This is a genomic window from Bacteroides sp. 1001136B_160425_E2, from assembly GCF_015559655.1.
Lineage (GTDB): Bacteria > Bacteroidota > Bacteroidia > Bacteroidales > Bacteroidaceae > Bacteroides > Bacteroides luhongzhouii.
In genome coordinates this window covers 256,848-314,518 of record NZ_JADMQH010000002.1, presented here as the reverse complement: position 1 = coordinate 314,518, position 57,671 = coordinate 256,848, and the positions used below count along the sequence as shown (strand labels likewise).

The following is a 57,671-nucleotide window of genomic DNA, read 5'->3' as shown; positions in this document are numbered from 1 at the left end:
AACGGATTGGTGGGTAGTGGTTCCTGGTGCTTCGTAGCCCACGATTCTGCCCGCGAAGACCGCATAGAGATTATCGGTGACAAAGGAATGATTTGCTTCTCTGTCTTTACTTACGAACCTATCGGACTGCATACCGAAAAAGGACGGGAAGAAATCTGCATCGGTAACCCGGAACATGTACAACAGCCTCTTATCCAAGCAGTAGTAGATCACTTATTGGGTAAATCGGTTTGCTCTTGCGACGGTGAAAGCGCAACGTTGACTAACTGGGTAATGGACAAGATCTTGGGTAAGCTATAACCCTAAATAAAGCAAAAATAAGTTCCTCCTTTTTCCGGATTCTACCGGTATTGTAAAAAAATTAATAGGGACATTCCATTGTATATTGTTAGTTTTTTCTATCTTTGTAGAAAGAAGCAAAGAGAAAATGAAACTAACAATATATTTTTTGTGCCATGACTAAAGAAGCTTTAATGAGAAAAGCGATTGAGCTTTCTAAAGAGAATGTTGAAAATGGTGGAGGTCCTTTCGGTGCTGTGATTGCCACGAAAGACGGAGAAATAGTTGCAACAGGAGTTAACCGTGTCACTGCATCTTGTGATCCTACGGCTCACGCCGAGGTAAGCGCCATACGTGCCGCAGCTGCCAAACTCGGAACATTTGATCTTAGCGGATACGAAATCTATACTTCCTGCGAACCTTGCCCCATGTGCTTGGGTGCTATTTATTGGGCACGCCTGGATAAGATGTACTATGGAAACAACAAGACCGATGCCAAGAACATCGGCTTCGACGACTCTTTTATCTATGACGAACTGCAACTGAAACCTGAAGACAGAAAGCTGCCTTCCGAAATCCTACTACATAATGAAGCCCTTACTGCCTTCAAAGCCTGGGTGGCCAAAGAAGACAGAATAGAATATTAGAAAACCTCTCACTATTATTAACCTATTAATTACTCTCAAATGAAAAGAAAAAGCCTTTTATTTGTTATGGCATCAGTATGCCTGTTCAGTTGTCAACAGCAAGAAGAACTGCAAGATCCCAGTAAAGGAGTGATCGACTTTTCCACTTCTATTGACCAAAGTATCAACAATGCTCTTACCCGCAACAGCAGTAGTCTGACACTTCCGTTAAAGAGCAATTTCACTGCCGGAGATGTCATCTCCATGTCCGTTGCCGAGCAGGATTATCATCCGTTTGCCATAGGCATGGATAGCCAGACCTGGAACGAAGCAGGCACCGATTCGGAAACGGTTACTTTCTATGCTCATTACCCTGAATTGACCGGCGAAGCTGCTACTACCAGATCATTGAGCAGCCGCTATCGTGAAATCAAGGGTGGCTTAGAATATTTGTTCGGTACAGCCCAAGCCAACAAAGGTTCTAAGAATGTTGCTCTTACATTCAAGAGAATGACAACGCCCGTCGTTCTGCTTGACGAGAACAACCAGCCGTACGAAGGTAAAGCAATCGTTAAACTTTTCTTGAAGAACAAAGGTGTGCAAGACCTGTTCAGCGGCAAAATCGAAGCTGACCCCAATGCAAAACCGGAATACATTGATATCCGGAAAGTATCTGAAGGTATCTTGACTAACTTGATTCCGCAGATCATCAAAGCCGGCGAGAAAATAGGAACGGTTATCCTTGAAGACGGTAAAGAAGAACCTATCATTGCAGAGGAGGACATTACCATAGAAGCCGGAACTCCTGTAGCAGTAAAAATGTACGCAAGACGCGGAATCATTGACGAACGAACTCCACTATTCAGATAAGACTAAAGAATAAAAAGTGATACTAATAAAAATCCCCGGAACCGCTGTAGACACTCAGCATTCCAGGGATTTTTTACACACAAAAGTTATTATTGAAATTGAAAACTGTCTCTTTATTAGATTAGAAGCGCATACCTAAAGTAAGAACCACTTTATGGTTGTTGTTCGTCACTTTCGTTCCAGGTAAATCTAAACTATCAAAAGCATAGAATGTTTCTTTATAAGTATTATACATATATGCCATGTCTACATAGAAACTTTCACCACGATAGCCACAACCCAATGTATAATTATTAGTAGCACCCGGATTAGAGAACTCCGTATCAGTACGCATTGAATTTACAGGAAGATACTTAAAAGCATCTGATTTCAAAGGAGCAGTAATATGATTATATCCTAAACGGAATGCAAATTCCGGTGCTAACTTAAATTCAGCTCCAACACGAAGTGTATGAACTGCCTTCATCATTGCTTTAATGTCTGCAGTCTGTCCCAATTCATATCCGTCCGGATCTTTCATTTTAGCTGAAGTGCGATCTGAATATTCATACTCAACTCCCAATGCAACAGAAGAACCAATGGTATATCCCATACTTGCATTAAACTTCCACGGAGTAATTAATTTATATTCATATTCTCCTTCAGTATCATTTCCACGAACATCATAAGGTTTAGTAATGCCACGAGTATCCTCATTCAAATCAAAATTAATATAAGCAGTATTCCGCTCCTTTAAACTAAAAAAAGTCGGAGTATGTACAGCAGCACCAATACGGAATGAAGATGACTCAAAAGGACGAAGAATAAAACCAAGTTTAAAATCAACTCCACTACCATCTACCCAAAAGTCATTTCCTAATGTATATCCTCCATGACCATTTCCGTTCTTATCAGTAAAGTCTTCATTATATTCACTAGTCCTGTCATAGTTTACACTATAAAGTCCTAATGTTGCTCCAACATAAAAACGATCATAAAAATTCAGCGCACCATTCAAATCAAAAGAATGGATACCTCCACTTTCTTTCGAACGATAAGACTGACTCACAGCATCTCCTGCCTGAAAATAGGGTTCATATCCCTCAAAAGGAGGATCTGCATCCGGATTCTCCGGATCTACTTTCCCATAAACAGGATTCACTAAATGTGCATTATATCCCATAATACCCAACCAAGGCAATTCAGGATTCTGAAAAGCATCATCGCTCCTCAAAGATGCTACCGTGAATGGATCAAAGTCTCCGTATGAATCAAAGTTTACCATATTAGCCATCTGAACTGTTTGAGAGGTATTGAACACTCCGCTCATCAGCATACTTCTATTGAATGATTTCATTTTGCGATAATTGAAACCAAAGTTGGCAAATCTCAAAGCAGTTGTATTTCCTATTTTTGTAGAAAATACAAATCCGGCATTATCGAATGATCCATGGAACTTGTCAAGACTCGCTCCATTAGCTTTTGTTCCTGTATTATCAAAGCCAAATGACACCATAACATCATTGCTACGATAAATCCCGATACCGGCAGGATTAGTTCCCATAGTGGTTATATCTCCACCTAAAGCTCCCATGGCACCACCCATACCTACAAAGCGGGCAGTTCCATTCAAATCACTTCCCATCCATCGATTTGCATCATAGATAGTTGTTTGGGCATTTAGAAATCCTACACTTATCAAAAGAATACAAATCGCTAATATTCTATTACTTTTCATAATCAATCTCTTTTGAAATTATAAACTATCTTCTATAGCTACCACCAGAACTACGTGAAGATCCACCACTGCTACTACGTGAAGAACCGCCACTGCTGCCAGAACTACGAGAATAACTACCGCTACTACCTGATGAATAGCTACTTCCACTACTTCTTGAATAACTACCTGAATTAGAAGAGCGGGATGATGATCTGTCAGGCGTATAACTTCTTGATGGAGAAGTGGAACTTCCACGTGAATAGCTACTACTGCTACGGCTACTATTTGTTCCGGAACTTCGCGTCGAACTATTACTTCTATTGTAAGAGGAACCAGAATTGCGTGTACTAGTACCAGAAGTACGTGTACTGCTTGGACGTGTATACGTTTCTGTATTTCTACGAGAGTATGAACTTCCTGAACGAACAGAGCTATTGCTACCGCTACGAGTATAATCGCGAGTACCTACAACTCTGCTATTTGTACCTGTACTACCTGAACGGCGAACACTTTGTCCAACAGAAGAATTAGCAGGTCTGGTAGTTGATGAACCGACACCTCTTCTGTAAGAAGTAGAATTATAATTTCTCGAACCAGAATAATAGGAACGATTATTACCATTAATCACACTACGTCCGGCATAATAAGGTCTTCCACCTCCGCCCCAGCCCCAGCTAGGACCACCATGCCAGTGGTGATGATGTCCCCAATATCCGCCGCCATACCAGCCACCCCAGTAGCCGCCGCCCCAATAACCGGGGTAATATCCCCAAGAGTAATAAGGACGATTCCATCCCCAGCCATAGTTCCATCCCCAGCCGTAAGAGCCATAACGCCAATCCCACCAGAGTGGATTACTGAACGTCGGGAATGCGTAAGCATACATACCATCGGTATATACGTTCCAATCCCATGAATTCGGACCGTAAACTACATCCCAGTACAACGGACTGCTGATACTGATAGCAAAACGCGGATTACGGAAACGGATGATACGTTCAGCATATTCATAGTCGTCTTCCGTACCATTGAATTCGCCCGTCACCCATTCTCCGTCCAAATCCGGATTAGATTTTTCTTTTATATATAAGGTATCATTATCCATTACGAATTCATTTTCACGTGCATCGTAACGGCGGTTATATTCATCCACATCCCGTGTTCTTCCCTTACGGTCCTGAACCACTACTGTAGTACCCGGTGAAGTATAGATGTTAGTCGTCACCTGTTTCTTCGGTTCCTTCTTAACCGGAGTTTCTTTCTTCTCCTGTTTGTCTTTGGAAGGCACGAAGTAAAGGTCGTCATCAACGCTTTGCGCAAAGATACCTATCGGAAGGCACAAGGCAAATAGCAAGAAATAAACAATCTTTTTCATATCATCTCGGTTTATGTAATTACTTAAACTTATTCACGTTACAAAGATAAGGAAGAGATTTTTCGTCCGGGGGAGATTTTCCCCAAAGGATAATAGGGAAATCCCTATTTCTAACTATCTTTGCACATTATTCACCAGAATTAAAAACAACTATGAAGTATTTTGAGTTCACATTCCGCACCCAGCCTTGTACCGAAACCGTCAATGATGTACTGGCTGCCATACTGGGTGAAGTCGGATTTGAAAGTTTTGTTGAATGTGAAGGCGGACTGGCCGCATATATCCAACAGACATTGTGTGATGAAAACGCCATCAAGATTGCCATCGCCGAGTTCCCCCTACCCGATACGGATATTACTTATACATACACCGAAGCGGAAGATAAGGACTGGAATGAAGAATGGGAAAAGAATTTCTTCCAACCCATCATTATCGGAAACCGATGTGTGATCCACAGCACTTTCCACCAAGATGTCCCCAAAGCGGAATATGATATCGTCATCAATCCTCAAATGGCCTTCGGAACAGGACACCACGAGACTACCAGCCTCATCATTGAAGAATTGTTAGACAGCGAACTGAAAGATAAATCCCTGCTCGATATGGGCTGCGGAACTTCGATTCTTGCCATCCTCGCACGTATGCGGGGCGCACGTCCCTGTACAGCCATCGACATTGATGAATGGTGCGTACGAAACTCCATCGAAAACATCGAATTGAACCACGTAGACGATATTACCGTTTCAGAAGGAGATGCTTCGTCCCTTATTGGGAAAGGACCGTTCGACGTTATTATTGCCAATATCAACCGGAATATATTACTAAATGACATGAAGCAATATGTTGCCTGCATGCATACAGATTCCGAACTCTATATGAGTGGATTTTATGTAGACGATATTGCTGCCATCCGCGAAGAAGCGGAGAAGAACGGACTGACTTTCGTTCATTATAAAGAGAAGAATCGCTGGGCAGAGGTGAAGTTTATTTATAAAGGATAAGAGTCGGCAGAAGCCTTCTGATTGATGTGGAAAATAGTGACGGTATACGCGTGGGATAGTGACGCTATCCATAGCATATACCGTCACTATTTGTATCGGATAGCGTCACTATCTTATAAAGAGAAACAAAGCTGTTACGCAAACTCTTTTTTGACCTGTTGGCACCATGCTTTGATTTTCTTTTCCGCCTGTTCGGACTGATTATCCAAATCGACAACCAACCCGCACCACTGCTCGCCACGTAAAGCCTTGGAACGTTCGAAAGTGTAACCCTCGGAAGAAGTAAAACCGACCAAGGTAGCCTCATCCCCTTCAAAGACTTCTGCCAGCAAACCGATTCCATCTGCAAAATTTTCCGGATAGCGTATCTGATCTCCCAAACCAAAGATAGCAACCTTCTTACCTTTCAATTTCATTGTCCGGAGTTCCGGCAACAGTTCGTCCCAATAAGTAGGAAGTTCTCCGTCAAACCAAGTGGAAGCACCCACAATGAAGCAGTCATAAGCAGCAAAATCATTTTGCCAAGCCTGCTCGATAGGCACTACTTCTATCTTGTCTTCACCAAACTCTTTCTGTATTTTCTCTGCCACCCAACTCGTTCTTTCGGCTTTGGTAGCATAAAACAAACCTATCTTTTTCATAATTCTTCTCTTTTAATATTCCAATAATTTCCGTGCAGCTTCGTATATCTTAGCTTCGTCCGGCAAAATTTCTTTTTCCAGTATCGGATTGAAACCCACGGGAGTAAACGTAGAACCGACACGCTGTACCGGTCCGTCGAGATAACGGAACATTTCCTCACCAATCATTGCTGCAAGCTCTGCACCGAAACCGGAGAATACTTTATCTTCATGTACAACCAATGCTTTGCTGGTCTTCTTGACCGATTCAAAGATTGCCTCTTTATCCAGCGGAATCAGAGAACGAATATCGATCACTTCTACTTTCCAACCACCCTCTTTCTCCAATCGTTCGGCAGCATGCAGACAGAAATGGGTCGTATTTCCATAGGTGATAATACTCAAATCCGTACCCTCACGACGGATACGTGCTTTTCCGAAAGGTACTTCAAAGTCTTCCGGCACCACAGTGGCGGCTTCTACCGAATTATACAGTGCTTTCGGTTCAAGAAACAAAGTAAATCCCTTAGAGCGCATACTAGTCCGCAACAATCCGGCTGCATCATCAGCAAAAGAAGGGCAGACAATTCGTGCTCCCGGCAATGTAGTCAAAGCTCCTTCTATATTTTGAGAGTGATACAACCCTCCACCGATATAACCTCCGGAAGCCAACCGTAGCGTTATATTCGGGGCAAACTTACCATTGCTTCGCCAATACTCATGCGTACATTCTACATATTGTTCTACGGCAGGCCAGAAATAATCGGCAAACTCCGCTCCCTCTATCACGACATGGATTTTAGGATCAAAGCGGCTCATTCCATTGGCAGTGCCTACAATATAATCTTCGGCAATCGGCGCACTGAACACACGGGCTTCTCCGAATTCCTGCTGCATCCCTTTGGTGACATTAAACACACCGCCTTTCTCTCTATTTGCTACGTCCTGTCCCCAGATGAACGTATCGGGATTGTAGCGGAATTCGGCTTTCAATGTCTCGTTAATGGCATTTACCAGGAAAGTCTTTTCGCCCTCTGCTTCATGAGTACCTTCTTTGTATTTCTGTGGTTGATAAGGTTCGGGCATCACAAAATCGTAGATGCTCTTAGGATCAGGATCTGGAGCAGCCAACGCTTTTCGGTTGGCGGCCGACAGTTCTTTCTTTGCGTCAGCTTCGATCTGTTGCAATTCCTCTTCCGTCAGGCGTTTGTAGCGTAACAACATCCGGCGGAATTTCATCAGCGGATCGGCATCTTTTACGTATTCCAGTTCGTTCTCATCCCGATACAGGGTATGTTTATCCGAGTTGGAATGAGAACCGATACGAACACAGTTGGCCTGCACAATCACCGGATTACGGGTTTCCCTTGCATATTCGTGAGCTTCAGTCATGGCATTCATCGAATCGAATACATCTTTTCCATTACAATAAATGATCTTCAGGTTCTTGAAACCAGAGAAGTTCTCAGCTACTTTGCGGTTGGCTGTCTGTTCCGATTTAGGAACAGAGATACCATATCCATTATCCTGTATCACAAAAATGACAGGAAGACGTTCAAGGCTGGCGCCATTGATAGCTTCATATACAAATCCTTCGGAAGTGGCAGATTCTCCGTGAGAAGTGATAGCGACTCCTTTGTGTCCATAATATACCATCGCTCTGGCTACACCGGCCGCATGAAGGTCATGCGTTCCCGTAGCAGAAGAAATGTTCTCGATATGCCATTCAGGTTTGGCGAAATGGTTTGACATGTGACGTCCGCCGCTGCCCGGATCTGTCGCTTTCGAGATACCATTCAAGATGATTTCTTCCGGGGTCATTCCGGCAGAAAGTACAGTCAGCATATCGCGGTAGTAAGGGAACAGGAAGTCTTCGCCCAAAGTGAACACCTGACCGATGGCCAGCTGAATACCATCATGCCCCGCGTAAGGAGCATGATAAGACCAACCCAAGGATTGCAGCAGGTAAGACGGTGCTTTTTCATCCAAAGCACGCCCCAATGTCATCAGATGATACCACTTTTTCAGGGTTTCTACATCCGTCGTTTTTATATCATATTTCTTTTTCATAATGAATGAAGTTCTTAATGAGTGAAACAATCAGTTATCAGCCTTGCCAGTTTTCGAGGTAGTCGGCTATAAAGTGGAGGAAGTTACCTCCTAACATTCCGTCTACTACCCGATGGTCGTAAGACAAAGACAGATACATCTTATGGCGGATGGCAATCGTATCGCCTTCCGGTGTTTCTATCACAGCAGGTTTCTTCTCGATATACCCTACTCCCAAAATAGCAACCTGCGGCTGATTAATTATCGGTGTACCAAACAGGCTCTTGAACGTTCCGAAATTGGTAATGGTAAATGTACCGCCGTCAATATCTTCCGGCATTAATTTATTATCCCTCGCTTTCAGGGCTAAAGAGTCAATGGCAACTGCCAGACCATTCAGATTCAAATGGTCGGCGTCATGCACCACAGGCACAATCAGATTTCCATCATTCAGAGAGACAGCAATACCTACATTGATATGTTTCTTAAAGAGGATATTATATCCATCTACTGACACATTCACTTGAGGATAAGCTGCCAATGCTTTCGCTACGGCCTCGGTTATCACAGGCATATAAGTCAACTTCACTCCTTCGCGACGGAAGAAAGCGTCTTTGTTCTTTTCGCGCCAACGCACCAGTTTGGTGACGTCCACTTCTACCACATTGGTTACATGAGGAGATACCTTCTTAGACATAACCATGTGATCGGCAATAATCCGGCGGACACGATCCATCTCTTTCACTTCAACTCCAGGCATGGCAACAGGAGCAGATGGTTTGGATGAAGTGACAGCCGACTGTGCAGCAGGGGCAGAGGTAGCCGGAGACGTTTTCGGAGTTACCGGTTCGGGAGCAACAGCAACCGATGGTTTGCTTGCAGCCGGAGCAGCAATGGCAGAGACCGGCTTCGGTTCAGCAATATCACCTCTTTTCTTCTTTTCAATATAGTCTTTTATATCTTTCTTACTCAATCGCCCTTCATAGCCCGTACCTTGTATAGCATCCAACTCTTCTTTCGGAATCTTAGCTTCCCGCGCCAACTGAATCACAACAGGAGAATACCAACGTTCTTCCTCAACAGCAACGGGGTTCGATGTATCAACAGGGGTTGATGCAGTATTCACTGATTGATTCTTAGCAGCAACCTGACCGGCATCGGCTCCTTCGCTTGCAACACCTCCACTTGCCGGCTCTGTACCGGATGCTTCTTCGCCATCCAAATCAATAATGGCGACTACTGTTCCTACAGCTACCGTGTCACCTTCCTTATATAAAATCTCCACCACCTTTCCTGCTACAGGAGAAGGGATTTCCGCACTTACTTTAGCAGTATTCACTTCAAAAAGCACATCGTCTTCCTGAATCATGTCACCCACCTTTACAGACCAAGAGACAATAGTCCCTTCGGTTATACTCTCGCCCAACTTGGGCATTTTTATTTCGAATTTTGACATAGACAGTAAATTTATTATTCAACCTTAGATATATAACAACAATGGGCTGAAATAGAAAGTTTTAAGTTAAGTAAATTTTAACCGGATGGCAATCGGTACAGTCCAAGCATCAACGACTATATATCCACTCTTTCTGAATATATTTCTCTTCCCGGAGCTGATTGACGGCCTCTATCTCTTCCCTGGTGAAAGCACTGACGGATTGCGACTTACTGAAATACTGAAAAGCCTTTTCTTTGAAATCAGTGACAGTCCCCGCCAACAAATGCCTGCGGATATTAGTTACCTCACTCCGAACGGAAGGGACAGCGTATACAGACGACAACATTTCATCATCGACCATCGGTTCCGGATTTAATGCTTGACGCAACGCTGTAAGGTCCGTATCGTACAATAACGTACAATGATACAATACTCGGTCTTTATGTACGCATTGCGCGCTTCCCGATATTTTCAATCCATTCAGATAAATCCCCAATCGTTCGCCTTCTTTTGCCATCAGCCCCATAGAATTCAAGAAACCCAACGTCCGCTGCAAATACGTGACGAACTCCGGCAAGCGGGGAGCCGTTTCTATAAAAGTCAGATTGACATTGCCCAAATCATGGTACACTGCTCCCCCACCGGAAAAACGACGGGCAATATATACCCGCTCCCGTTCCGCCCATTCCTGATCGACTTCCGCCTGTAACCGCTGATGCTTCCCTATTACCACACAAGGAGTGTCCTGCCAAAGCATGAAAATATCTTCATTTCCCTGCTTCAACAGATATTCTTCCGCAGCCAAGTGAAAGTAAATATCAGTAAACGGACTATAGATGCATCGAATCATAGGTCAGGCAGAATAAGAGTTAAAACATTATCTCATGATAAATCTCTCCAACCGTAGGATGCGGGAATACAGTCTTTTGGAATTCTTCCACTGTGTAGCCTCTCTGAATAGCAATACCTGCGATCACTATGAGTTCCGACGCCGGATTTCCCAATATGTGGCAACCAATGATCTTCCCTTCTTCATCCTGAATCAGCTTACAAAGTCCGTTTCCCTGCTCATTCTCGGCTACGAACCGGCCGGAATAAGCCATCGGTAATTTGGATACACGGTAAGAAAGTCCTGATTTTATCAGTTCTTCTTCTGTCTTTCCCACTCCTGCCACCTCGGGATTGGTATAAACAACTCCCGGAACACAATCATAATTCATCCGGTCTTCCAGTCCCAAGATATGATTGACAGCGACTTCCGCTTCACGAATAGCGGTATGTGCCAATAAAGAATAACCTGTAATATCCCCACAAGCATATACGCGGGGGTGCGAAGTCAACAAGTGTTCGTCTACTTTGACCCCATTCCGATGCAATTCTATATTCAGCTTGTCCAGCCCCACTTTGGATAGATTTGCCTTACGCCCCACACTAAGCAAGATCTTTTCCGCTTCAATAGTGGAAGTCTTGCCTTCTTTTTCTATCACGACTCCATAAGCGTTCACTTCCACTACTTTCGTATTCAAATAGAAAATGACTCCCCGTTTGGCATATTCGGCACGAAGCATACCGCTCGTTTCCTTATCCATCGCTCCCAAAATTTCCGGCATCATTTCTACCACATGCACCTTTACTCCCATGCTGTTGAAGAAAGAAGCAAATTCCATCCCGATCACTCCACCGCCAATAATGACCAGCGTCTTGGGAAGTTCCTTTATCTCCAACGCCTCCTTGGAAGTCCAATAACTGACTCCAGACAACCCCGGTATGGGAGGAATCACTGTATCAGAACCGGTACATACCAACAAATATTTTACGGAATAGGTTTCTCCGTCACAAGTGATGCGGATCATCCCCTCTTTCTCTCCCTCTATAAAAGCTTCTTTCTCCACGATCGTCACTCCGTAAGAATTCACAGTCATCTTCACGCCACCCGTCAACATTTTCACTGTTTTGTCTTTACGGCTCATGATTTTGGATAAATCGAACGAAGGAGATTCGGCAGAAACGCCATATTTGGAAGCACTTTTGATGCTATCCAGTATTTTAGCAGAATATAACAAAGTTTTAGTAGGAATACACCCCTCATTGAGACACACTCCACCCATTGCCTTTTTCTCAAAAAGAACGGCTTTTAATCCGTTGGCCCCTGCCCTTTCGGCAGCTGTGTACCCGGCAGGACCACCACCAATAATAGCTATATCAAAGTTCATAATCGTATCTTTTTTAGTAATAATACGATTATAACAAATGAGAGAAGAGATAAGTTGTTGGGAAAAGAAATACCTGCTACTTAATTGTCAGCTTTTTAAGTTCCTCTAACGAGCCATTGAACACGTTCAGGTCAACGTCTTCTTTAATGCCGGGAACACTCCCAACATCAGTGTGTTGCCAAAAGTCCCATTTCCCCTGATACCTTACAGAGTCAACATAATAATGGGCAATCCAGTAAGGATATGCATTGAAGATGGAATCGTCCAGATAACGGGTTTTAAATTTATAAGAAGTATAAAGAATAGGTTTCACTCCATAATGAGATTCCACCCGGTCCAGCCAGCGTTTAATGCCTTGCTGCAATTCTTTTTTTTCCTTTCGTCCGGTCACTTCCACATCAAGTACGGGAGGTAAATCACCGGAAGCCAGTTTCACCGTACGAATAAAGAAATCCGCCTGTTTCAAAGCATCCGTACCAGGGATATAAAAATGATAAGCGCCACGGATAAATCCATGGTTACGGGCATTGGCGAAATTCGCCTCAAAGGTAGTATCGTTATGGTCTCCTCCTTCTGTTGCCTTCATAAAGACAAAATGCAAAGGAGTAGCCGTCTCTTTATTCTGCAACAGTTTTTTCCAATCAATCTTTCCCTGGTAGTGAGAAATATCAATACCATGAATATCATATCCGTCAGGGATACAAACTCCGTATTCCTTTAAACCATGACAAGGTTTCCATCGATAAGCATAAGGACGGATAAAGAAATAGTAGAATACAACGGAAAAACAACCGATAATCACCACTGCCAAAATGTTACGAATCCAGACAGGCATCACAGTTCGATGCTTCATCTGATCCTTTTTTGAGGTACGGGAAGTTTTGGAAGAAGAAGTCGTTCCCTTTTTCTTTGTAGTGGAAACTATTCTTTTCTTCTGTACGGCAGACATCGGGTTGTTATTGCGTGGCGGCATTTACTTCAAACGATCAATGTTTTAGAGATAGGCACGAATTACACGGAATACATGGTTAAAAGAAATAGAATACTAAAAACCGTGTTCATCCGCATAATCCGTGCCTGAAAGAACGCTTCATGGCAACTGTTGCATCAACAACTGCTCTGAAGTGTATTTATTTAGCTTGTTCCAGCTGCAAAGTCTTAGTTGCCTGGTCGCAAACTTCTGTAGGACCGAAGTACTGGATCGGACCCGGATATACATAATCCGTTTCGATAGCCCAACGATCACGTTGCGCAGCAAATGCCTTGAAAGGAGCCCCATCCAGTTTCACCAATGCTTTCTGGATAACCGGTTTCATTTCACCGTGACGACGTTCCATGTTCATCATCATAGTGATAGGCACACCACCTGCGATCCATTCGGCGGCAGGAGCAGTTGTGTTGCGTACAGAAGACATATAACCAGTCTTGCCGTTAGCAATCAACATAGAAGCTGTGTAACCCAGAGAGTAGCAATAGTCAGCGTCAAAATTTGACGGAGCAGCACAACGTCCTTCGTAACCGAAGAAGTGGTGTTGAGCAGCAAACTTGCCAACGTATTTGCCTGCTTCTTTCCATGCAGCCAACTTAGTAGCTACCATTTCAGACAACAGTTTTTCAGTTTCGATCAATGATACCTGAACGTTTCCGTGCGGGTCACGATCCAAAGTCAACTGACGGGCAACACCTTCCGGCAGACTTGCGTAAATAGCTGAGTTTTCCGGAGAAAGTTTGCGGATGATATAATCACGTTGGTGAGATTTCTTAATCTGACCGAATTCTTCAGCATTAGCTGCCAGGAAGTCGTTCAATTCTGCAATCAGACGTTTCATGGCAGGAATAAATTCTACCAATCCTTCCGGAATCAATACAGTACCGAAGTTGTTTCCCTGTGCGGCACGGTCAGCTACCACTTTAGCAATCGATGTTACTACATCGTCCAAAGACATATCTTTAGCTTCTACTTCTTCAGAAACGATACATACGTTAGGCTGTACCTGCAAAGCACATTCCAGTGCGATGTGAGAAGCCGAACGTCCCATCAACTTGATGAAGTGCCAGTATTTACGTGCAGAATTACAGTCACGTTGGATGTTACCGATTACTTCCGCATAAGTCTTACATGCTGTATCGAAACCGAAAGAAGTTTCAATCATATCATTCTTCAAGTCACCGTCGATTGTTTTCGGGCAACCGATCACCTGTACACCATACTTCTTAGCAGCATAGTATTCAGCCAATACACAAGCGTTTGTGTTAGAGTCGTCACCACCAATGATAACCAATGCTTTGATACCAAGTTCTTTGATGATTTCATATCCCTTTTCGAACTGGCTTTCTGCTTCCAGCTTTGTACGTCCGGAACCGATGATATCGAAACCACCCGTGTTGCGGTATTCGTCGATAATATCAGCAGTCAGTTCCATATAGTTGTGATCTACCAGACCACCAGGACCCAGGATAAAACCATATAATTTGTTTTCCGGGTTCAATTTCTTGATACCGTCAAACAAACCGGAGATTACATTGTGTCCGCCCGGAGCCTGACCACCGGAAAGAATTACACCTACGTTCATAGCGGGAAGAGCAACAGCTTCACCAGCTTCGAATGTAATCAACGGCATTCCATACGTGTTCGGGAATAATGCTTTGATAGCTTCCTGATCGGCAACAGATTGAGTAGCAGCACCTGCTACAGCCTTAACAGCTCCTGATGCCAATGCTTTCGGAAGTTTGGGCTGGTAAGCAGCCCTTGCGATTTGCAATGCACTTTTAGTCATTTTCTTTAATTTTTTATTTAAAGGTGTTAGTAAGTTTCTTGTCAAACTTGAAAAGCGTTGCAAATTTCGCACTTTTTTCCGAATTATGAAAATTCTTCTGTTGTTGTTTTTAAGACAAAAAGAAGAAGAAAGAAAAATTAAGGCTACCTCCCGGTATGGGAGATAGCCTTTACGTTTTCTTCAATGAGTGAATCGATATGATAATTCTAGGGATTTTGTTCCCAGCCTCCACCAAGAGCCTTATAGAGTTGAACTACCGCAATCAACTCGTCACGGATAGCATTACTCAACCCAATCTGTGCATCAAAATATCCACGTTGGGCATCCAATACGTCCAGATAATTAATAACTCCATTGATGTATTGCAGTTGTGCCAGGTCCATGTAGCTCTTGGCCGAACGTTCCAGATTGGCACGAAGTTCGTACACTTCCTTGATCTTGTTGAAGTTGACAATCGCATTACGTGTTTCCTTGAAAGCTTCCAATACGGCTTTTTCATAACTATGTACTTCAGCCTCATAAGCTGCCTTTTTTGCTTTCAATGCCGCACGGTTCTTTCCCCAGCCAAAGATCGGAGTCAGCAAAGCTCCTTCCATCACTGCATAAGGAGATTTCAGGAGTTCCGACAAAGAGGTGCTTTCACTACCGAAACCACCTGTCAGGGCAAGACGCGGGAACATATTTGTATAAGCCACTCCCACTTTTGCATTGGCAGCAATCAATTTCTGCTCTGCCTGACGGATGTCGGGACGGCGTTCCAACAATGTAGACGGCAATCCAACAGGAAGCGTTTCCGGAGAGTTGAATTCCTGAAGCAAACGGGAACGGGCTATCTTATTAGGATATTCACCGGCAAGATAGGCAATATCGTTTTCTTTCAGGGAAATTTTACGCTCCAGGTCAGGAACCAGAGTTGCCGTACGCGCCAACTCCACTTGTGCCTGTCGATAAGAAGTCTCGGAGGTCAATCCGCCGGCAAACCGGATACGTGCCAGCCGTACTCCTTCTTCACGGGCTTTCAACGTCTGTTTTACAATGTCAAGCTCTGTATCCAGAGCTACCAGTTCATAGTAAGCCTGTGCTACTTCAGCAATAATCGTCATCCGCAATGCACGTTGCGCCTCGATAGATTGCAGATATTCGGCAATACTGGCCGAACGTGCCCAACGCAGATTTCCCCAAAGATCAAGTTCCCATGAAACAAGGAATTGTGCTTCAAAAGTGTCTGATCTCTTGAAAGCGTCGCCTCCATGATTCTCGAGTTCACGTTCTGCTGTTACTTTTCCTTTGATATCCGGAAGTAACGCAGCTGTGGAAATACGTTTCTGTGCAGCCATTTCTTTCACACGGGCAGCAGCAATCAGCATATCCTTGTTGTGATCCAGTGCACGTTCTATCAAGCTTCTCAATGTGGCATCCGTATAAATATCCCTCCAGTCCTGGTCGCCGAAGCTGATCGAGTCCTGCGCTCTTTCCAAGCTGTCGGGCAAATGAAGATCAGGACGGACATAGCTTTTCCCTACTTTGCAGGAAGTTAAGATTCCGGCAAGTAACAGGATAGCAATATATAGTTTCTTTCGTTTCATTATTTCTTATGTTTTAAAATTTTCGACTTTGTTTTATACACCATCACAAAGAAGAACGGCACAAGAATGATACCGAATACAATGGCAAATATCATTCCGAAAAATACACCTGTACCGATTGCCTGCCGGCTTGCCGACCCCGGACCGCTTGCCAATACCATCGGAAGCATACCGAGTACGAATGCGAGAGAGGTCATCAGAATCGGACGGAAACGCAATTTGGCTGCGTAGATAGCCGACTGCACCAGGTCTTCACCTTTATCTACCTGTACTTTTGCGAACTCTACAATCAAAATCGCGTTCTTGGCGGCAAGTCCCACCAGCATTACCAGACCAATCTGGAAATAGACGTCGTTCTCCAATCCGCAAACCCAGACTCCTAAATAGGCTCCCAAAGCGGCAACAGGTAAAGAGAGCAATACGGCAATAGGCACTGTCCAACTTTCGTATTGCGCAGCAAGAAAGAGGAATACGAACAGAAATACCAATGCCATCACCATACCTGTCTGACCTCCCGCCTGTTTCTCCTGATAAGAAAGACCACTCCATTCAAGACCGATATTATCGGGAAGATGGTCACGGGCTATCTGTTCCATGATTTCCATCGCCTGCCCGGAACTATATCCCTGTGCAGCTGCTCCACGAATAACGGCTGTAGTAAACATATTGAAACGTTTAATACTTCCCGGTCCTGTGGTATATGAAGCATTTCCTAAAGAAGTCAACGGTACCATCGCTCCATTGGAGGCTTTCACGAAAAACAGATTGATATTGTCTTTGTGTTCCCGGTAAGGAGCTTCTGCCTGAATGTAAACCTTATATATACGGTTGAACATATTAAAGTCGTTCACATACACCGAACCGGTATAAGCCTTCATGGTAGAGAACACATCAGCCAGTGGCACACCCAGCATCTTCACTTTGTCACGGTCTACATCGAAATAGAGTTGTGGTATTTCCGACTGCAAGGAAGATGACAGTCCAGCCAACTCTTTGCGTTTGGATGCGTAGTACATTAATGTATCTGCCGCGTCTACCAAATTATCGAAAGTGGCTTCTCCACGAGCTTCCAATTGCATTTCAAAACCTCCCGAGCTACCCAGTCCCGGAATAACCGGAGGAGTGGACAGATAGACTTTACATTCGGGATATTCCCTCAAATGTTTTTCCACCGTATCCATAATCTTCTCAATAGTGGTGTTCTTCCGCTCTTCCCAAGGTTTCAGGATCACCGTCAGTTCAGCACGTCCCTGATTACTTCCGACACGCGGACTACTTCCCGTTACGTTCTGTATATATTCAATATATGGATTCTTTTCCAAATAAGCAATGGCACGTTCTGTTACGATACGGGTACGTTCCAAAGTAGCTCCTTCCGGCAGTTCCAATTCAATCTTGAAATATCCCTGGTCTTCCACAGGCAAGAAACTGGTCGGAATAATACGATGAATCAGCATAATAGCAATCAATACCATACCAAAAGCACTCATAACCCGGCGAGGATGTTTAATCGTACGAGTCACGGCAGCTACATATTTATTGCTACCGATGCCCAGCCATTCATTAATCTTTCGGAAAACAATATTCTTTTTCTTTCCGTTATCCGGCTTCAGAATCAATGAACACATCACCGGGCTCAATGTCAGAGCCACTACCGTAGAAATAAGTACGGACACCACAATCGTCACCGTAAACTGGCGATACAATTGCCCCGTAATACCACTTAAAAAACTAACCGGAACGAACACCGCCGCCAATACCAATGATGTGGCAATCAAAGCACTAGCAAGTCCGTTCATCGCTTTCTTCGTTGCTTCGTATGGGCTTAGATGCTCCGTTTCCATGATATGCTCTACGCCTTCCACTACCACAATCGCATCATCCACAACGATACCGATGGCAAGAATCAATCCTAGTAATGTCAGTATATTGAGCGAGAAACCGAAAATCAACATGAATCCGAAAGTACCGATCAATGAAATAGGCACCGCTACTACTGGTATCAACGTTGCGCGCCAGCTTTGCAAGGATAGATAAACCACCAATACAACCAATACCAACGCTTCAAACAACGTCTTATATACTTCATGAATAGATTCGGAAATATAGGTCGTCATATCGAACGGAATCTCATAGCTCAATCCTTCCGGAAAATTCTTGCTAATCTCATCCATAGCCTCTTTTACCCTCTCGGCTACTTCCATCGCATTTGCTCCCGGCAACATATAAATGCCAAGAACAGCGGCATTCTCACCGTTGATACCACTTTCCGTATTATAGGAAGAGGCCTCCAACGATACACGTGCCACGTCTTTCAACCGGATAATAGACCCGTTGGCATTGGCACGTACCACAATATCTTCAAACTGCCCTACGGTAGACAAACGTCCTTGAGTCGTAATAGGAATGGTAATATCCAGTCCCTGCACCGGTTGTTGCCCCAATACACCGGCTGCCGATTCACGGTTCTGATCCTTCAACGCATTCTGTAAATCCTGTACGGTCAGTCCAAAGTTTGCCAACTTATCGGGTTGCGCCCATATCTGCATCGCATAATAGCGGCTACCGATATTAGATACACGTCCAACTCCAGGAATACGGCGAATCACATCAAGCACATTGATAGTAGCAAAGTTGCTCAAGTAAATTTCGTCGAACTTCGGATCAGTAGAAGTCAAACAAAGCGTCATCAACTGACTGGGGGCCTGTTTTTCTACCGAAATACCATTCTGAATGACTTCCGCCGGCAGACGGGATTCCGCTAATTTCACACGGTTCTGAATCTCAACGGCTGCCAAATCCGGATCGGCAGATACGTCAAAAGTGACCGTTGCCGAAAAGCCTCCGGAGTTAGAACTGTTTGATTCCATATAAAGCATACCCGGCGTACCATTGATTTCCTGTTCAATCGGAGTGGCTACCGCCTGTGACACGGTAAGTGCGCTCGCACCCGGGTAGGATGCGCTGATCTTCACTACCGGAGGGGTAATCTGCGGATATTGATCCACCGGAAGCATTGTCAGGCCAATAATGCCGACAATCACAATTACGATGGAGATTACAGCCGAAAAGACCGGCCTATCTATAAAAAAAGTAACTTTCATCGTTTATTCTCCTTTTGCGTTATCACCAAAACGAACTTTCATGCCCGGAGTCAACTTATGGAATCCTTCTACAACCACCATTTCTCCTTCTGCCAGTCCTCTTTCTACCACCACATTATTCCCGACTTCCGGCCCTAACTCGATAAAACGTTTCTCTACCGTATTATCTTTGCGCATGGTATAAATATAAGCTCCCCCCTTTTCGATGGTTACGGCTTTCATCGGAACAACAAGTGCACCTTCGCGAACATCCAGTAATAATTTTACCTTTGTAAATTGTCCCGGCAACAATACTTGTTTCGGATTCGGCATTTCTGCACGTACAGAGAAAGTTCCGGTTTGAGGATCAACCTGCGGTTCGGCAAAATCCACATATCCTTTGAATGGATAGACGGTATTATCTGCCAATGTAATGGTAATATTCGGCTGCCAGGAACGGGTGGAATCCTGCTGTCCCAAATTAATGTTTCTTTCTTTACTCTTCAGATAATCGAGTGCTGTCATACTGAAATCCACCAACACTGTATCACTCTTCACAATAGTAGCAAGCAATGATTTTCCTCCGGGTCCTACTAACGTACCCAAGTCCACATTTCTTTCACTAATATGTCCCGATAAGGGCGACCGGACAATGGTATACCCCAATTCCAGTTCAGCCTGTGCCAAGTCCGCCTCACTCATGGCTACTGTTGCCTCGGCACTTTCATAAGCAGCTTCCGCATTATCCAAGTCCAACTGGCTTGCAGCGTTCTGTTCAAACAACGGACGGATACGCTTTAAATCACGTTCTGTTTTCAAAGCCTGCGCTTGGTCTTTTTTCAATTGCGCTCTGGCTTTATCTGCTTTGGCACGATACTGGTCCTGATTGATTACAAACAAAACCTGATTCTTATTGACATATGTACCTTCGGCAAAAAGCATATTTTCCAGATAGCCTTCCACACGGGCACGTACTTCGACAAACTGTTGAGCACGAATACGTCCCACATATTCCCCGTATATCTCTACGTCGTCTTTCACTACCGGTTCAACAATAACTGTCGGCATTTCCGGCGCAGCCTTCTGAGGGCGGGTCAACATCCAATACGCACCCAATACAACTACCACACATATAATAGCAGCAATGTTTCTCTTTCTCCTCAGTCTCAACTCATGTTTCGAAAAGAATAATCTCATATCGAATCTTAATTATTTAATTTAACTTATGTTTGTTCTATACTCTATTATGCAACTCATATACCAAAAATGCGCCACACACATTATTCTCTTACAATCAAAGCATTACATTTTTCCTCTTTTTGTGGAAAGTGTGGAAATCCACTGTATTGTGTAGAAATTATCCACATTTCCGACTTTTGGAACATTTTTTTTAGTTTCCATTTCAACAACTAAACAAATTATGCTCTACATTTGTATTATATTAAACATCAACACTAGACCATATCCTAATGAAAAAACAAATCTTTTCAACATTAGTTTTATCAATTGGCTTATTATTGCCTTTTTCCCTGCATTCTCAAGAGCAAAGGAAAAAGGTGGGTATCGTTCTAAGCGGCGGCGGCGCCAAAGGAATGGCACACATCAAAGCACTGAAAGTAATTGAGGAAGCCGGTATTCCTATCGACTATATAGCCGGTACCAGTATGGGAGCTATCGTAGGTGGTCTTTATGCCATCGGGTATACTACGGAACAATTGGACAGCATGGTACGGAAACAAGATTGGACATTCCTGTTGAGCGACCGTATCAAACGAAGTGCCATGTCATTGACTGATCGTGAGCGGTCTGAAAAATACACAGTCTCTATCCCTTTCACCAAAACTCCCAAAGATGCTGCTACCGGAGGACTCATGAAAGGGCAAAATCTGGCTAACCTATTTTCAGACCTCACTGTAGGGTATCATGACTCTATCAATTTCAATAAACTTCCCATTCCTTTTGCCTGTGTAGCGGCCAATATTGTCAATGGAGAGCAAATTGTATTCCATGACGGAATACTCTCTACCGCTATGCGTGCCAGTATGGCTATTCCGGGTGTATTTACTCCGGTACGGCAAGACAGCATGGTATTAGTGGACGGTGGCATTGTAAACAACTATCCGGCAGATGTCGTGAAAGCCATGGGAGCCGATATTATTATCGGAGTAGACGTGCAGAATGCTCTGAAGAAGGCTGACAAGCTCAACAGCGTCCCCGATATTCTGGGACAGATTGTAGACATCACCTGTCAGTCTAACCATGAAAAGAATGTAGACCTTACAGACACTTATATCCGTGTCAATGTGGAGGGATATTCATCCGCCAGTTTTACCCCGGCAGCCATCGACACTCTGATGCGAAGGGGCGAAGAAGCAGCTAAAGAACAATGGAGTTCGCTGCTTGCCCTGAAAAAAAAGATAGGAATAGCCGAAGATTATACGCCGAAGCAACATGGCCCTTATTCTTCTCTTTCCAATGCACGTACGGTTTATGTGACGGACATCTCATTTTCCGGTGTAGAGGTGGATGATAAAAAATGGCTGATGAAGAAATGTAATCTGCAAGAAAACAGCGATATTACCACTCAACAAATAGAACAGGCCTTGTATCAATTACGCGGCAGCCAATCTTATTCCAGTGCCAGCTATACGTTGAAAGAGACTCCTGAAGGTTATCACCTCAACTTCCTGTTGCAGGAAAAATATGAAAGAAGAATCAATCTGGGCATCCGTTTCGATTCGGAAGAAATCGCGTCTTTGCTAGTGAATGCAACGGCGGATCTCAAAACTCATATTCCTTCCCGCCTGGCTCTTACCGGTCGATTGGGTAAACGATATGCTGCCCGCATAGATTATACGCTGGAACCCATGCAGCAACGTAATTTCAACTTTTCGTATATGTTCCAATACAACGATATCAACATTTACGAGGAAGGTGACCGTGCTTATAATACAACGTATAAATATCATCTGGCAGAATTCGGTTTTTCCGATGTATGGTACAAGAATTTCCGCTTCGGACTCGGTCTGCGTTTCGAATATTACAAGTACAAGGATTTCCTGTTCAAGAAACCTGAAATCTCCGACCTGAAAGTGGAATCGGAACATTTTCTAAGTTATTTTGCCCAGGTGCAATATAATACCTATGATAAAGGACGCTTCCCTTCTAAAGGAAGTGACTTCAGAGCCACCTATTCGCTCTATACGGATAACATGGCACAATACAATGACCATGCTCCATTTTCAGCATTGAATGCTTCATGGGCAAGTGTCATCCCTGTGACCCGCCGTTTCTCCGTCATTCCTTCCATTTATGGACGTATCCTGATCGGAAGAGATTTTCCTTATCCGCTGCAAAATGCCATTGGCGGTGACGTACCCGGTTTCTATATTCCACAGCAATTACCGTTTGCCGGGGTTACCAATCTGGAACTGATGGATAACACCATAATGATTGCGTCTATTAAGTTCAGGCAACGCATGGGAGCCATTCATTATCTCACGCTGACGGGTAATTACGGGCTGACGGATAGTAATTTCTTCGATATATTGAAAGGCAAACAATTATTCGGTATCAGTGCAGGCTATGGAATGGACAGTATCTTCGGACCATTGGAAATATCGTTGGGGTATTCCAATCAGACGGACAAAGGAAGTTGCTTTGTGAATTTAGGTTATTATTTCTAGTCAAATCGGTGCGAAATAAACTGATCCGCACGGAAAGAAATTAAATAATATAGTTTAGATTTTTCTCCACTGTATAAACAATCTATCTGAGACCCGGGTCTCAGCATCTATGACACCCGGGTCTCAGGTATGCCAACACCCGGGTGTCAGTACCATTGAGACCCGGGTGTCAGATAGAACTCTATTACTAAGCGTTTTTTCTTTGTTACTAGAGTAAATAAAATTCCGATGCATCTAATATTTATTCAAAACGGTGCAGAAATGAACTATTTCACCACATTATTCTATATATTTTAAAATATCAGATGTAACAAGTAAATCACATAAATAGTATTCAGGATGATGACAATCGAACCTGTTATTCCATCAATAATAGCCTGCAAAATTATTTAAATGAAGGAATAGAGTTAAGAAGATGAAGGCCTGAATAATGTTTTTCCCTGTATTATTCGCTAGAATCAAAGAAAGTACCTATCTTTACCGCAAGTATTTTTTATTATTCACCATTAAATGTAAAGATTATGGCAAGTAGAAGAGAACTCAAAAAGAACGTAAACTATATCGCAGGAGAATTATTCACCGAGTGTTTAATCAACAGTATGTTCATCCCTGGCACAGACAAGGTGAAAGCAGATGAACTGATGGCAGAGGTACTGAAGATGCAGGATGAGTTTGTTACTCGCATCAGCCACACAGAACCGGGCAACGTGAAAGTTTTTTATAAGAAATTCCGTGCTGATTTTAATGCAAAGGTTAACGAGATTATTGAAGCTATAGGGAAATTGAACTAACAACAGAATGAAAAAAGCAATTTATAGCTTTATCTATTACCGCCTGTTAGGGTGGAAGACAAACGTTACGGTGCCTAATTATGATAAATGCGTGATATGTGCCGCTCCACACACAACAAACCTTGATTTATTTATTGGAAAACTATTTTATGGTGCTATAGGCCGTAAGACAAGTTTCATGATGAAAAAAGAATGGTTTTTCTTTCCACTTGGAGTTTTTTTCAAAGCAGTTGGCGGAATTCCCGTTGACCGCAGTCGAAAAACTTCGCTAGTAGATCAGATGGTTCATAAATTTGCCGAATATAAAAAGTTTAATTTGGCTATCACTCCCGAAGGAACCCGTAAAGCGAATCCAAACTGGAAAAAAGGCTTTTATTTTATAGCCTTGAAGGCCCAGGTTCCGATCGTTTTGATTGGTATTGATTACAGCAAGAAAACGATTTCGGCAACGAAAGCTATCATGCCGTCAGGAGATATTAATAAGGACATGAGAGAAATCAAACTTTATTTCAAGGATTTCAAAGGAAAACATCCGGAGAATTTTGCTCTTGGAGAACTTTAAGTTCAATTATTAAGTATCAAGTATTAAGTATTAATCGTTGCTTCCAACATATTTTGACCGCATGGTATAATACTTAATACTTAAAACCTAATACTTAGTTATTATGGAGTCTATCCGTATTTCTATCATACAAACCGATATTGTTTGGGAAAATAAACAAGAAAATCTCCGTTTGCTCCACGAAAAGCTGCAAAGTCTTCGTGGAATAACGGAGATTGTTGTTTTACCGGAGATGTTTTCTACCGGATTCAGTATGCAGAGTAAAATACTGGCAGAGCCAAATTCCGGAGAAACAATTACAACGCTCAAACAATGGGCTGCCAAATTCCAGCTAGCCATTTGCGGAAGCTATATAGCAACAGAAAACGAGCAGTTTTATAACCGTGCGTTCTTCCTGACGCCGGAAGGAGAAGAGTTCTATTATGACAAACGACATCTGTTTCGTATGGGACGGGAAACCGAACATTTTTCGGCCGGTGATAAACGAGTCATCATTCCCTATCATGGATGGAATATCTGCCTGTTGGTTTGCTATGACCTTCGTTTCCCTGTATGGAGCCGAAACGTAGGCAACGAGTACGACCTTTTAATATATGTAGCCAACTGGCCTATCCCTCGCCGGCTGGCTTGGGATACTCTACTCCGGGCACGCGCTTTAGAAAATCAATGCTATGTATGCGGTGTCAACAGAGTAGGTATAGACGGATACCAGCTTGCATATAATGGAGGAAGTAAAGTCTATTCCGCCTTCGGAGAAGAAATCGGCTCATTCCCAGATGAAAAGGAAGGAATAACGACAGTCAGTCTAAATCTGACAGCTCTCACCCAATTCAGAGAGAAGTTCCCGGTATGGAAAGATGCAGACGAATTCCATCTATAACATTTGCCAAATAACAAATGTTAAAAACAGATTCATGTAGCAACAATACCTAGAACTCGGTAGTTAATTATATAGACTTCTTTTGTATCTTTGTCGTGAAAATACAGTCGTAAGGACGCTAATCTTACATAACTTAATTAACAACTTTATGAAAACAAATCTTAGTTCTCAAATCAGTCTCCACCGGGTCTCCCCCAGATACTACAGACCGGAGAATGCATTTGAAAAATCAGTCTTGACAAGACTCGAAAAAATCCCTACGGACATCTACGAATCCGTAGAAGAAGGTGCTAACTATATTGCTCGCGAAATAGCACAAACCATCCGCGAAAAACAAAAAGCAGGACGCTTCTGCGTATTGGCACTCCCCGGAGGTGATTCGCCCAGCCACGTATATACCGAACTCATCCGCATGCATAAGGAAGAAGGGCTTAGCTTCCGCAATGTGATCGTATTTAACATGTATGAATATTATCCGTTGGCTCCCGATGCAATCAACAGTAACTTCAACGCTTTGAAGAGTATGTTGTTGGACCATATCGATATTGACAAACAGAATATATTCACTCCCGACGGAAGCATTGCCAAAGATACCATCTTCGAATATTGTCGTCTGTACGAACAACGCATCGAAAGCTTCGGAGGTATTGATATTGCCTTGTTGGGCATTGGCCGTGTAGGTAACATCGCGTTCAACGAACCGGGTTCCCGACTGAATTCTACCACTCGCCTGATCTTGTTGGATAATGCCTCACGTAACGAAGCATCCAAGATTTTCGGAACGCTGGATAATACGCCGATCAGTTCTATTACAATGGGTGTATCCACTATCCTTGGTGCAAAGAAGGTTTATCTGCTTGCATGGGGAGAAAACAAAGCAGCTATGATTAAAGAATGTGTGGAAGGTGCGATCACTGACACTATTCCGGCTTCTTATCTGCAAACTCACAACAACGCGCATGTAGCTCTTGATCTTTCAGCAGCTATGAACTTAACACGTATCCAACGTCCGTGGCTGGTAACTTCTTGCGAATGGAATGATAAATTAATTCGTAGCGCCATTGTTTGGCTGTGTCAGTTGACCGGCAAACCGATTCTGAAGTTGACTAATAAAGATTATAACGAAAATGGTTTGAGTGAACTTCTGGCACTTTACGGTTCTGCGTACAATGTAAACATCAAAATCTTCAATGATTTACAGCACACCATTACCGGATGGCCGGGTGGCAAACCTAATGCTGATGACACCTACCGTCCGGAACGTGCAAAACCGTATCCGAAACGTGTAATCATCTTCTCTCCGCATCCGGATGACGATGTTATTTCTATGGGTGGTACGCTTCGTCGTTTGGTAGAACAGAAACATGAAGTACACGTAGCTTACGAAACTTCCGGCAATATCGCCGTTGGCGACGAAGAAGTAGTTCGCTTCATGCATTTCATCAACGGATTCAACCAGCTCTTCAATAACAGTGCAGACCAGGTTATCAATGAGAAATATGCAGAAATACGTAATTTCTTGAAAGAGAAGAAAGATGGTGATATGGACAGTCGTGACATTCTGACTATCAAAGGGCTGATTCGTCGTGGTGAAGCCCGTACGGCCTGCACTTATAACAATATACCATTGGAACGATGCCACTTCCTCGACTTGCCGTTCTATGAAACAGGTAAGATTCAGAAAAACCCGATCAGTGAAGCAGACGTGGAAATCGTACGTAACTTGCTTCGTGAAGTGAAACCTCATCAAATTTTCGTTGCAGGTGACTTGGCCGACCCGCACGGAACACATCGTGTATGTACAGACGCCGTATTCGCAGCTGTCGATCTTGAAAAAGAAGAAGGTGCCAAATGGCTGAAAGACTGTCGTATCTGGATGTATCGTGGTGCGTGGGCTGAATGGGAAATCGAAAATATTGAAATGGCAGTGCCTATTAGTCCGGAAGAACTTCGTGCAAAACGTAACTCTATCCTGAAACATCAGTCGCAGATGGAAAGCGCTCCGTTCCTGGGTAATGACGAACGTTTGTTCTGGCAACGTAGCGAAGACCGTAACCGTGGTACAGCTACTTTGTATGATAAGTTAGGACTGGCTTCTTACGAAGCAATGGAAGCATTTGTAGAATACATTCCTTTATAAGAATAATATTCTTAATTAAGAGAATATAAAACAATGAAAGAAGAGTGGGAAGTTTCGATACTTCTCGCTCTTTTTTCATTATTTTTGCGGGAGAATTCACCACAGAGGAAAGGAGGATACAGAGTTATTATGAACAACCATTTTCATATCGCTTCATGGATTTAGCCTCTGTGTCCTCCTTTCCTCTGTGGTGAAAATGAAAACAAAAGCATTGAATAATGAAAAAGATAATAGTGTTTCTTCTATGCCTTACTGTAAGTGCTAATTTTCTTTTCGCTCAAGATATTGAAAGAAATGTAAAAGAACGGCTGACGGATTACTTTAACAAATATACCTCAACAGCCCAAATCAGCACTCCTAAACTGAACAGTTTCGATATAAATTATGATCGCAAGACGATTACAATCTATGTATCGGAGAGTTTCGCCTATCAGCCTTTCCGTCCGGAAACTGTAGAAAACATTTATAATCAAGTTAAAGAACTGCTTCCGGGGCCTGTTCATTATTACCAGCTCACCATTTATGCAGATGGAAAACCTATTGAAGATTTGGTTCCTAATTTCTACCGGAATAAGAAAAAGGATAAGGAGCGGTTATCTTTGAATATAGACTATAAAGGGGCTCCCTGGGTGAAAAACATTTCACGTCCCAACGAAATTTCACGCGGACTGCAAGACCGTCACATCGCAATCTGGCAAAGCCACGGCAACTATTTCAAAAATGATAAAAACGAATGGGGATGGCAACGCCCTCGACTATTCTGCACCACGGAAGATATGTTCACTCAATCTTTCGTCCTTCCTTATGTGATTCCCATGTTGGAAAATGCAGGAGCGATTGTCTATACTCCCCGTGAACGGGATACGCAGAAGAATGAGATCATTGTAGATAATGACACTCCCAACGCTTCCCTTTATCTGGAAGTGGGTAGCAAAAAAACTAATTGGACAAATGCCCCGGTAAGAGGATTTGCTCAAAAGAAAACGATCTATAAAGAAGGAGAAAATCCTTTCACTGACGGAACCTGTCGTTTCATTCCAACCGAAAGAAAGAAAAAGAAGAATAAAGACCAGGTATTTGCCGAATGGGTACCTACTCTACCGGCAACAGGCAAGTATGCTGTTTATGTTTCCTATCAGACACTTCCCAACAGTGTAAGCGATGCCAAATATCTGGTATTCCATAACGGAGGAGTAACCGAATTTAAAGTTAATCAGAAAATAGGTGGAGGCACATGGGTTTACCTCGGAACGTTTGAATTCGATAAAGGGAACAACGACTACGGCATGGTGGTACTTAGCAACGAGAGCAGCGAACATGGAGTTGTATGCGCCGATGCAGTACGTTTTGGAGGTGGAATGGGGAACATTGCCCGTGGAGGAAGAATCAGCGGGCTGCCCCGTTACCTGGAAGGAGCACGCTACTCTGCGCAATGGGCGGGAATGCCATACGAAGTATATGCAGGACGTAAAGGTGAAAACGACTATACAGACGACATCAACACACGCTCCAACGCTATCAACTATTTGTCGGGCAGTTCTGTCTACAACCCGCAACAATCGGGTTTAGGCGTACCTTTGGAAATGACAATGGCATTGCACAGTGATGCCGGATGCAGCAAAACTGATGAGCTTATCGGATCGCTCGGTATCTATACCACCGATTTCAATAATGGAAAACTGAATGCAGGAACAGACCGGTATGCATCACGTGATTTAACCGATATTCTGCTTACACAGATTCAGAAAGATATTTACTCAAGTTACAGCATCCCTTGGACACGCCGCAGCATGTGGAACCGGAATTACAGCGAAACGCGTCTCCCGGCTACACCTTCTACAATTATTGAACTGCTTTCCCATCAGAACTTCGCAGATATGCAGTTAGGACATGATCCGAACTTCAAGTTTACAGTGGGACGTGCCATTTATAAAGGCATTTTGCAGTTCATTACCAGCCAACACAATAAAGAATATATAGTTCAACCTCTACCAGTCAGCAATTTCGCCATTCAATTCGGAAAGAAAAAGAATACGCTGGAACTTTCCTGGAAAGGCGAAGATGATCCGCAAGAACCAACTGCACGTCCACGAGAATACATTGTATACACACGCATTGGTTATGGAGGCTTTGACAATGGAACCTTAGTCAGCAAAACGTCTCACACCGTTAAAATAGAACCGGGACTCGTTTATTCATTCAAAGTGACCGCCGTAAACCGGGGAGGGGAAAGTTTTCCTTCCGAAATCCTTTCGGCGTATAAAGCCAAACGTGAACGGGAAAAAGTAATCATCATCAATGGCTTTGACAGAATCAGCGGTCCGGCAGTCGTCAACACTTCTGATAGAGCTGGTTTCGATTTAACACAAGATCCCGGAGTTCCATATATATCAAATATTTCGTTTTGCGGAGCACAAACAGGCTTCGACCGTACACAAGCCGGAAAAGAAGGAAAAGGCAGCTTGGGACATAGCGGAAACGAATTAGAAGGAATGAAAATAGCAGGAAACACGTTCGATTATCCTTTTATTCATGGAAAAGCTATTCAGGCCGCCGGCAAATATAGTTTTGTGTCATGTAGTGACGAAGCGGTAGAAAATGGATTGGTCACGTTAGAAGATTATCCGGTGGTAGATTATATCCTGGGACTGGAAAAAGAAGATCCCGCGAATAAAGCGTACTACAAGACATTCTCCTCGGCTATGCAACGAATTATGACCAGTTATTGTCAGTCGGGAGGTAATCTGTTTGTCAGCGGTGCTTATGTAGGAAGCGATATGAGCGGCACACAAGGAAACAGGGAGTTTACAGAGAAGATACTGAAATATGGCTATCAAAGTAGCCTGACGGATAAAAGTGCAAATCAGATTAAGGGATTGGGGCGCACAATCACAATTCCACGTCTGCCCAATGAAAATACTTATGCGGTTCCTACTGCAGATTGCATCGTTCCCGTAGATACTGCTTTCCCTGTATTTACATATGCACCCGGCAATCAGAGCGCAGGCATCGCTTACAAAGGGAACTACCGTACTTTCGTATTGGGCTTTCCTTTCGAAAGCATCCAGTCGGAAGCGGATCGGGCAACCATTATGGCAGGCATTTTGGGATTCTTTACTCAAAAATAAAAAATATCCTTTTTTTTAATCCGTTTCTCATTTTAAATTCTATCTTTGCTACTATAATAACCTTTAAAACTAAAAAACGATGTATACTATACAAGCAAATCCCAGCGGTACACGCAGCATAGAAGTATCTAATGAAAACTTGAGAACGATTGAAAAATATGCTCTGTTCCGCCACCTTATCGACAGTACCGGTATTGTAGATGAAGCAGTTCTGGATAAGTTGAAACTTAATATCCGCTCCCTTATCGCCAGTCAGGAAGAAGACAGTAAAGACTTGCTGGACCTTTGTATCGACGTGATTTATCACAATAATATGAAGGCATTCGGTCTGCAACAGCTCATCAAACTCTATCTTACCTGGCTTTCCAACACGGAAGCGGAAGAGGAGGAATAATGATTACGGTAGATACCTGCGGAATAACAGCATACAGTCCGCTGATTCCTGCAATAAAAGCAATGTGCAGTGCTTCTCCGGGTGAAACGATAGAGATTATCATGAACCACGCTGACGCGTTTCAGGACTTAAAGGAATATCTGTCCGAGCAAGGTATCGGCTTTCGTGAAATCTATGACGGAGAACAAATGACATTACAGTTCACAATCAATGGGAAGTTTAAAAAACACCCCAATGATTGAAGTAAAACATCCTAATGATTGAAGTTAAACATCTCAATGAATAAAAAAATCATTGGGATGTTTTTTATTATCCGTATCTTTGCAGCATGAAAGAATATCGATTGACCGACTGGTTACCCACTACCAAGAAAGAAGTAGAACTTCGCGGATGGAATGAATTGGATGTCATTCTATTCAGTGCTGATGCCTATGTGGATCATCCTTCTTTTGGTGCTGCCGTTATCGGACGCATTCTTGAAGCGGAAGGTTTGAAAATAGCCATCGTGCCCCAACCTAACTGGCGCGATGACCTGCGTGACTTCAAAAAGTTGGGACGTCCACGGCTATTCTTCGGTATCTCCGGCGGATGTATGGATTCGATGGTAAATAAATACACTGCCAACAAACGATTGCGCAGCGAAGATGCATACACCCCGGACGGTCGTCCGGATATGCGTCCGGAATATCCTTCTACGGTTTATAGCCAGATATTAAAGAAACTTTACCCGGATGTTCCCGTAGTCATCGGAGGGATCGAAGCTAGTTTAAGACGATTAAGTCATTACGATTATTGGCAGGACAAAGTGCAAAAGAGCATTTTGTGCGACAGCGGTGCCGACTTGCTCATTTACGGAATGGGAGAAAAGCCACTTCCAGACCTGGTAAAAAACATGAAAAGTCTGCTTACTGCTGAAGAGCCAGTACTGACAAGCAGCAAATTCAGAACAATCATCGGATCAGTTCCTCAAACAGCCTATCTTTGTCGTGCAACAGAATGGACCTCTGCCGAAGATGACCTTCAACTTTATTCGCACGAAGAATGTCTGGCAGATAAAAAGAAACAGGCAAGCAATTTCCGACATATCGAAGAAGAATCCAACAAATATTCGGCTTCCCGAATCACGCAAGCCGTCGGAAACAAGATAGTAGTAGTCAATCCTCCATATCCTCCGATGAGCCAGGAAGATCTTGATCATTCGTTTGATTTGCCATATACCCGGTTGCCTCATCCTAAATATAAAGGGAAACGGATTCCGGCTTATGACATGATTAAGTTTTCCATCAATATTCACCGGGGATGTTTCGGCGGTTGTGCCTTCTGCACCATTTCCGCTCACCAGGGAAAGTTTATTGTCAGCCGTAGCAAAGAGTCAATACTGAAAGAGGTAAAAGAGGTCATCCAGTTACCCGATTTCAAAGGATATTTAAGCGATTTAGGTGGTCCTTCCGCTAATATGTATCAGATGAAAGGGAAAGATGAAGCTATTTGCAAGAAGTGCAAACGACCGTCATGTATCCATCCGAAAGTTTGCCCGAATCTAAATACCGACCATCGCCCCCTACTGGATATTTACCGTGCAGTAGATGCCTTGCCCGGAATAAAAAAATCGTTTATCGGTAGCGGAGTACGCTATGACCTGTTACTTCATCGAAGTAAAGATGAAGCAATCAACCGAAGCACTGCCGAGTATACCCGTGAATTGATTGTCAATCATGTGAGCGGTCGGCTGAAAGTAGCTCCGGAGCATACCAGTGACCGGGTATTAGCTGTGATGCGCAAACCTTCTTTTGAACAATTTGAAACATTCAAGAGGATATTCGACCGTATCAACCGGGAAGAGAATCTACGTCAACAACTGATTCCGTATTTCATCTCCTCGCATCCCGGATGTAAAGAAGAAGATATGGCGGAACTTGCCGTTATCACTAAACGTCTGGATTTCCATCTGGAACAGGTGCAGGACTTCACTCCTACTCCGATGACAGTGGCTACCGAAGCCTGGTATACCGGATTTCACCCATACACGTTAGAACCGATATTCAGTGCTAAAACTCAACGGGAGAAACTCGCCCAGCGGCAGTTCTTCTTCTGGTATAAACCGGATGAAAGGAGAAATATCATCAATGAATTGAGACGTATCGGACGTTCTGATTTGATAGACAAATTATACGGAAAACGCTAACTCTACTTTGAAAGCAAATATACTACACTTATAAAGAACTATCCTCTCAACTCTTGAATGAAGTAACGAATTGTAACTAAAAGAGGGGATAGTTCATCGCGTATTATCTCAAAAAATGTCCTCTGCATCTATATTAAAATAATGATGAGTATTATACCACGCACTCCCATAACATTATTCATCTCTTGTTCTCATTCCTAGCTTATCTATTAGTTTATATAAAAAAGAAACAAAGAAGTTATAAAGCCAATTATTTCTTCTAATTCGTTCTGTGTCAATCTTTCACCGGCAACGCCACAATCTCCTGCAACACACTGACTGCCGTCTCCACATTAGTAACATCTTTAATCAACATACTTCGTCTACCATTCTGCTCACGCAGATCACAGCGCCGGGTATACTTCATCATATAGTCTATCACTTTACCAAAAGCCTTGCTTTGATAGAACGGACTATCCGGATTGGAAACAAAGAACAAGGTCATTCGCCCGCCTTTCAGGAAAATCTTCTCTGCCCCCAAACGAGCTGACAAACGACGTAGAGGAACAATGCGGAGTAGTTCTTCCGTTTCCCGGGGAACCGGACCGAAACGGTCCTCCAAACGAGAGCGGAAAGCCTCCACATCCTTATCCAATGTCAGTCCATCCAGTTCACGATAGAGCAACATACGCTCACTACTGCCGGTTACGTAGTTGGCCGGCAATAAAAGTTCGAGATCACTTTCTACCTGGCACTCGTCTACAAATTCTTCTCCACTAATTTGTCCTTCACCCTTTATCTCATCGGCATACAGTTCCGCAAATTCATCTGTTTTCAACTCATGGACAGCTTCAGTCAGAATCTTCTGGTAAGTCTCATACCCCAAATCAGCAACAAAGCCACTTTGCTCGGCTCCGAGCAAATTTCCAGCTCCACGAATGTCCAAATCTTGCATGGCAATATGAATACCACTTCCCAAATCACTAAAGTTCTCAATCGCTTGAAGACGTCGTCTTCCTTCGGCTGTCAGACTACTCAACGGAGGAGCCAGCAGATAACAGAATGCTTTCTTGTTACTCCGCCCTACTCGTCCACGCATCTGATGGAGATCACTCAAACCAAAGTTTTGCGCCTGATTGATAATGATGGTATTTGCATTCGGAATATCGATACCACTTTCGATGATTGTGGTTGCCAAGAGCACATCATAGTCATAGTTGACAAAATCCAGAATAATTTTCTCCAGCTCTGTCGGCTCCATCTGCCCGTGTCCGATCGCTACACGGCAATCCGGAATATGGCGTTCGATCATTGCTTTCAGTTCTGGCAAGTTCGCAATCCGGTTATTAACAAAAAAGACCTGCCCGTTGCGGCTCATCTCAAAATTGATAGCATCCGTTATCACTTCTTCATTAAAAGTATGCACTTCGGTCTGAATCGGATAGCGGTTAGGCGGCGGAGTGGAAATCACGCTCAAGTCACGCGCGCCCATCAACGAGAATTGAAGGGTACGGGGAATCGGAGTAGCTGTCATTGTGAGTGTATCTACATTCACTTTCAATTGACGCAGCTTTTCTTTTACGGAAACTCCGAATTTCTGCTCTTCGTCAACAATCAGCAGTCCCAAGTCTTTAAACTGAACATCCTTGCCTAAGATACGGTGGGTACCTATCAGAATACCGACATCTCCATCCTTCAGTCCTTTCAATACAGCTTTGGTTTGTGCGGCAGTACGTGCGCGACTTAAATATTCCACCCGGCATGGCAGTCCTTTCAGTCGTTCGCGGAATGTTTGGAAATGCTGGTAAGCAAGCACCGTTGTCGGAACCAGAACAGCTACTTGTTTATTATCAGTAACAGCCTTGAAAGCGGCACGGACCGCAACCTCTGTTTTTCCAAATCCTACATCTCCACAGACCAGACGGTCCATCGGGCGGTCACTTTCCATATCTGCTTTGACATCGATCGTCGCCTTACTCTGATCCGGTGTATCTTCATAAATAAAAGATGCTTCCAACTCACGCTGCAAGAAACTATCGGGACTATAAGAGAAGCCTTTTTCCTGACAACGCTGCGAATACAATTTAATCAAATCGCGGGCAATATCCTTGATTTTGCTCTTCGTACGTTCTTTCAGTTTCTCCCATGCCCCTGTACCTAATTTATTAAGCCGGGGAGCCTCTCCCTCCTTACCTTTATATTTAGAAACTTTATGCAGGGAATGAATGGAGACGAACACTACATCTTCATTCTGAAACACCAGTTTCAAAACCTCCTGCGTAGTATCGCCATTCGGTATACGCACCAAACCGGAAAAACGCCCGATACCATGATCGGTATGTACCACATAATCCCCCGGAGTAAACTGGTTCAATTCTTTTAAAGACAGTGCTACTTTTCCCGAACGGGCTTTATCACTTTTCAGATTATATTTATGAAAACGGTCAAACAACTGATGATCTGTGAAAATACAGAGCCGTAGTGTGTTATCTACAAATCCGTCATGTATGGTACGCTCTACGGGAGTAAAATTAATTTGATCGCCCCGATCTTCAAAAATAGCCTTGATACGATCCGTCTGCTTCATACTGTCACTACAGATATATAGCGAATAACCCTTTTCCAAATAATCTTTGAAAGAAGAAGCTACCAAATCGAAATTCTTATGAAAGATGGGTTGGGCAGATGTATTGAAAGTAACACTGGCATTCGGTGTTCCGGTCGGTTTGTTACCAAATTCCAATCGGCGGAAATCGAGTGCCCGTACAGTGAATTCACTGCCGTCTATCAGTTTTCCTTCTAATGTAATGCCTCCATTTTCTGCGGCTTCCTGGACAGCTATTGCCTGGGGAGTCAACGCCTCATCATGCACCACCTGAATTCGTTCACGCAACCAAAGAAAATCGCGCATTGCCAGAGTAGTATCTTTCGGGATAAAATCCAAAAAGGAAGTTGTCACGTCTCCCGTCACTGCTAAATCAGGAACAATAGACACTCCACTTTTCTTCTCGCGGGATAATTGGGACTCTACTTCAAAGGTACGGATACTTTCTACTTCATCACCAAAGAAATCAATACGATAAGGATATTCCGAAGCAAAAGAAAAAACGTCGATAATGCTACCGCGAACAGCGTATTGCCCCGGTTCATATACATAATCTACGTATTCGAAGCCATAACTATGCAACACATCAGTGATAAAAGTGGTATCCACTTTCTCCCCTACATTCAGTTTCAGGGTTTTATCGCTCAATTCTTTTCGGGACACCACTTTCTCCGCCAATGCATCCGGGTACGTAACGATACATAGTCCCTCCTCCCCTTTTTGCAAGCGGCTAAGTACTTCGGTGCGCAGAATCTCATTGGCCGCGTCTTTTTGTCCATATTTAATAGAGCGACGGAATGAAGATGGAAAGAATAACACCTTTTCCGTACCCAATATCTGCGTCAAGTCATGATAAAAATATCCGGCTTCTTCAAGATCACCTAAAATAAAGACAAACGGACAACCACCCTCTTGTACCAATACAGAAGAAAAAAGAGAAGCGGCGGATGCGCACAGTCCTCCACAAAAAACAGTCTGAACAGAAGTGTCCTTCAACAAACGCTTTATTACTGCCATATTGGGGTGGGCAGCATATTGTTGTTGCAATTCAGTTATTGTCATACTTATAAAATTTCCCCGCAAAATTACAAAAAAGAATCGCAGGACAGACATAAGTGTGGGAAAGTTTTCATCCCCCAAAAGTTTCTCACCGAGAAACAATGTGTTCCACACCGAGAAACAACTTGTTTCACACCGAGGAACAACTTGTTTCACACCGAGGAACAAACCATTTCACACCGGGAAACAAAAGATTACATTCGGCTCTTCACGTTAAATTTTCCTTAGTTCAGCTATAACTAAAGGAAAAGAACTACTTTTGTTTTAAATTTTATAGTATTTATATGCAGACATCGGATAGCATTGTAATTATCCCTACCTATAATGAACGGGAAAACATAGAAAATATCATCCGTGCCGTTTTCGGCCTTCCCAAAGTATTCCATATTCTGGTAATAGAAGACGGCTCTCCGGATGGAACGGCAACCATCGTAAAAACCTTGCAACAAGAATTTCCCGAACGGCTTTTTATGATTGAACGTAAAGGGAAACTGGGATTGGGCACTGCCTATATTACCGGATTTAAATGGGCACTGGAACACGCATACGAGTATATCTTTGAAATGGACGCCGACTTCAGTCATAATCCGAACGATTTACCCCGTTTGTATCAGGCTTGTTCGGAACAGGGTGGAGATGTATCTATCGGCTCCCGCTACATCAGCGGAGTAAATGTAGTGAACTGGCCGATGGGAAGGGTATTGATGTCGTACTTCGCTTCCAAATATGTGCGGTTCATCACAGGAATACCCGTACACGACACGACTGCCGGATTTGTCTGCTACCGTCGTCAGGTGCTGGAAATGATTGATTTGGATCATATCCGTTTTAAGGGTTATGCTTTTCAGATTGAAATGAAATTCACCGCTTACAAATGTGGTTTTAAAATCATCGAGGTTCCCGTGATCTTCATTAATCGTGAGCTAGGGACTTCCAAGATGAATAGCAGCATCTTTGGAGAGGCCATATTTGGTGTGATTAAATTAAAAATAAATAGTTGGTTCCATAAATTCCCGCAAAAGTCATGAAACGTACACTAATTCAAAATGCCGTTATTGTTAACGAAGGAAGAAAAGTACTGGGTTCAGTAGTCATTGAAAATGAAAAGATAGCCGAAATACTGGTGGGTGAAGAAAAAGCAGCTGCCCCTTGTAACGAAGTCATTGACGCGAGCGGGTGTTATCTCCTGCCGGGTGCCATTGACGAACATGTTCATTTCCGCGATCCCGGACTGACTCATAAAGCTGATATTACCACAGAAAGCCATGCCGCAGCAGCAGGGGGGGTCACTTCCATCATGGATATGCCCAATACAAACCCGCAGACTACGACGCTGGAGGCTTTGGAAGAGAAATTCACTCTATTAGGGGAGAAATCAGCTGTCAATTATTCCTGCTATTTCGGAGCAACGAATAATAACTATACCCAATTTGCACAACTGGATAAACATCGGGTTTGTGGCGTAAAGTTATTTATGGGGTCAAGCACCGGCAATATGCTGGTAGACCGGATGGCCAGCTTACGTAATATATTCGGTGGAACTGATCTGCTCATCGCCGCCCATTGCGAAGACCAGGGAATTATCAAAGAAAATACGGACAAATATAAGAAAGAATACGGAGACGATGTACCTTTGGCTCTTCATCCGCTCCTCCGTTCGGAAGAAGCTTGCTATCGTTCATCCGAACTGGCAGTGCAACTGGCACGTGAAGCAAATGCCCGTCTGCACATCATGCATATTTCCACCGCTAAAGAGTTGAGTCTGTTTTCCAATGCTCCTTTGGCACAAAAAAGAATTACAGCAGAAGCCTGCGTTTCTCATCTACTCTTTACGGAAGAAGATTATCAGACATTGGGTGCCCGCATTAAATGTAACCCTGCCATTAAAACTGCACAAGACCGGAAAGCCTTGCAAGAGGCTGTCAACAGTGGTCTGATTGATGCCATCGCAACCGATCATGCCCCACACTTACTTAGTGAGAAAGAAGGAGGCGCATTAAAGGCGATGTCCGGAATGCCGATGATTCAGTTCTCGCTGGTCAGTATGTTGGAGTTGGCAGACAAAGGAGCGTTTACCATCGAGAAAGTGGTAGAAAAAATGGCTCATGCTCCCGCGCAGATGTATGAGATACCAAACAGAGGATTCATCCGCAAGGGCTATCAAGCTGACCTTGTATTGGTACGTCCCGACTCCGAATGGACCGTTACCACAGACTGCATCTTAAGCAAATGCAAATGGAGCCCGCTGGAAGGTCATACATTCAACTGGAAGGTAGAGAAAACATTTGCAAACGGACATCTGTTATATAACAACGGAGAAATAGACGAGACTTATCGCGGACAAGAATTGTTCTTCGAACGATAAATGATAATTTATGATTCTATCTTATAAAATACATACAGTTACCCCATATATCAACTGGATTTACTTTTTCCATGCATGGGGTTTCCAACCGCGTTTCGCAGCCATTGCCAACATTCACGGATGTGACGTCTGCCGTGCTTCGTGGCTGACAACTTTTCCGGAAGAAGAACGTAACAAGGCTTCCGAAGCGATGCAGCTATTTAAAGAAGCCAACCGGATGCTTGATCTGCTCGATCGGGATTATGAGGTAAAGACTATATTTAAGCTCTGCAAGGCGAACGCTGACGGAGATAATCTGGTTATTGAGAAAGAAGAAGACCAGTTCATCACCTTTCCTTTGCTGCGTCAGCAGACGCCCAAAAGAGATGGAAGTCCTTTCCTTTGTCTAAGCGACTTTATCCGCCCGCTTTCTTCCGGCATCCCGGACACCATCGGTGCTTTTGCTTCTTCTATTGACGCGGACATGGAAGGACTGTACGAACAGGACCCATATAAACACTTGCTTGTACAAACCCTTTCCGACCGACTGGCAGAAGCTGCGACAGAAAAGATGCATGAGTATGTACGAAAAGAAGCATGGGGATATGCCAAAGAAGAAAATCTGGGCATAGCGGATTTACTGGTCGAGAAGTATCAAGGTATTCGCCCTGCCGTCGGCTACCCGTCTTTACCAGATCAGTCTGTCAACTTCCTGTTGGATGAACTGCTGGACATGAAACAAATAGGTATTTCATTGACTGAAAACGGAGCCATGTATCCACACGCTTCTGTTTGCGGACTTATGTTTTCGCATCCGGCTTCCGAATACTTCTCTGTCGGAAAGATTGGAGAGGACCAACTCGAAGATTATACCCGCCGCCGGGGAAAAAGCATCGAAGAAATGCGCAAATTTCTGGCAGCGAATCTTCAATAATCATTATTCTCCTGTGATTTTTCTCCTTTTCTCACGACTAACTAACCAGAAAAGCAAGCATAGATTCCATGAGAGAACAAACAGCAGAAGCTAATCCTCCTATTGAGCAAGAGTTCTTGTCGGTAATCCGCGAATATGAACGGGTGATCTACAAAGTGTGCTATCTGTACGCCAACCCCAATGCTCCGCTCAATGACCTTTATCAGGATGTGGTACTGAATCTTTGGAAAGCTTATCCCAAATTCAGAAAAGAATGTAAAGTATCTACATGGATTTATCGTATTGCCCTCAACACTTGTATCAGTTTTTATCGTAAAGAAAAGAATGTGCCGGAAATAGTCAGTCTCACCAAAGATACTGACTGGACCATAGAAGCACACGACCCGATCAACGAAATGCTGAAACAGCTTTATCAGATGATTAACCAGCTGGGACAACTCGACAAATCAATTATCCTGCTCTATCTCGAAGACAAAAGTTATGAAGAAATAGCAGAGATTACCGGACTGACGGTTACCAATGTAGCGACCAAACTAAGTCGCATCAAAGACAAACTTAAAAGAATGAAAAAGGAGGAATAAGATATATGGAACTGGAAGAACTGAAAAAATCTTGGAATGCCCTGGATGAACACTTGAAAGATAAAGAGTTCATCAAAGAAGAAGAGCTTGAAAAGCTGATAAGGCATGCAGACAAAAGTATCCATGCCATTGCCAGCCTGAACATCAAGCTTATTTTGATTTCTTTGCCGATATTGATCTTATTTTTAGCGGAGGTGTTATTACACAACAGATTGAACCCGATCTATATCATTATCATTTTCGCATGGATTCCCGCACTTTGCTGGGACATCGTCACCACCCGCTTCCTCCAACGGACCCAAATAGACGAGATGCCTCTGGTAGAGGTAATCGGTCGCGTGAACCGTATCCACCGGTGGACCATCAGAGAACGGCTGATTGCTATTGCTTTCCTTCTGATACTGGCTGTACTCTCATTTATCTACTGGCAAGTGTGGCAATATGGAATAGGCATGATAGTCTTCTTTATCCTGTTATGGGGCGGAGGACTAGGATTGATTTTATGGATTTACCGCAAGAAGTTCTTAAATCGCATCCACGAAATAAAAAAGAATTTAAGCGAATTGAACGAATTAATGTAAAAGGAGATAATGGATGTGCTTACCCTATAACGGTAAGCACACTCTTTCCATTCACTTTCTTATGCACTTGCACCTGAACGGAAATTCGTTCACTCATCTCCTGTACGTGAGAAATAACTCCGATTTTCCGTCCCTGCATCTGTAATTGTTCCAGTGCTTCCATGGCCGTACGTAGGCTTTCCGCATCCAAAGAACCGAATCCTTCATCAATAAAAAGAGATTCTACTTTCAGATTATTGCTTGATAAGGAAGACAAGCCCAAAGCCAACGCCAAAGATATCAGGAATGATTCACCACCGGAAAGAGAGTACACAGTCCGTATTTCATCACACATATCACAATCTATTACTTGAAGCGCCAACGTGTCGGGAACCTGTTGTAGCTTATAGCGTTTAGAAAGGTAGGATAAATGCTTATTGGCATGAAGCAACAACAAATTTAAGGTGTAACTTTGAGCTATCACTTTAAATTTCGCTCCATCCGCACTGCCTATCAGTTTATTAAGTTTCGCCCAACGTTCGGCAATCGTCTGTTTCTCTACCAGTTCCTTCGCTATCTGTTCCACGGTTAGCTTATTCTTTGCCTGTTGTAAAAGACAGGCTTCCATAGTAGAAAGGGCACGTTCGGTATTCAGGTTTTCCTCCTGTTGTTTCTTTATTATTTCGGGAAGTTGTTCGGGAGAATCAATCTTTTTATACTGTTCCTGCAACTCTCCGATAGCCAGCGTAATTTGCTTCATCTCTCCTTGCAGACCGGAAAGCCGGTTGTGCACAGCCTCTACTTCTTTGCGTGCTTTCTCCAAAGCCAGATTCAGCTCTTTTTCTCTTTTTGCTACGGCAGCTTCCGCTTCATCCGCACTTTTTCCTTTCAACAGTTGCGAACGTTCCTGACGGAGCACATCCAACGCTTTCTCTATAACTGCAAATCTCTTTTGTTCGGCAGAAGCAGCATTCTGCAATAATAACAACTGTTCTTTAGCAGACGATACTTTCTGCATCGCCAGGCGACAGAAAGATACATTCTCACGAAGAGCTTCACAATGCGCACGCATCTTTTTAATTTTTTCATCGCTGCGTTGCCATTCTGTATATAGATTACGATATTCTAAAATACGTTCAGCCAGTTCTGCCAAACGATGTTGTATCTGCTCTTCGTTACCAGCATCAATCCCAGCCTTATACAATGCCGCCAACTGTTCTCCGATCTGTCCGTCCACCGTCTTCTGATGCGTCCAATCACGTTGCAAAACAATGCTCCGGTTATTTATCTGTTGGCAGTTTGCTACTGCTGCATTATACTCCTGTTCTATACTCCGGAAAAGAGTATCTACCACCTCCTGTTCCTGATGGTAAGGATGCGCTGTGCTACCGCAAACCGGACAGGCCTCCCCTTCCTGTAAATGCTGACGCAATGCTTTCACGTCTTTTCCTACTGCCATACGTGCATTTTCGTAAAGGCGTTGAGTTACTTTCAATGCGGCTTCTTGCTCTCTCAATTGTTTCAGGCAATCAGTTGTTTCTTTCTCCAACCGTTCTATTTCTGCCTTTGTTTTCGTCTGCGTTTCCGTCAATTGCCGGATATTCTGTTGGCGCGTCAGCTCTTTTTGCAGTTTCATCTGTTCTTCGGCCAATAACGGATATCCGAAAGAGTTTAATCGCAACAACCGTTCTTCATTCGTGTTTATCCCGGCTGTCAGTTTGTTTTCTTCCTGCCGTAGAATTTCTTCCACCTGTTCAAGCTGCAACGCTGCTTCTATTCCTACATGATTCAGCAAACGGTTCAGAGAAGAATGAGAAGCCTGTAACTGCTCCGTAGCCATCCGCATTTTTTGCTCTTGCTCCGACACCTGTTTATTAGCGGTCTGTAACATTTGTTTCGATTGTGTGTAACTGTCCTGCTGTGACTGTATCTGCACATCCAGCTGACGGGCTTTCTTCAAGTCCGGCTGTATGGCCTCCCATTGTGCCTTAAAATGCACCAAGCCTTCTTCTTGTGAAGCCAATGCGCCCTGCAACACTTTCAATCTTGCCTGCTCCGCCTGTTCTTCCTGTTGCTTCTTCTTCCAGAGTTCTTCCTGCATTTTTAATGAACGAACCACATTCAGTTGTTCATTCTGCTCTGCCAACAGTTTGATTCCTGTCACACGTTTTTCAGCCAACTGTTCTTTCTCTTTTTGTAAAGCAAGCAATTCTTCTTCCGGCATCAATTCGATCACATTCATTCGATTCTGAATCAAAGTGACCTCTTCCTGTGCCACCTTATTCCGAGCATAGACTTCTTGAGAAATCCGGGAATAAACACCGGTCCCCGTCAACTTCTCAAGCAACTCCGCTTTAGCCGCTCCTTTCGATTTCAGGAATGTCGCAAAATCATTCTGCGCCAATAATACGGTACGGGTAAACTGCTCATACGTCAACCCCACCAGCTCCACCAACTGAATCAACAACTCTTTTTTGGTACCCTGGAATTCTTTCTCCGTATCTAGTTCTTTCACCTCCAGCGTTTGTGGCTGCAAAGAACCGCTTATCTTATTTCTTGTCCGCCTTACCGACCAGCGAGAACGGTAACGCCGTCCGTCAATGCCTAAGAAATCGACTTCTGCATAGCCGTCGCTTGTCCCCCGACGCAATAGATTTCTTACATCGGACTGATTAATCTGATTGTCTCCTACATCTGCCAGGTTCACACTTTCTACCGAAGTTGCGAAACGGGGAGCTTTATCATACAGTGCCAGACATAAAGCGTCTAGTAAAGTAGACTTACCGGCACCCGTAGGTCCTGCAATGGCAAATATACCTGCAGAATGTAATGGTTCTGCCGTAAAATCCACTTCTACCGTCCCTTCTATCGAAGTCAGATTCTTCAATCGTATAGCCAGTATTTTCATTTTTCTTCCTCCTCTTCTTTATGAGTAGCAGCCCAATAGGCTTCCTGAAACAAACCTGTCAGCTCGGCAGGCATTTCTACCTGATAAATCTTTTCAAAGGCAGACTGCGCAATCTGCAAGGGAGACATCTCCTGCAATCCTCTCTTCCAGCTCTCATTTTCTTTCTCCGTATTTTCTACATCGGTGCGATAGGTAGACACAATGCGTGCCAATCGATAATTTTTATCTGCCAATGCCTCCTCAATCTCCTGCCGAAGCATGGGTTCCGGTTCCTCCAGCAATACCTTCACTTCTAAATAAGGAGCTATTTCTTCCGTGTCCGGCAATTCTCTCAAGGCTCCCAACACCACTTCCGGCAAGGCGGGCTCTCCATTCGGCACACTCACCAAAGGGATTAATTTCGGGCATTCCAACCGTTCAATGTCCACTGCACAACCTCCGTCAAAGGTCACCATCACGACTCCATGATGATAATGTTTCTCTGCAAAAGACATCGGAATGGGACTTCCTGCATATCTCACATTCTCCCTTCCCGACACTCGCTGCGCTTTATGTATATGTCCCAATGCCGTATATGCTATCTGTTCGGAAAAAACTTCCGGCGATACACATTCCAGACCACCAATCACTGTACGTTCACTATAATCTTTTTCTGCAATCTCCGATCCTGTAGCCTGCAAATGACCAATGGCAAGAATCGCCTGATTCTCCGTTCTTTGCTTCCATAGCCTTTGCAAAAGTTGCGTATAGAGTTCGCGAACTCCCTCCGCGTACGGGTTACCTTCCGTCTGCACAACCGGATAATCCCCCTGGCGCAAAAAAGGGACAGCCATGCAAAGCAGTTCCACTTCCCCTTTCCGGTTCTTCAATTCTACCATCAAATGGTCATAATCAATTTCTCCACCTTCAAGCTTGCGCACTACCCCTCTGACTTCCGTTCGCATAGCCTGCAACAGAGGCAAAGGAGCTTCCAGACGTGCAGCCGAATCATGATTGCCGGCTACAATGACAATTTGCAGATTCGGATTCTCCACAGTCACCCGATAAATAAACTGATAATACATGCTTTGGGATGCAGCGGAAGGGTTGGAAACATCAAAAACATCTCCGGCTATAATCAATGCATCAATCTCTTTCTGACGAATTTCTTCTGCCAGCCAATTCAGGAATACCTCATGTTCTCCCGTACGATCATATCCAAAAAAGGTTTGTCCTAAATGCCAGTCGGCAGTATGTAATATACGTATCATAATTTTATAACTATCTCTACTAACAAGAGGCAAAAATAACACAATCAAAAAGATTATCTCACATCTACCTCTCTTTTTTACCAATAATCATGTATATTTGCAGGATAAAAATCCAACCCTATGAAGATACTGTATTATATTTATCAGATTTGCATCGCTTTACCTATTTTATTAGTGCTGACCATCCTCACGGCAATCGTCACTATTGTAGGTTCTCTCTTGGGAGGAGCCCACTTCTGGGGATATTATCCGGGGAAAATATGGTCACAATTAATTTGTTTGTTTCTGTTGATTCCCGTGAGGATTGAAGGACGTGAAAAGCTGCATGACAAAACTTCCTATATTTTCGTACCTAATCATCAGGGTTCATTCGATATTTTCCTTATCTACGGCTTCATTGGAAGAAATTTTAAGTGGATGATGAAAAAAAGCCTGCGTAAACTGCCATTCGTCGGAAAAGCCTGTGAAAGCGCAGGACATATCTTTGTAGACCGGTCCGGCCCGAAAAAGGTTTTGGAAACCATCCGGCAGGCAAAAGACTCGTTGAAAGACGGAGTTTCTCTTGTGGTATTTCCCGAAGGCGCACGCACTTTTACCGGACATATGGGATATTTTAAAAAAGGAGCTTTTCAATTGGCGGATGATTTACAGTTGGCAGTGGTACCTGTCACTATCGACGGGTCATTTGAAATCCTTCCACGTACAGGCAAATGGATACATCGTCATCGCATGATTCTGACTATTCACGACCCTATTCCTCCCAAAGGAAAAGGCATGGAAAATATCAAGGCAACCATGGCAGAGGCATACGCTGCTGTTGAAAGTGCCCTCCCGGAGCAACATAAAGGGATGGTGAGAAACGAAGATCAGGACCGATAGTCAGTACATAATATCTAATATGAATGTGGGGATACTCACGCACCCCCACATTCCTAACCAGTTTTATGTATCAAACTATTAAATTAAGAAATGCAGATATTTATATGTTTTGTAAGGTGATGGTTTGGTTTGACATCATTTGCAATTCTTGAAAAGTCAAATTAAAACCTTTATGAATTTCTTTTTCTAAATTCTCTAATGAGAAAGATTCATTTTTTATTTATCAAAAATCTCTTAAAAATGCATTTAAATCTTCTTGTGAAGAAATGCCTAACCGGCCTTTCAGCCTTCCTTTTGCCTTAGTTACCGAGTCGGAAGAGGTCTGGAAAATACGAGCCAACTCTTCATTGATCAGTCCGAATTTAAGGAAACAACAGATTTCAAGGTCATGTTTAGTCAATAAAGGAGCTTTGTCAAGCAATCGGGTAACATAGATACAGAGCCGTATCCGGAAGAGATTCCATGCACATCTCGATCTTCTGGAATGCCGCATCGGAGGCCTCCGAATCTCTATGACAAGAAACCGATAAGACTAAAATAAAAAAGAAAGCGGCGTATACCGAAACAGTAGTCGTTTTCATTTTACTTGAGTTTTATGCAAAAATACACAAAAAACTCAAGTATTACTTATTTGTTGAAGCATTTTGTTCCAATCGTTGATGTTCTTCTATCAACTTCATGTTTTCTTTTGCCTTAGACAGAAACTCTCTGACCAGCTTATTATCTTTGAAAGAGTAAGGAGCATCCTTCATAATATCATCAATCTGCGGAGTCATAATGGGATAGGGCAAAGAGCTGCAAAGCATCATAAATACACTGGGCCCCAACACATTTTCGTAATTGTCGGAAATGAACGTTTTCACATACTGATTCATCGCTTTCATCAGTGAATCTCCTTCTACCACCAGCTGACTATGAATCTCATCCAGATCCCCTCCATCCAGTACCATACGGGTTTCTTTCTGCTCCAGTTCGCCTATGCTTTCCTCCAATTGGTTTCTTTTGCTGATAAACTCGTACAACGCATTATTTAAAGAGGTTCCCACTGCCTTCAGGTCCGTATTGCTGATAGTAACTGTTATTTTTCCACTTTCCAGGACAATCGGCATAATGCTTTCTTCATCCATATAAAGTGTCACCATCTGTACGGAATCTATTTTTCCTTTCATTGAAAACAGACCATGCACTACTTCAGCAGAATCCAGCTTCACCCACTCACCGTCACGCAGGGATTTAAGATACAACATCTTTCCATCCAGGCTATTCACAGAAGATGTTCCTTCAATCTTGTACTTACTAGTACAGGAAGCCAGAAACGGAAGCAAAAGCAAAAAAGGCAAAATTTTATTCACGTTCATTTATTCATTAAATTCTGTGCACAAAGGTACAACTGATTCAGAATTCAAAGAAACATTTTATCAATATTTAAATCTTGTAAGACTCTTTTCTTTAATAATCCTTATAAACATAGGTGTAAGGCTATTTTTTTCATTTAGTTTATCTAATTTTGCAGCCATGAAAACATCAACATTTGCCCCTTTTGCAAAACCGCTTTATGTAATGGTAAAGCCTGTAGGTGCCGTATGTAATCTAGCATGCGATTATTGCTATTATTTGGAAAAGGCCAACCTATACAAAGACAATCCGAAACACGTAATGAGCGATGAACTTCTGGAAAAGTTTATCGACGAGTACATTAACTCACAAACCATGCCACAGGTACTTTTCACCTGGCACGGAGGAGAAACGCTGATGCGACCGCTCTCCTTCTATAAAAAGGCAATGGAACTACAAAAGAAATACGCCCGCGGACGCACGATTGACAATTGCATCCAGACCAACGGAACCATGCTCACTGACGAATGGTGCGAGTTCTTCCGTGAAAACAATTGGCTGGTAGGTGTCTCTATCGATGGCCCCCAGGAGTTTCATGACGAGTATCGCAAAAACAAATTGGGAAAACCTTCTTTTGTGAAAGTAATGCAAGGCATCAACCTTCTGAAAAAACACGGAGTGGAATGGAATGCAATGGCAGTTATTAATGACTTTAATGCAGAATATCCGTTGGAATTTTATCGTTTTTTCAAAGAAATCGGTTGCCAGTATATCCAGTTCGCTCCCATCGTTGAACGTATTCTTTCGCATGAAGACGGACGTCATCTCGCTTCTCTTGCCGAAAATAAAGCCGGAACACTGGCTGACTTTTCAATCACTCCGGAACAATGGGGGAACTTCCTCTGTACTCTTTTCGATGAATGGGTGAAAGAAGATGTAGGCAAGTACTATGTGCAGATATTCGATTCTACCCTAGCCAACTGGATGGGTGAACAACCCGGTATATGCACGATGGCAAAGACTTGCGGACATGCCGGTGTAATGGAATTCAACGGAGACGTTTATTCTTGCGACCACTTTGTATTTCCCGAATATAAGTTAGGTAACATTTACAGTAAGACACTGGTGGAAATGATGCATAGCGAGCGTCAGCACAACTTCGGGAACATGAAATACCAGTCTCTCCCTACTCAATGTAAGGAGTGTGAGTTCCTGTTTGCCTGCAACGGGGAATGCCCGAAAAATCGTTTCAGCCAAACGGCAGAAGGTGAACCGGGATTGAACTACTTATGCAAAGGTTATTATCAGTTCTTTAAACACGTAGCTCCTTACATGGACTTTATGAAAAACGAACTAATGAATCAACGTCCGCCTGCTAATATCATGGAAGCACTGAGAAACGGAGATTTAAAAATTGAATACTAACAAATCATACATTCTAAATTTTATCATTAAATAATGAACAAACTAAGATTTTATCTATTAGCGCTGGCTGCGCTTTTTGTATTTTCCGTTAGAGCGGACGAGGGTATGTGGCTATTGCAACTGATGCAACAGCAACACTCCATAGACATGATGAAAAAACAGGGATTAAAACTGGAAGCACAGGACTTATATAATCCAAACGGCGTTTCTCTCAAAGATGCCGTAGGTATATTCGGAGGTGGATGTACCGGAGAAATTATCTCGCCCGAAGGTTTGATTCTGACCAATCACCACTGTGGCTACGCTTCCATCCAGCAACATAGTAGTGTTGAACACGATTATCTGACAGATGGTTTCTGGGCTACTTCCAGAGATAAAGAGCTCCCTACTCCGGGACTGAAATTTACATTTATCGAACGTATCGAGGATATTACGGATATTGTCAATGCCAAGATTGCGGCAAAGGAAATCACTGAATCTGAATCATTCAGCAATATATTCCTTCAAAAACTGGCTCATGATCTTTATTTTAAAAGTGACCTGGCAGACAAAAAAGGAATTGTTCCGCAGGCTCTTCCGTTCTATGCCGGAAATAAATTCTATCTTTTCTATAAGAAAATATATCCGGATGTACGTATGGTAGCTGCTCCCCCCTCTTCTATCGGTAAGTTTGGCGGCGAGACAGACAACTGGATGTGGCCGCGTCATACCGGCGACTTCTCCATGTTCCGTATCTATGCTGACGCGAACGGTGAACCGGCAGAATACAGTGAAAACAATGTTCCCCTGAAAACAAAGAAACATTTGTCTATCTCTATCAAAGGGTTGAAAGAAGGAGATTACGCAATGATTATGGGATTCCCCGGAAGCACGAGCCGTTACCTGACTGTATCAGAGGTGAAAGAACGTATGGAATCGGAAAACGACCCGCGTATCCGTATTCGTGGCGCACGTTTGGCTGTCCTGAAGGAAGTGATGAATGCCAGTGACAAAATCCGTATTCAGTATGCTAACAAGTATGCGGGTTCCAGCAATTATTGGAAGAACTCCATCGGTATGAATAAAGCCATCATCGATAATGATGTGTTGGGAACGAAAGCTGCGCAGGAAGCTAAATTCGCAGAATTTGCAAAGGCACAAAACAATGCCGAATATGGGGCAGTTGTGAAAAACATCGATGACCTGGTAGCTAAAACTACTCCTCTCAATTATCAATATACTTGTTTGAGAGAGACTTTCTTCGGAGCTATCGAATTTGGTAATGTCATGTTATCTAAAACACGTGAAGCATTGCTCGAAAAGAACGACTCTGTGATCGAAGCACGTATGAAAGCACTGGAAAGTACTTACGAAAGTATCCACAACAAAGATTATGACCATGAAGTAGACCGAAAGGTTGCTAAAGCATTGTTCCCGTTATATGCGGAAATGATTCCGGCTAACCAGCGTCCGTCTATCTACAAGGTGATTGAGCAGAAGTATAAGGGCGACTACAACAAGTTTATTGATGATATGTACGACAACTCTATTTTTGCCAACCGCGCAAACTTCGAGAAGTTTACGAAGAAACCGTCAGTGAAAGCAATCGACAACGATCTTGCATTACAATACTGCCAGTCTAAATATGACTTGATGGATAAACTGACTTCCCAGCTCAAGGAGATGGATCAGGAACTGGCTTTACTGCACAAAACTTATATCCGTGGTCTGGGCGAAATGAAATTGCCTGTACCTTCTTACCCGGACGCAAACTTTACCATTCGTCTGACTTATGGTAACGTGAAACCTTATGATCCAAAAGACGGCGTACACTACAACTATTATACCACCACTAAAGGAATTCTTGAGAAAGAAAATCCGGAAGATCGCGAATTCGTTGTACCTGCCAAACTGAAAGAACTGATTGAGAAGAAAGATTATGGCCGTTATGCTTTACCGAATGGTGATATGCCTGTCTGCTTCCTGTCTACCAACGACATCACCGGTGGTAACTCCGGCAGCCCGGTACTGAATGAAAACGGAGAACTGATCGGCTGTGCTTTTGATGGTAACTGGGAATCATTGAGCGGTGACATCAACTTCGACAACAACCTGCAACGCTGCATCAACTTGGATATCCGTTATGTCCTGTTCATTCTGGAGAAGTTAGGAAACTGCGGACACCTGATTAATGAAATGACAATCGTAGAATAAATGAGAAAACAAATCCTATTTGTCCTATTTTCACTGGCAACTTTTAGCATCCACGCCGATGAAGGCATGTGGATGCTAACCGATCTGAAAACACAGAATGCAGTTGCCATGCGCGAACTCGGTCTTGAAATTCCGATCGAAGAAGTATATGACGCGAACGGTCTTTCTTTGAAAGATGCTGTGGTACACTTTGGAGGAGGATGTACGGGAGAAATTATCTCTTCCGAAGGACTGGTACTGACGAATCACCACTGTGGTTATGGAGCTATCCAGCAACACAGTAATGTAGAACATGACTACCTGACAGATGGTTTCTGGGCTATGGACCGTGACGCGGAACTTCCTACTCCGGGATTGACCGTCACATTTATCGACCGGATTCTGGATGTGACCGATTACGTCAACGAGCAACTGAAAAAAGATCCGGATCCGGAAGGTGTCAATTACCTGTCACCAAGTTATCTGAGCACCGTGGCAGAACGTTTCGCCAAAGCAGAGAACATAGAAATAACTCCTGCAACAAAACTGGAACTCAAGGCTTTTTATGGAGGGAACAAATATTATATGTTCATCAAAACGGTGTACAGTGATATTCGTATGGTGGGTGCTCCTCCTTCTTCCATCGGTAAGTTCGGCGCAGATACCGACAACTGGATGTGGCCTCGTCATACAGGTGACTTTTCCCTTTTCCGTATTTATGCGGACAAAAACGGAAAACCAGCAGAATATTCAAAAGACAACATTCCTTTGCAGGTAAAGAAACATCTGAAAATCAGCCTTGCCGGAGTTCAGGAAGGAGATTTTACCTTTGTCATGGGATTTCCGGGACGTAACTGGCGATATATGATTTCCGACGAAGTGGAAGAGCGGATGCAAACGACCAACTTTATGCGCCAGCATGTACGTGGAGCCCGTCAGAAAGTGCTCATGGAGCAAATGCTAAAAGATCCTGCCGTACGCATTCATTATGCAAGCAAATATGCTTCATCAGCCAACTACTGGAAGAATGCCATCGGTATGAATGAAGGACTGGTGCGTCTCAACGTACTGGATACCAAACGTGCGCAACAAGAGGAATTATTAGCCCGCGGTCGTGAAAAAGGAGATGATTCATATCAGAAAGCTTTTGATGAGATTCGTTCTATTGTGGCTCATCGTCGTGACGCGATCTATCATCAGCAGGCTATCAATGAAGCATTGGTCACTGCCCTTGATTTTATGCACATCCCTTCCACGATGGAATTGGTTGCCGCTCTGAAATCAAAAGATAAAGAGCAAATAAAAGAGGCGAAGCTAAAATTGAAGCAAGAAGCTGATAAGTATTTTGCTTCTGTCCCCTTCCCCGAAGTAGAACGGATGGTTGCCAAAGAGATGCTGAAAACTTATGCCAACTATATTCCGGAGGAACAACGAATCAATATCTTCGAAATCATCAATTCCCGTTTCAAGGGAAGTATCGATGCCTTCGTCGATGCTTGCTTCGAACATTCTATTTTTGGCAATCCTAAAAACTTTGAGAAGTTTATCAAGAAACCAAGTTTGTATAAAATAGGATATGACTGGATGGTATTATTCAAATATTCTATTACCGACGGGATCCTGAAAACAGCCATTGCCATGAAAGAAGCCAATCAGAATTATGACGCTGCTCATAAAGTATGGGTGAAAGGCATGATGGATATGAGACAGGAAAAAGGTACACCTATTTACCCGGATGCCAATTCAACTTTACGGTTGACCTACGGTCAGGTACTTTCTTATGAACCGGCTGACGGTGTTGTGTATGATGCTCATACCACCCTCAAAGGTGTAATGGAAAAAGAAGATCAGGGTAATTGGGAGTTTGTAGTACCTCAAAAATTGAAAGAACTGTATAAATCCCAAGATTATGGTCGTTATGGCAAAAACGGTGAAATGCCCGTCTGCTTTATTGTAAACACCGACAATACAGGAGGAAACTCCGGTAGCCCGGTATTTAATGGTAAAGGCCAGCTGGTAGGAACTGCTTTCGACCGCAATTTTGAAGGTTTGACAGGAGACATCGCTTTCCGTCCTTCCTCACAACGAGCTGCCTGCGTCGACATCCGCTATACTTTATTTATTATCGACAAATATGCGGGAGCATCTCATATTATTGATGAACTTAGCATCGTTGAATAAAGAACCTTTTTTGATTTACGATTAGACGATTTACAATGTACGTTTGAATCCAATTATACATTGTAAATCGTCTCATTGTAAATGAATTCAGAAAAAGTTTTCCTTTATATAAATTCTTCCACCATATACATCTCATCAATCATTTCATTCATTATATTCTGTAAATTCTGAATTGCTTCTTCCGGAAATTCTCCATAAGCGTTACATTGCATATTTACAGTCAACCAGACATAATAGCCACCATCCGATGTGCGCTCAAGCACATAATCTGTTCTGTTCAGTTTCATATTGATAAATAATTAGTGAATGTTGGTATCGAAGTTATTTCTGATTGTGAAGCTGCCAATTTCTCCAGTTCCAGGATAATTCGACGTTCACAGCTGCGAACCCAATAAATAAAGTAACGGTTCGGAGTATATTTCCCGACAAAACGGAGCAACGGTTGCAAGTCAAAGGAATCACTGATTATTCCTGCTCCCGCTTTCATTGCATCATACGCATTACAGTCCTGTTCAATATGTGCCGGGACCATCAACACTGGTTTTCCAAGATACATTGCTTCACAAATGGACTCGAAACCAGCCGTACTGGCATAAGCTCTGCAACCTGCCATAGCATTAAGGAACTTCACATCATCTATTTGATGGAAACTCAATGTTTCGTCCACCCGTATCACCTCCTCGGTATCCGATTTATCCCAGAAAAACGTTAGAGGGACTTCTGGATGCATTTCATGAAAGTGCTCCACACTATCAGCAAACCCAGAATTGACCATATATCCGTGAATATAATTCCCCCCTTCCGGCCGGATAGCTGTCACTTCCTGACGAATCAAAGGAGGGACAGTTACTATCTGATTGCTGTCATCCTGCTCCATCTCCCGGAAAGACAAAGCCAGCTTCTTCGAGGATTTCAGAGCAGTCATCCGGGTAAAGAAACGCAGCATCCATAACTGGCACGAACTCTTATCAGGAAACTCGAAATCACGATGCAAAAACAAATACTGATGTCCAACGCAAATATACGGAGCAGAGGGGCGGAAGAGCGCATAGGTAAGGCCGGTTAAAAGCTCGTAGAAGTTGATGACAATTTCCGCCCCTGTCTCCCTGATCCGCTGATTTATATAATACATACTACGGATATATTCCGGTAGCCTCAATAAATTGTACGCAAAGCTTTTTGTTAGATTTGCCCTCTTATTATCTGCCGTAGGCAGGAAGTTAGGACTAATGAAGCGCTTCACCGGTGCATGAATACTCCGATTGAAAAATCCCGGCAAGGTACGTGTCGAGCTTTTTCCCACCAAGACTTCCACTACTTCGTGTCCATTACGCAATAACATTTCTTCGAGGGTGATCGCCTGTGTAAAGTGCCCTCTCCCCTCACCTTGAACAATAAATAAGAATTTCATAGTTCTATTATTTTTCGATACGCAAAGTTCCCTCTTTTACATTACAAGATGATGACTCTACAATGACTATTCTATGAACAAAAACGACTTTTTTTCGTTATTATAATAAAATAGGATTTATATTTGCAGTCTCCAATGACTGCCATTTAACTCTAAGAAAGGAAAGATTATGGAAAAGTTTGAAGATTTAATACAGTCACCGGTACCAGTTTTGGTTGATTTCTTTGCAGAATGGTGCGGACCATGTAAAGCAATGAAACCGGTTTTAGAAGAACTAAAATTAATTGTAGGTGATAAAGCACGTATTGCAAAGATAGATGTTGACCAGCATGAAGACCTGGCTACTAAATATCGCATACAGGCTGTGCCGACCTTTATATTATTTAAAAACGGAGAAGCCGTCTGGAGACATTCCGGCGTAATCCATAGCAGCGAACTGCAAGGGGTTATTGAAAAGCATTATAGTTAAAAAGATAACGAATGAAGAAAGTATTAGTAATGGTAGCCCTTGTCATGGTAAGCGTGATTATATACGCTTTCAATGACAGTGGGGAATCCAATCAAGGTAAAAAAGAGGTAACAGGTAACGGTGAAGTCGTCGTAATGGATAAAGATATGTTTCTGAAAGACGTCTTCGATTATGAGAAATCAAAGGAGTGGAAATACAAAGGCGACAAGCCCGCCATCATCGACTTATATGCAGATTGGTGCGGACCTTGTCGCCAAACAGCTCCTATCATGAAAGAACTGGCAAAAGAATATGCAGGGAAAATTGTCATCTACAAAGTTAACGTGGATAAACAAAAAGAACTGGCCGCTTTGTTTAATGCTACAAGTATTCCATTGTTTGTGTTCATTCCGATGAAAGGGGATCCACAGCTTTTCCGTGGAGCTGCTGATAAAGCAACTTACAAGAAAGCGATTGATGAATTTCTCTTGAAATAATGAAGAAAATATAGTGACGGTATCCACTCAGGATAGTGACACTATAACAAGCAAAGAGTGACGGTATCCGATAGAGATAGCGTCACTCTTTTTTATAGGCTATAAGTCTTCCTGCGAATCCTTATTTGAAGTGTCCTACAGGATGATTCATCATTAGCATCTGACTATCTTTTAATTTCAAAACTTTCTTTAGCAGCTCACTGTCCATCGAAGCACGTGGTACTGTTGCCAAGTTAGCAGCAGAACAAAAGATTGAAATATTTTGGGAAACAATACCGGCATCCATAGCCCCCATCAACTGACTGCGTACACTTTTGGCATCGCCAAACCGTGAAAGATCACTAATTAAAACCAATGATACCGGAGCTGTTTTCACAAATGCCTGACCACCAGCCACTGCACCACGATGATCTCCCACAGCTATCAGTGTCAACTGATGATTTTTCGCATCATACAGATAACTACCTTCAGGCATTACCACATATACATCCACATCCTGTTTATTCAACGCTGACGGAGCGGTTCTCATTCCGGATTCCTTACGGTTTATTCCATTAGCTGCCCACAACAAATCAGACAGATCAGCCAGGCTCAATGCTTTCGAAGCATATTCACGAGTTGAATGTCGTTCAGACAACGCCTTCATCACCGCACCAGTGCGGTTTAAATTAGGCTTCGGCAATTTAATCACCTTATCAGCAGCAAAGGCAGCCGCTGAAAGCATTAAACAAACTAACAATAGTTGTACTTTTCTCATAACTGTGGTATTTAAAAATTGGTAGACAAATATAAATAAAAAAGGTCTGTACTCGTTGCGGAATACAGACCTTTTAAGAGTTTATTAGGCTTAATTATTTCTTATCACCGAAATAACGGTTGTATAATCCTTCAAAACCTTTACCGTGACGAGCTTCGTCTTTGCACATTTCGTGTACAGTGTCATGGATAGCATCCAAGTTCAAAGCTTTAGCACGGGTTGCGATACGTTTTTTGTCTTCGCATGCACCTTGTTCAGCGTCTTTACGTTTCTGCAGGTTAGTTTTAGTATCCCATACGCAGTCACCCAACAGTTCTGCAAACTTAGCTGCATGTTCAGCTTCTTCCCAAGCGTAACGTTTGAACGCTTCAGCTACTTCAGGATAACCTTCGCGGTCTGCCTGACGGCTCATGGCCAAATACATACCAACTTCAGTACATTCTCCCATGAAGTGATTGTTCAGGTCCTTAATCATTTCTTCGTCACAACCTTTTGCAACACCGATAACGTGTTCGTCAGCAAAAGACAATGCGCCACCTTCTACTTCAACAACTTCTACGAATTTGCTGGCAGGAGCTTTACACAATGGACATTTCTCAGGAGCTGCGTCACCTTCATGGACGTAACCGCATACAGTACATCTAAATTTCTTCATTTTCTTCTCAATTTTAAATTAATTAGTCAATACGTGTCTCTTTATCTTTACTTAAGCAATTCTTGCAAATACCTTTATAATAATAATGAACTTCCGATACCTGATGACCATCCATTTCCAGATTTTCCACTTGTTTAATCGCTTCCGGACGTTTCAAGTCATAAATATGTCCGCAACGTTTGCAAAGGAAATGGGAATGTACAGAAGTATCCGCATCAAAGTTTGTATTCTTTTCATCAATCGTAAGCATTTGCGCTGCTCCCTGTTCCGAAAACAATTTCAAAGTATTATAAACCGTTGTCTTTGAAA

At 43.1% G+C, this 57,671-nt stretch carries 44 protein-coding genes and 3 pseudogenes (2 of these 47 cut by a window edge); 23 read left to right on the top strand and 24 right to left on the bottom strand.

Annotation, left to right across the window (positions count from 1 at the left end; genetic code table 11):
- From I2I04_RS03135 to I2I04_RS03125, 3 genes are all read left to right on the top strand, one after another.
- Positions 1-300, top strand: partial view of a Gfo/Idh/MocA family protein gene (locus I2I04_RS03135; RefSeq protein ID WP_143257359.1) — the end only. Its footprint begins 687 nt before the window's first position; only the last 300 of its 987 coding nucleotides appear in the window; its start codon lies off the left edge, out of view; the stop codon is at positions 298-300.
- Positions 301-455: 155 nt separating this feature from the next.
- The gene (locus I2I04_RS03130; RefSeq protein ID WP_004325615.1) at positions 456-926 is read left to right on the top strand and encodes a nucleoside deaminase; all 471 of its coding nucleotides are present in this window, start codon (positions 456-458) and stop codon (positions 924-926) included.
- 39 nt (positions 927-965) lie between these two features.
- Positions 966-1,775 (top strand): fimbrillin family protein, encoded by an 810-nt coding sequence (locus I2I04_RS03125; protein ID WP_195654266.1) that lies wholly within the window; start codon positions 966-968, stop codon positions 1,773-1,775.
- 121 nt (positions 1,776-1,896) lie between these two features.
- On the opposite strand, the gene I2I04_RS03120 is transcribed toward I2I04_RS03125, so the two are convergent.
- Together I2I04_RS03120 and I2I04_RS03115 are read right to left on the bottom strand one after the other, a co-directional pair.
- Positions 1,897-3,492: a hypothetical protein gene (locus tag I2I04_RS03120; protein ID WP_195654265.1), complete on the bottom strand. Its 1,596-nt coding sequence runs from the start codon at positions 3,490-3,492 to the stop codon at positions 1,897-1,899.
- Between the two features lie 25 nt (positions 3,493-3,517).
- Positions 3,518-4,849 (bottom strand): hypothetical protein, encoded by a 1,332-nt coding sequence (locus I2I04_RS03115; RefSeq protein WP_195654264.1) that lies wholly within the window; start codon positions 4,847-4,849, stop codon positions 3,518-3,520.
- A gap of 152 nt (positions 4,850-5,001) precedes the next feature.
- On the opposite strand from I2I04_RS03115, the gene prmA reads away from it, so the two are divergent.
- The gene (gene prmA, locus I2I04_RS03110; RefSeq protein WP_143257355.1) at positions 5,002-5,850 is read left to right on the top strand and encodes a 50S ribosomal protein L11 methyltransferase; all 849 of its coding nucleotides are present in this window, start codon (positions 5,002-5,004) and stop codon (positions 5,848-5,850) included.
- A gap of 134 nt (positions 5,851-5,984) precedes the next feature.
- On the opposite strand, the gene I2I04_RS03105 is transcribed toward prmA, so the two are convergent.
- The 10 genes from I2I04_RS03105 to I2I04_RS03060 form a co-directional block, all read right to left on the bottom strand.
- Positions 5,985-6,491 (bottom strand): flavodoxin, encoded by a 507-nt coding sequence (locus I2I04_RS03105; RefSeq protein WP_004314967.1) that lies wholly within the window; start codon positions 6,489-6,491, stop codon positions 5,985-5,987.
- Between the two features lie 12 nt (positions 6,492-6,503).
- On the bottom strand, positions 6,504-8,540 hold the full coding sequence (locus I2I04_RS03100; protein WP_008774897.1) for a thiamine pyrophosphate-dependent enzyme: 2,037 nt from the start codon (positions 8,538-8,540) through the stop codon (positions 6,504-6,506).
- A gap of 37 nt (positions 8,541-8,577) precedes the next feature.
- Positions 8,578-9,975 carry a 2-oxo acid dehydrogenase subunit E2 gene (locus I2I04_RS03095; RefSeq protein ID WP_143257354.1) on the bottom strand — a complete coding sequence of 466 codons (1,398 nt, stop codon included), beginning with the start codon at positions 9,973-9,975 and terminating at the stop codon, positions 8,578-8,580.
- A gap of 109 nt (positions 9,976-10,084) precedes the next feature.
- Positions 10,085-10,807 (bottom strand): biotin/lipoate A/B protein ligase family protein, encoded by a 723-nt coding sequence (locus I2I04_RS03090; RefSeq protein WP_195654263.1) that lies wholly within the window; start codon positions 10,805-10,807, stop codon positions 10,085-10,087.
- Between the two features lie 19 nt (positions 10,808-10,826).
- Positions 10,827-12,170, bottom strand: a complete 1,344-nt coding sequence (lpdA, locus tag I2I04_RS03085) for a dihydrolipoyl dehydrogenase (protein ID WP_143257352.1) — start codon at positions 12,168-12,170, stop codon at positions 10,827-10,829.
- A gap of 76 nt (positions 12,171-12,246) precedes the next feature.
- Entirely contained in the window at positions 12,247-13,143 is an 897-nt protein-coding gene (locus I2I04_RS03080) for a glycoside hydrolase family 25 protein (protein ID WP_195654262.1), read from the bottom strand.
- Between the two features lie 157 nt (positions 13,144-13,300).
- Positions 13,301-14,947, bottom strand: a complete 1,647-nt coding sequence (locus tag I2I04_RS03075) for a diphosphate--fructose-6-phosphate 1-phosphotransferase (RefSeq protein WP_143257350.1) — start codon at positions 14,945-14,947, stop codon at positions 13,301-13,303.
- 206 nt (positions 14,948-15,153) lie between these two features.
- Complete coding sequence (locus I2I04_RS03070) at positions 15,154-16,533, bottom strand: efflux transporter outer membrane subunit (protein ID WP_143257349.1); 1,380 nt, start codon at positions 16,531-16,533, stop codon at positions 15,154-15,156.
- Positions 16,533-19,637: an efflux RND transporter permease subunit gene (locus I2I04_RS03065; protein WP_143257348.1), complete on the bottom strand. Its 3,105-nt coding sequence runs from the start codon at positions 19,635-19,637 to the stop codon at positions 16,533-16,535. Before I2I04_RS03065 ends, I2I04_RS03070 begins: the two co-directional genes overlap by 1 nt.
- A gap of 3 nt (positions 19,638-19,640) precedes the next feature.
- Positions 19,641-20,813, bottom strand: a complete 1,173-nt coding sequence (locus I2I04_RS03060; protein WP_195654261.1) for an efflux RND transporter periplasmic adaptor subunit — start codon at positions 20,811-20,813, stop codon at positions 19,641-19,643.
- A gap of 272 nt (positions 20,814-21,085) precedes the next feature.
- Between I2I04_RS03060 and I2I04_RS03055 the strand changes: the two genes are divergently transcribed.
- The 9 genes from I2I04_RS03055 to I2I04_RS03015 all read left to right on the top strand — a co-directional run bounded on the left by I2I04_RS03055 (position 21,086) and on the right by I2I04_RS03015 (position 33,382).
- On the top strand, positions 21,086-23,302 hold the full coding sequence (locus I2I04_RS03055) for a patatin-like phospholipase family protein (RefSeq protein ID WP_195470805.1): 2,217 nt from the start codon (positions 21,086-21,088) through the stop codon (positions 23,300-23,302).
- A gap of 521 nt (positions 23,303-23,823) precedes the next feature.
- The gene (locus I2I04_RS03050) at positions 23,824-24,093 is read left to right on the top strand and encodes a hypothetical protein (RefSeq protein WP_195654260.1); all 270 of its coding nucleotides are present in this window, start codon (positions 23,824-23,826) and stop codon (positions 24,091-24,093) included.
- Between the two features lie 7 nt (positions 24,094-24,100).
- Entirely contained in the window at positions 24,101-24,655 is a 555-nt protein-coding gene (locus I2I04_RS03045) for a 1-acyl-sn-glycerol-3-phosphate acyltransferase (RefSeq protein WP_143257345.1), read from the top strand.
- A gap of 103 nt (positions 24,656-24,758) precedes the next feature.
- Positions 24,759-25,535 (top strand): amidohydrolase, encoded by a 777-nt coding sequence (locus tag I2I04_RS03040; protein ID WP_195470803.1) that lies wholly within the window; start codon positions 24,759-24,761, stop codon positions 25,533-25,535.
- Between the two features lie 148 nt (positions 25,536-25,683).
- Positions 25,684-27,675, top strand: coding sequence for a glucosamine-6-phosphate deaminase (locus I2I04_RS03035; RefSeq protein ID WP_195470802.1), 1,992 nt, complete (start codon positions 25,684-25,686; stop codon positions 27,673-27,675).
- Between the two features lie 218 nt (positions 27,676-27,893).
- Positions 27,894-30,803: a xanthan lyase gene (locus I2I04_RS03030; protein WP_195654259.1), complete on the top strand. Its 2,910-nt coding sequence runs from the start codon at positions 27,894-27,896 to the stop codon at positions 30,801-30,803.
- A gap of 79 nt (positions 30,804-30,882) precedes the next feature.
- On the top strand, positions 30,883-31,197 hold the full coding sequence (locus tag I2I04_RS03025) for a hypothetical protein (RefSeq protein ID WP_195470801.1): 315 nt from the start codon (positions 30,883-30,885) through the stop codon (positions 31,195-31,197).
- Entirely contained in the window at positions 31,197-31,439 is a 243-nt protein-coding gene (locus I2I04_RS03020; protein WP_143257341.1) for a sulfurtransferase TusA family protein, read from the top strand. The genes I2I04_RS03025 and I2I04_RS03020 overlap by 1 nt, the downstream gene beginning before the upstream one ends.
- Before the next feature lie 86 nt (positions 31,440-31,525).
- On the top strand, positions 31,526-33,382 hold the full coding sequence (locus tag I2I04_RS03015) for a YgiQ family radical SAM protein (RefSeq protein ID WP_143257340.1): 1,857 nt from the start codon (positions 31,526-31,528) through the stop codon (positions 33,380-33,382).
- A 274-nt stretch (positions 33,383-33,656) separates the two neighbouring features.
- On the opposite strand, the gene mfd is transcribed toward I2I04_RS03015, so the two are convergent.
- Entirely contained in the window at positions 33,657-37,028 is a 3,372-nt protein-coding gene (gene mfd, locus I2I04_RS03010) for a transcription-repair coupling factor (protein WP_195654258.1), read from the bottom strand.
- Between the two features lie 281 nt (positions 37,029-37,309).
- On the opposite strand from mfd, the gene I2I04_RS03005 reads away from it, so the two are divergent.
- The 4 genes from I2I04_RS03005 to I2I04_RS02990 all read left to right on the top strand — a co-directional run bounded on the left by I2I04_RS03005 (position 37,310) and on the right by I2I04_RS02990 (position 40,884).
- Positions 37,310-38,053, top strand: coding sequence for a polyprenol monophosphomannose synthase (locus I2I04_RS03005; protein WP_143257338.1), 744 nt, complete (start codon positions 37,310-37,312; stop codon positions 38,051-38,053).
- On the top strand, positions 38,050-39,390 hold the full coding sequence (locus tag I2I04_RS03000; protein WP_195654257.1) for a dihydroorotase: 1,341 nt from the start codon (positions 38,050-38,052) through the stop codon (positions 39,388-39,390). Before I2I04_RS03005 ends, I2I04_RS03000 begins: the two co-directional genes overlap by 4 nt.
- Positions 39,391-39,400: 10 nt before the next feature.
- Positions 39,401-40,303, top strand: a complete 903-nt coding sequence (locus tag I2I04_RS02995; protein WP_143257336.1) for a vitamin B12 dependent-methionine synthase activation domain-containing protein — start codon at positions 39,401-39,403, stop codon at positions 40,301-40,303.
- Positions 40,304-40,371: 68 nt separating this feature from the next.
- The gene (locus I2I04_RS02990) at positions 40,372-40,884 is read left to right on the top strand and encodes an RNA polymerase sigma factor (protein WP_143257335.1); all 513 of its coding nucleotides are present in this window, start codon (positions 40,372-40,374) and stop codon (positions 40,882-40,884) included.
- A gap of 72 nt (positions 40,885-40,956) precedes the next feature.
- Here I2I04_RS02990 and I2I04_RS23615 read toward each other — a convergent pair.
- The 3 genes and pseudogenes from I2I04_RS23615 to I2I04_RS02975 form a co-directional block, all read right to left on the bottom strand.
- A pseudogene (locus I2I04_RS23615) lies at positions 40,957-41,001 on the bottom strand (hypothetical protein); the annotation flags it as partial.
- A gap of 483 nt (positions 41,002-41,484) precedes the next feature.
- Positions 41,485-44,352 (bottom strand): AAA family ATPase, encoded by a 2,868-nt coding sequence (locus I2I04_RS02980; RefSeq protein WP_195654256.1) that lies wholly within the window; start codon positions 44,350-44,352, stop codon positions 41,485-41,487.
- The gene (locus tag I2I04_RS02975) at positions 44,349-45,602 is read right to left on the bottom strand and encodes an exonuclease SbcCD subunit D (RefSeq protein ID WP_195654255.1); all 1,254 of its coding nucleotides are present in this window, start codon (positions 45,600-45,602) and stop codon (positions 44,349-44,351) included. Before I2I04_RS02975 ends, I2I04_RS02980 begins: the two co-directional genes overlap by 4 nt.
- Positions 45,603-45,722: 120 nt before the next feature.
- On the opposite strand from I2I04_RS02975, the gene I2I04_RS02970 reads away from it, so the two are divergent.
- Positions 45,723-46,481: a lysophospholipid acyltransferase family protein gene (locus tag I2I04_RS02970; protein ID WP_195654254.1), complete on the top strand. Its 759-nt coding sequence runs from the start codon at positions 45,723-45,725 to the stop codon at positions 46,479-46,481.
- Positions 46,482-46,581: 100 nt separating this feature from the next.
- Here I2I04_RS02970 and I2I04_RS23465 read toward each other — a convergent pair.
- From I2I04_RS23465 to I2I04_RS02965, 3 genes and pseudogenes are all read right to left on the bottom strand, one after another.
- Positions 46,582-46,698: pseudogene (locus I2I04_RS23465) on the bottom strand (polysaccharide deacetylase); the annotation flags it as partial.
- Positions 46,699-46,704: 6 nt separating this feature from the next.
- Positions 46,705-46,917 (bottom strand): annotated as a pseudogene (locus I2I04_RS23130) (helix-turn-helix transcriptional regulator); the annotation flags it as partial.
- A gap of 187 nt (positions 46,918-47,104) precedes the next feature.
- Positions 47,105-47,839: a DUF4369 domain-containing protein gene (locus tag I2I04_RS02965; protein ID WP_143257329.1), complete on the bottom strand. Its 735-nt coding sequence runs from the start codon at positions 47,837-47,839 to the stop codon at positions 47,105-47,107.
- Positions 47,840-47,996: 157 nt separating this feature from the next.
- On the opposite strand from I2I04_RS02965, the gene I2I04_RS02960 reads away from it, so the two are divergent.
- The 3 genes from I2I04_RS02960 to I2I04_RS02950 are packed head-to-tail and all read left to right on the top strand — an operon-like array spanning position 47,997 to position 53,594.
- Positions 47,997-49,241, top strand: coding sequence for an anaerobic sulfatase-maturation protein (locus tag I2I04_RS02960; protein ID WP_143257328.1), 1,245 nt, complete (start codon positions 47,997-47,999; stop codon positions 49,239-49,241).
- Between the two features lie 33 nt (positions 49,242-49,274).
- On the top strand, positions 49,275-51,434 hold the full coding sequence (locus tag I2I04_RS02955; RefSeq protein ID WP_185911461.1) for a S46 family peptidase: 2,160 nt from the start codon (positions 49,275-49,277) through the stop codon (positions 51,432-51,434).
- A complete protein-coding gene (locus I2I04_RS02950; RefSeq protein WP_195654253.1) occupies positions 51,435-53,594 on the top strand; it encodes a S46 family peptidase in 2,160 nt (719 codons plus the stop codon). It abuts the gene before it with no gap.
- 104 nt (positions 53,595-53,698) lie between these two features.
- Here the strand turns inward: I2I04_RS02950 and I2I04_RS02945 are convergent, their stop codons facing one another.
- Positions 53,699-53,881, bottom strand: a complete 183-nt coding sequence (locus I2I04_RS02945; protein ID WP_195654252.1) for a hypothetical protein — start codon at positions 53,879-53,881, stop codon at positions 53,699-53,701.
- A complete protein-coding gene (locus tag I2I04_RS02940) occupies positions 53,878-55,005 on the bottom strand; it encodes a glycosyltransferase family protein (RefSeq protein WP_195654251.1) in 1,128 nt (375 codons plus the stop codon). Before I2I04_RS02940 ends, I2I04_RS02945 begins: the two co-directional genes overlap by 4 nt.
- Positions 55,006-55,174: 169 nt before the next feature.
- Between I2I04_RS02940 and trxA the strand changes: the two genes are divergently transcribed.
- Positions 55,175-55,474: a thioredoxin gene (trxA, locus tag I2I04_RS02935; protein ID WP_004315954.1), complete on the top strand. Its 300-nt coding sequence runs from the start codon at positions 55,175-55,177 to the stop codon at positions 55,472-55,474.
- An 11-nt stretch (positions 55,475-55,485) separates the two neighbouring features.
- A complete protein-coding gene (locus tag I2I04_RS02930) occupies positions 55,486-55,950 on the top strand; it encodes a thioredoxin family protein (RefSeq protein WP_143257326.1) in 465 nt (154 codons plus the stop codon).
- 121 nt (positions 55,951-56,071) lie between these two features.
- Here I2I04_RS02930 and I2I04_RS02925 read toward each other — a convergent pair whose 3' ends face one another.
- The 3 genes from I2I04_RS02925 to I2I04_RS02915 form a co-directional block, all read right to left on the bottom strand.
- Positions 56,072-56,707: a SagB/ThcOx family dehydrogenase gene (locus tag I2I04_RS02925; protein WP_185911460.1), complete on the bottom strand. Its 636-nt coding sequence runs from the start codon at positions 56,705-56,707 to the stop codon at positions 56,072-56,074.
- Between the two features lie 94 nt (positions 56,708-56,801).
- Positions 56,802-57,362: an NADH peroxidase gene (locus tag I2I04_RS02920; protein ID WP_004297333.1), complete on the bottom strand. Its 561-nt coding sequence runs from the start codon at positions 57,360-57,362 to the stop codon at positions 56,802-56,804.
- A gap of 22 nt (positions 57,363-57,384) precedes the next feature.
- On the bottom strand, positions 57,385-57,671 hold the 3' portion of the coding sequence (locus I2I04_RS02915) for a Fur family transcriptional regulator (RefSeq protein WP_195470858.1). Its footprint extends 142 nt past the window's final position; 287 of the gene's 429 nt are visible here — the last part of the coding sequence; the start codon falls outside the window, past its right edge; it ends in the stop codon at positions 57,385-57,387.

Coding starts and splice junctions, on each gene's coding strand:
- I2I04_RS03130 (WP_004325615.1), top strand. CDS start 456: ATGACTAAAGAAGCTTTAATGAGAAAAGCGATTGAGCTTTCTAAAGAG.
- I2I04_RS03125 (WP_195654266.1), top strand. CDS start 966: ATGAAAAGAAAAAGCCTTTTATTTGTTATGGCATCAGTATGCCTGTTC.
- I2I04_RS03120 (WP_195654265.1), bottom strand. CDS start 3,492: ATGAAAAGTAATAGAATATTAGCGATTTGTATTCTTTTGATAAGTGTA.
- I2I04_RS03115 (WP_195654264.1), bottom strand. CDS start 4,849: ATGAAAAAGATTGTTTATTTCTTGCTATTTGCCTTGTGCCTTCCGATA.
- prmA (WP_143257355.1), top strand. CDS start 5,002: ATGAAGTATTTTGAGTTCACATTCCGCACCCAGCCTTGTACCGAAACC.
- I2I04_RS03105 (WP_004314967.1), bottom strand. CDS start 6,491: ATGAAAAAGATAGGTTTGTTTTATGCTACCAAAGCCGAAAGAACGAGT.
- I2I04_RS03100 (WP_008774897.1), bottom strand. CDS start 8,540: ATGAAAAAGAAATATGATATAAAAACGACGGATGTAGAAACCCTGAAA.
- I2I04_RS03095 (WP_143257354.1), bottom strand. CDS start 9,975: ATGTCAAAATTCGAAATAAAAATGCCCAAGTTGGGCGAGAGTATAACC.
- I2I04_RS03090 (WP_195654263.1), bottom strand. CDS start 10,807: ATGATTCGATGCATCTATAGTCCGTTTACTGATATTTACTTTCACTTG.
- lpdA (WP_143257352.1), bottom strand. CDS start 12,170: ATGAACTTTGATATAGCTATTATTGGTGGTGGTCCTGCCGGGTACACA.
- I2I04_RS03080 (WP_195654262.1), bottom strand. CDS start 13,143: ATGCCGCCACGCAATAACAACCCGATGTCTGCCGTACAGAAGAAAAGA.
- I2I04_RS03075 (WP_143257350.1), bottom strand. CDS start 14,947: ATGACTAAAAGTGCATTGCAAATCGCAAGGGCTGCTTACCAGCCCAAA.
- I2I04_RS03070 (WP_143257349.1), bottom strand. CDS start 16,533: ATGAAACGAAAGAAACTATATATTGCTATCCTGTTACTTGCCGGAATC.
- I2I04_RS03065 (WP_143257348.1), bottom strand. CDS start 19,637: ATGAAAGTTACTTTTTTTATAGATAGGCCGGTCTTTTCGGCTGTAATC.
- I2I04_RS03060 (WP_195654261.1), bottom strand. CDS start 20,813: ATGAGATTATTCTTTTCGAAACATGAGTTGAGACTGAGGAGAAAGAGA.
- I2I04_RS03055 (WP_195470805.1), top strand. CDS start 21,086: ATGAAAAAACAAATCTTTTCAACATTAGTTTTATCAATTGGCTTATTA.
- I2I04_RS03050 (WP_195654260.1), top strand. CDS start 23,824: ATGGCAAGTAGAAGAGAACTCAAAAAGAACGTAAACTATATCGCAGGA.
- I2I04_RS03045 (WP_143257345.1), top strand. CDS start 24,101: ATGAAAAAAGCAATTTATAGCTTTATCTATTACCGCCTGTTAGGGTGG.
- I2I04_RS03040 (WP_195470803.1), top strand. CDS start 24,759: ATGGAGTCTATCCGTATTTCTATCATACAAACCGATATTGTTTGGGAA.
- I2I04_RS03035 (WP_195470802.1), top strand. CDS start 25,684: ATGAAAACAAATCTTAGTTCTCAAATCAGTCTCCACCGGGTCTCCCCC.
- I2I04_RS03030 (WP_195654259.1), top strand. CDS start 27,894: ATGAAAAAGATAATAGTGTTTCTTCTATGCCTTACTGTAAGTGCTAAT.
- I2I04_RS03025 (WP_195470801.1), top strand. CDS start 30,883: ATGTATACTATACAAGCAAATCCCAGCGGTACACGCAGCATAGAAGTA.
- I2I04_RS03020 (WP_143257341.1), top strand. CDS start 31,197: ATGATTACGGTAGATACCTGCGGAATAACAGCATACAGTCCGCTGATT.
- I2I04_RS03015 (WP_143257340.1), top strand. CDS start 31,526: ATGAAAGAATATCGATTGACCGACTGGTTACCCACTACCAAGAAAGAA.
- mfd (WP_195654258.1), bottom strand. CDS start 37,028: ATGACAATAACTGAATTGCAACAACAATATGCTGCCCACCCCAATATG.
- I2I04_RS03005 (WP_143257338.1), top strand. CDS start 37,310: ATGCAGACATCGGATAGCATTGTAATTATCCCTACCTATAATGAACGG.
- I2I04_RS03000 (WP_195654257.1), top strand. CDS start 38,050: ATGAAACGTACACTAATTCAAAATGCCGTTATTGTTAACGAAGGAAGA.
- I2I04_RS02995 (WP_143257336.1), top strand. CDS start 39,401: ATGATTCTATCTTATAAAATACATACAGTTACCCCATATATCAACTGG.
- I2I04_RS02990 (WP_143257335.1), top strand. CDS start 40,372: ATGAGAGAACAAACAGCAGAAGCTAATCCTCCTATTGAGCAAGAGTTC.
- I2I04_RS02980 (WP_195654256.1), bottom strand. CDS start 44,352: ATGAAAATACTGGCTATACGATTGAAGAATCTGACTTCGATAGAAGGG.
- I2I04_RS02975 (WP_195654255.1), bottom strand. CDS start 45,602: ATGATACGTATATTACATACTGCCGACTGGCATTTAGGACAAACCTTT.
- I2I04_RS02970 (WP_195654254.1), top strand. CDS start 45,723: ATGAAGATACTGTATTATATTTATCAGATTTGCATCGCTTTACCTATT.
- I2I04_RS02965 (WP_143257329.1), bottom strand. CDS start 47,839: ATGAACGTGAATAAAATTTTGCCTTTTTTGCTTTTGCTTCCGTTTCTG.
- I2I04_RS02960 (WP_143257328.1), top strand. CDS start 47,997: ATGAAAACATCAACATTTGCCCCTTTTGCAAAACCGCTTTATGTAATG.
- I2I04_RS02955 (WP_185911461.1), top strand. CDS start 49,275: ATGAACAAACTAAGATTTTATCTATTAGCGCTGGCTGCGCTTTTTGTA.
- I2I04_RS02950 (WP_195654253.1), top strand. CDS start 51,435: ATGAGAAAACAAATCCTATTTGTCCTATTTTCACTGGCAACTTTTAGC.
- I2I04_RS02945 (WP_195654252.1), bottom strand. CDS start 53,881: ATGAAACTGAACAGAACAGATTATGTGCTTGAGCGCACATCGGATGGT.
- I2I04_RS02940 (WP_195654251.1), bottom strand. CDS start 55,005: ATGAAATTCTTATTTATTGTTCAAGGTGAGGGGAGAGGGCACTTTACA.
- trxA (WP_004315954.1), top strand. CDS start 55,175: ATGGAAAAGTTTGAAGATTTAATACAGTCACCGGTACCAGTTTTGGTT.
- I2I04_RS02930 (WP_143257326.1), top strand. CDS start 55,486: ATGAAGAAAGTATTAGTAATGGTAGCCCTTGTCATGGTAAGCGTGATT.
- I2I04_RS02925 (WP_185911460.1), bottom strand. CDS start 56,707: ATGAGAAAAGTACAACTATTGTTAGTTTGTTTAATGCTTTCAGCGGCT.
- I2I04_RS02920 (WP_004297333.1), bottom strand. CDS start 57,362: ATGAAGAAATTTAGATGTACTGTATGCGGTTACGTCCATGAAGGTGAC.